This is a genomic window from Lactonifactor longoviformis DSM 17459, from assembly GCF_900129135.1.
GTDB classification, from domain to species: domain Bacteria; phylum Bacillota; class Clostridia; order Lachnospirales; family Lachnospiraceae; genus Lactonifactor; species Lactonifactor longoviformis.
This window is the reverse complement of the sequence record NZ_FQVI01000030.1, coordinates 1-52,906: the sequence shown is the minus strand read 5'-3', so window position 1 is coordinate 52,906 and position 52,906 is coordinate 1. Positions and strand designations below refer to the sequence as shown.

General features: G+C 48.8%; 47 protein-coding genes. 42 read left to right on the top strand and 5 right to left on the bottom strand.

From position 1 onward, the window contains the following. Positions 1 to 210, top strand: a 210-nt coding sequence (locus BUA56_RS19195; RefSeq protein WP_072854398.1) for a transposase, incomplete at its 5' end; no start/stop codon positions are given. Positions 211 to 349: 139 nt separating this feature from the next. Here BUA56_RS19195 and aroC read toward each other — a convergent pair. Then, positions 350 to 1,456, bottom strand: coding sequence for a chorismate synthase (gene aroC, locus BUA56_RS19190; RefSeq protein WP_072854397.1), 1,107 nt, complete (start codon positions 1,454 to 1,456; stop codon positions 350 to 352). A gap of 230 nt (positions 1,457 to 1,686) precedes the next feature. On the opposite strand from aroC, the gene BUA56_RS19185 reads away from it, so the two are divergent. From BUA56_RS19185 to BUA56_RS19175, 3 genes are read left to right on the top strand one after another with little or no spacing between them, the layout of a single operon-like run. Then, positions 1,687 to 2,016: a PadR family transcriptional regulator gene (locus tag BUA56_RS19185; protein ID WP_072854396.1), complete on the top strand. Its 330-nt coding sequence runs from the start codon at positions 1,687 to 1,689 to the stop codon at positions 2,014 to 2,016. Beyond that, complete coding sequence (locus BUA56_RS19180; RefSeq protein WP_072854395.1) at positions 2,017 to 3,003, top strand: permease prefix domain 1-containing protein; 987 nt, start codon at positions 2,017 to 2,019, stop codon at positions 3,001 to 3,003. It begins immediately after the preceding gene. Then, positions 3,000 to 3,263 carry a DUF1294 domain-containing protein gene (locus tag BUA56_RS19175; RefSeq protein WP_072854394.1) on the top strand — a complete coding sequence of 88 codons (264 nt, stop codon included), beginning with the start codon at positions 3,000 to 3,002 and terminating at the stop codon, positions 3,261 to 3,263. Before BUA56_RS19180 ends, BUA56_RS19175 begins: the two co-directional genes overlap by 4 nt. Before the next feature lie 18 nt (positions 3,264 to 3,281). Here BUA56_RS19175 and BUA56_RS19170 read toward each other — a convergent pair whose 3' ends face one another. Continuing rightward, a complete protein-coding gene (locus tag BUA56_RS19170; RefSeq protein WP_072854393.1) occupies positions 3,282 to 4,139 on the bottom strand; it encodes a class I SAM-dependent methyltransferase in 858 nt (285 codons plus the stop codon). Positions 4,140 to 4,283: 144 nt separating this feature from the next. Here BUA56_RS19170 and BUA56_RS19165 point away from each other — a divergent pair, with 144 nt between their 5' ends. The 5 genes from BUA56_RS19165 to BUA56_RS19145 all read left to right on the top strand — a co-directional run bounded on the left by BUA56_RS19165 (position 4,284) and on the right by BUA56_RS19145 (position 12,515). Next, complete coding sequence (locus tag BUA56_RS19165; protein WP_072854392.1) at positions 4,284 to 6,854, top strand: cation-translocating P-type ATPase; 2,571 nt, start codon at positions 4,284 to 4,286, stop codon at positions 6,852 to 6,854. A 187-nt stretch (positions 6,855 to 7,041) separates the two neighbouring features. After that, positions 7,042 to 8,328, top strand: a complete 1,287-nt coding sequence (locus BUA56_RS19160; RefSeq protein WP_072854391.1) for an aspartate aminotransferase type Ic — start codon at positions 7,042 to 7,044, stop codon at positions 8,326 to 8,328. Between the two features lie 164 nt (positions 8,329 to 8,492). Beyond that, entirely contained in the window at positions 8,493 to 9,896 is a 1,404-nt protein-coding gene (locus tag BUA56_RS19155; protein WP_072854390.1) for a L,D-transpeptidase family protein, read from the top strand. A gap of 204 nt (positions 9,897 to 10,100) precedes the next feature. Then, on the top strand, positions 10,101 to 11,129 hold the full coding sequence (locus tag BUA56_RS19150; RefSeq protein ID WP_072854389.1) for a D-alanine--D-alanine ligase family protein: 1,029 nt from the start codon (positions 10,101 to 10,103) through the stop codon (positions 11,127 to 11,129). Between the two features lie 12 nt (positions 11,130 to 11,141). Continuing rightward, positions 11,142 to 12,515, top strand: a complete 1,374-nt coding sequence (locus BUA56_RS19145; RefSeq protein WP_072854399.1) for a UDP-N-acetylmuramoyl-tripeptide--D-alanyl-D-alanine ligase — start codon at positions 11,142 to 11,144, stop codon at positions 12,513 to 12,515. A 41-nt stretch (positions 12,516 to 12,556) separates the two neighbouring features. On the opposite strand, the gene BUA56_RS19140 is transcribed toward BUA56_RS19145, so the two are convergent. Next, positions 12,557 to 13,438, bottom strand: a complete 882-nt coding sequence (locus BUA56_RS19140) for a LysR family transcriptional regulator (RefSeq protein WP_072854388.1) — start codon at positions 13,436 to 13,438, stop codon at positions 12,557 to 12,559. A gap of 127 nt (positions 13,439 to 13,565) precedes the next feature. Here BUA56_RS19140 and BUA56_RS19135 point away from each other — a divergent pair, with 127 nt between their 5' ends. Both BUA56_RS19135 and BUA56_RS19130 read left to right on the top strand, forming a co-directional pair. Further along, positions 13,566 to 14,132, top strand: coding sequence for a chromate transporter (locus BUA56_RS19135; protein ID WP_072854387.1), 567 nt, complete (start codon positions 13,566 to 13,568; stop codon positions 14,130 to 14,132). Then, entirely contained in the window at positions 14,126 to 14,662 is a 537-nt protein-coding gene (locus BUA56_RS19130; protein WP_072854386.1) for a chromate transporter, read from the top strand. The genes BUA56_RS19135 and BUA56_RS19130 overlap by 7 nt, the downstream gene beginning before the upstream one ends. 2 nt (positions 14,663 to 14,664) lie before the next feature. On the opposite strand, the gene BUA56_RS19125 is transcribed toward BUA56_RS19130, so the two are convergent. Further along, entirely contained in the window at positions 14,665 to 15,411 is a 747-nt protein-coding gene (locus tag BUA56_RS19125; protein ID WP_072854385.1) for a lysophospholipid acyltransferase family protein, read from the bottom strand. A gap of 161 nt (positions 15,412 to 15,572) precedes the next feature. Here BUA56_RS19125 and BUA56_RS19120 point away from each other — a divergent pair, with 161 nt between their 5' ends. The 20 genes from BUA56_RS19120 (at position 15,573) to BUA56_RS19025 (ending at position 37,742) form a co-directional block, all read left to right on the top strand. Continuing rightward, the gene (locus tag BUA56_RS19120; protein ID WP_072854384.1) at positions 15,573 to 15,983 is read left to right on the top strand and encodes a protease complex subunit PrcB family protein; all 411 of its coding nucleotides are present in this window, start codon (positions 15,573 to 15,575) and stop codon (positions 15,981 to 15,983) included. A gap of 22 nt (positions 15,984 to 16,005) precedes the next feature. Then, positions 16,006 to 17,565: a DUF3794 and LysM peptidoglycan-binding domain-containing protein gene (locus BUA56_RS19115; RefSeq protein ID WP_072854383.1), complete on the top strand. Its 1,560-nt coding sequence runs from the start codon at positions 16,006 to 16,008 to the stop codon at positions 17,563 to 17,565. A gap of 268 nt (positions 17,566 to 17,833) precedes the next feature. Continuing rightward, positions 17,834 to 18,718 (top strand): beta-keto acid cleavage family enzyme, encoded by an 885-nt coding sequence (locus BUA56_RS19110; RefSeq protein ID WP_072854382.1) that lies wholly within the window; start codon positions 17,834 to 17,836, stop codon positions 18,716 to 18,718. A gap of 102 nt (positions 18,719 to 18,820) precedes the next feature. Then, complete coding sequence (locus tag BUA56_RS19105) at positions 18,821 to 19,834, top strand: alcohol dehydrogenase catalytic domain-containing protein (RefSeq protein WP_072854381.1); 1,014 nt, start codon at positions 18,821 to 18,823, stop codon at positions 19,832 to 19,834. Positions 19,835 to 19,858: 24 nt separating this feature from the next. Further along, positions 19,859 to 20,821, top strand: a complete 963-nt coding sequence (locus tag BUA56_RS19100) for a thiamine pyrophosphate-dependent dehydrogenase E1 component subunit alpha (RefSeq protein ID WP_072854380.1) — start codon at positions 19,859 to 19,861, stop codon at positions 20,819 to 20,821. An 18-nt stretch (positions 20,822 to 20,839) separates the two neighbouring features. Next, positions 20,840 to 21,820 (top strand): alpha-ketoacid dehydrogenase subunit beta, encoded by a 981-nt coding sequence (locus BUA56_RS19095; protein WP_072854379.1) that lies wholly within the window; start codon positions 20,840 to 20,842, stop codon positions 21,818 to 21,820. Positions 21,821 to 21,850: 30 nt separating this feature from the next. Next, positions 21,851 to 23,371, top strand: coding sequence for a sugar ABC transporter ATP-binding protein (locus tag BUA56_RS19090; protein WP_072854378.1), 1,521 nt, complete (start codon positions 21,851 to 21,853; stop codon positions 23,369 to 23,371). Next, on the top strand, positions 23,355 to 24,332 hold the full coding sequence (locus BUA56_RS19085) for an ABC transporter permease (protein WP_072854377.1): 978 nt from the start codon (positions 23,355 to 23,357) through the stop codon (positions 24,330 to 24,332). The genes BUA56_RS19090 and BUA56_RS19085 overlap by 17 nt, the downstream gene beginning before the upstream one ends. 17 nt (positions 24,333 to 24,349) lie before the next feature. Beyond that, positions 24,350 to 26,260 (top strand): sugar ABC transporter substrate-binding protein, encoded by a 1,911-nt coding sequence (locus BUA56_RS19080; RefSeq protein ID WP_072854376.1) that lies wholly within the window; start codon positions 24,350 to 24,352, stop codon positions 26,258 to 26,260. Positions 26,261 to 26,271: 11 nt separating this feature from the next. Further along, entirely contained in the window at positions 26,272 to 28,053 is a 1,782-nt protein-coding gene (locus BUA56_RS19075; protein ID WP_072854375.1) for an adenine deaminase C-terminal domain-containing protein, read from the top strand. Positions 28,054 to 28,257: 204 nt separating this feature from the next. Then, positions 28,258 to 29,007 (top strand): FadR/GntR family transcriptional regulator, encoded by a 750-nt coding sequence (locus BUA56_RS19070; protein ID WP_072854374.1) that lies wholly within the window; start codon positions 28,258 to 28,260, stop codon positions 29,005 to 29,007. 49 nt (positions 29,008 to 29,056) lie between these two features. Next, positions 29,057 to 29,866 (top strand): amidohydrolase family protein, encoded by an 810-nt coding sequence (locus BUA56_RS19065; protein ID WP_072854373.1) that lies wholly within the window; start codon positions 29,057 to 29,059, stop codon positions 29,864 to 29,866. Between the two features lie 11 nt (positions 29,867 to 29,877). Next, positions 29,878 to 30,636, top strand: a complete 759-nt coding sequence (locus tag BUA56_RS19060) for an SDR family NAD(P)-dependent oxidoreductase (protein ID WP_072854372.1) — start codon at positions 29,878 to 29,880, stop codon at positions 30,634 to 30,636. A gap of 176 nt (positions 30,637 to 30,812) precedes the next feature. After that, positions 30,813 to 31,751 carry a 4-(cytidine 5'-diphospho)-2-C-methyl-D-erythritol kinase gene (ispE, locus tag BUA56_RS19055; protein WP_479724305.1) on the top strand — a complete coding sequence of 313 codons (939 nt, stop codon included), beginning with the start codon at positions 30,813 to 30,815 and terminating at the stop codon, positions 31,749 to 31,751. Beyond that, the gene (locus BUA56_RS19050; protein WP_072854370.1) at positions 31,748 to 32,422 is read left to right on the top strand and encodes a GntR family transcriptional regulator; all 675 of its coding nucleotides are present in this window, start codon (positions 31,748 to 31,750) and stop codon (positions 32,420 to 32,422) included. The genes ispE and BUA56_RS19050 overlap by 4 nt, the downstream gene beginning before the upstream one ends. 82 nt (positions 32,423 to 32,504) lie before the next feature. Continuing rightward, a complete protein-coding gene (locus tag BUA56_RS19045; protein ID WP_072854369.1) occupies positions 32,505 to 34,001 on the top strand; it encodes a spore germination protein in 1,497 nt (498 codons plus the stop codon). A gap of 1 nt (position 34,002) precedes the next feature. After that, positions 34,003 to 35,679, top strand: a complete 1,677-nt coding sequence (locus BUA56_RS19040; protein ID WP_072854368.1) for a GerAB/ArcD/ProY family transporter — start codon at positions 34,003 to 34,005, stop codon at positions 35,677 to 35,679. A 53-nt stretch (positions 35,680 to 35,732) separates the two neighbouring features. Then, positions 35,733 to 36,368 (top strand): stage II sporulation protein R, encoded by a 636-nt coding sequence (gene spoIIR, locus BUA56_RS19035; protein ID WP_072854367.1) that lies wholly within the window; start codon positions 35,733 to 35,735, stop codon positions 36,366 to 36,368. Between the two features lie 96 nt (positions 36,369 to 36,464). Further along, entirely contained in the window at positions 36,465 to 37,286 is an 822-nt protein-coding gene (gene murI / locus BUA56_RS19030) for a glutamate racemase (RefSeq protein ID WP_072854366.1), read from the top strand. Positions 37,287 to 37,289: 3 nt separating this feature from the next. Beyond that, a complete protein-coding gene (locus tag BUA56_RS19025; protein WP_072854365.1) occupies positions 37,290 to 37,742 on the top strand; it encodes a YwiB family protein in 453 nt (150 codons plus the stop codon). A 47-nt stretch (positions 37,743 to 37,789) separates the two neighbouring features. Here the strand turns inward: BUA56_RS19025 and BUA56_RS19020 are convergent, their stop codons facing one another. After that, positions 37,790 to 38,257, bottom strand: a complete 468-nt coding sequence (locus BUA56_RS19020; RefSeq protein WP_072854364.1) for a hypothetical protein — start codon at positions 38,255 to 38,257, stop codon at positions 37,790 to 37,792. Positions 38,258 to 38,461: 204 nt separating this feature from the next. Here BUA56_RS19020 and BUA56_RS19015 point away from each other — a divergent pair, with 204 nt between their 5' ends. From BUA56_RS19015 to nspC, 11 genes are all read left to right on the top strand, one after another. Further along, on the top strand, positions 38,462 to 39,817 hold the full coding sequence (locus tag BUA56_RS19015; protein WP_072854363.1) for a polysaccharide deacetylase family protein: 1,356 nt from the start codon (positions 38,462 to 38,464) through the stop codon (positions 39,815 to 39,817). Positions 39,818 to 40,013: 196 nt separating this feature from the next. Further along, a complete protein-coding gene (tig, locus tag BUA56_RS19010) occupies positions 40,014 to 41,228 on the top strand; it encodes a trigger factor (RefSeq protein ID WP_072854362.1) in 1,215 nt (404 codons plus the stop codon). 230 nt (positions 41,229 to 41,458) lie between these two features. Then, complete coding sequence (locus BUA56_RS19005; protein ID WP_072854361.1) at positions 41,459 to 41,818, top strand: arsenate reductase family protein; 360 nt, start codon at positions 41,459 to 41,461, stop codon at positions 41,816 to 41,818. A 14-nt stretch (positions 41,819 to 41,832) separates the two neighbouring features. Next, complete coding sequence (locus BUA56_RS19000) at positions 41,833 to 42,420, top strand: hypothetical protein (protein ID WP_072854360.1); 588 nt, start codon at positions 41,833 to 41,835, stop codon at positions 42,418 to 42,420. Further along, the gene (locus BUA56_RS18995; protein ID WP_072854359.1) at positions 42,410 to 44,035 is read left to right on the top strand and encodes a GH3 domain-containing protein; all 1,626 of its coding nucleotides are present in this window, start codon (positions 42,410 to 42,412) and stop codon (positions 44,033 to 44,035) included. Before BUA56_RS19000 ends, BUA56_RS18995 begins: the two co-directional genes overlap by 11 nt. Next, a complete protein-coding gene (locus tag BUA56_RS18990) occupies positions 44,028 to 46,544 on the top strand; it encodes an HD domain-containing phosphohydrolase (protein ID WP_072854358.1) in 2,517 nt (838 codons plus the stop codon). The genes BUA56_RS18995 and BUA56_RS18990 overlap by 8 nt, the downstream gene beginning before the upstream one ends. A gap of 572 nt (positions 46,545 to 47,116) precedes the next feature. Beyond that, positions 47,117 to 48,562: an aminotransferase class I/II-fold pyridoxal phosphate-dependent enzyme gene (locus BUA56_RS18985; protein WP_072854357.1), complete on the top strand. Its 1,446-nt coding sequence runs from the start codon at positions 47,117 to 47,119 to the stop codon at positions 48,560 to 48,562. A gap of 82 nt (positions 48,563 to 48,644) precedes the next feature. Continuing rightward, a complete protein-coding gene (gene speE, locus BUA56_RS18980; protein WP_072854356.1) occupies positions 48,645 to 49,496 on the top strand; it encodes a polyamine aminopropyltransferase in 852 nt (283 codons plus the stop codon). After that, entirely contained in the window at positions 49,486 to 50,361 is an 876-nt protein-coding gene (gene speB, locus BUA56_RS18975) for an agmatinase (protein WP_072854355.1), read from the top strand. The genes speE and speB overlap by 11 nt, the downstream gene beginning before the upstream one ends. Positions 50,362 to 50,378: 17 nt before the next feature. Continuing rightward, positions 50,379 to 51,581 (top strand): saccharopine dehydrogenase family protein, encoded by a 1,203-nt coding sequence (locus tag BUA56_RS18970; RefSeq protein ID WP_072854354.1) that lies wholly within the window; start codon positions 50,379 to 50,381, stop codon positions 51,579 to 51,581. A 1-nt stretch (position 51,582) separates the two neighbouring features. Next, positions 51,583 to 52,707 (top strand): carboxynorspermidine decarboxylase, encoded by a 1,125-nt coding sequence (gene nspC, locus BUA56_RS18965; protein WP_072854353.1) that lies wholly within the window; start codon positions 51,583 to 51,585, stop codon positions 52,705 to 52,707. The last annotated feature ends 199 nt before the right edge of the window (positions 52,708 to 52,906 follow it).

Below are 52,906 nucleotides of genomic sequence, written 5' to 3'. Positions count from 1 at the left end.
AATCTTCAGAGTATCCATGGGGCGTTGCTCCGCATGAACCGCTCCATCCAGGCAGAAGGGACATTTGGAATCATCAAATACGACCGAAGGTATAAGCGAATTGTAAGAAGAGGACTGGATTCGGTAAGAGTAGAGATATTTCTTGTTTCTATCGGCCATAATCTCTATAAAATCTATAATAAGCAGATGAGACTCCGGGAAGTGGCTTAAAGAAGAAAGAGCGCACGTTTGTTGGGGTAAGGGGGATTATGCGCTTTTTACTGCTTTTTTCTTACGCTTTCCACAAAATAAAGAGGGGCTGAAAAAATGGAGTTAGAGCAACTCCATTTTTTCACAGCCCCTTTTTGGCTTAGCGGAAGAATTTTATGATTTTGTCCATGCGGGACGTCATGCTTCCAAGCAGCGCATCCGCAATCACTAGTGCTGCCATGGACTCCACAACTACAACAGCTCTGGGAACAATAACGGGATCATGGCGTCCTTTTATTGTTATTTCTATGTTTTCGCCATCTCTGTTCACCGTTTGCTGAGGGGCTGCGATTGAGGGAGTCGGTTTTATGGCGGCTCGAAGGATAATGTCTGTATTGCAGCCGTCGCTGATACCTCCGGTGATTCCCCCTGCGTGATTGCTCAGCTTTCTCACACTGCCTTTTGTATCGCAGGCGTAGGGGTCATTATTGGTAAGACCCGTGGCCTCGGCTGCCTGGAGGCCGTCACCGATTTCTACTGCTTTGACAGCTCCGATGGAGAATATGGCTTTGCCCAGATTGGCATCCAGTTTTTCAAAAGCCGGTTCCCCAAGTCCGCCCGGTACATTCTTGATAATACATTCGATCATGCCTCCCGAAGAATTGTGATCTTTCATACAGGTTTTCAGATATTCCTCAGCCTTTAGGGCAGCGGCTTTATCAGGCATATAGAAGGGGTTTTCCCAAATTGCTGTTTCGTCAAATTGGCCTTTGTCAATAGCCACCGGGCCGATAGACAGGGTATAGGTGGAGAGGGTAATCCCCAGCTGTTCCAAAATTTTTGACGCAATGGCACCTGCAGCTACTCTGCCTATGGTCTCCCTTCCTGAAGAGCGTCCTCCCCCCCGGTAATCCCGGAACCCGTATTTCTGATCATAATTATAATCTGCGTGGCCGGGGCGGTAGTAGCCCGCGATCTCACTGTAATCCCGGGAGCGCTGATCTTTATTGCGAATCATCATGGAAATAGGAGTTCCGGTTGTTTTCCCTTCGAATACTCCGGACAGGATCTCTGCCGCATCCTCTTCCCTGCGCGGGGTTGCGTATCGGGACTGGCCGGGTTTTCTCCGATTCAGATAACGCTGCACATCCTCCTCTGACAGGGGAAGGCCGGCCGGGCATCCGTCTACGACTACGCCCAGTCCTGCACCATGAGATTCTCCCCAGGTACTTATCTTTAATATATTGCCAAATGTAGATCCATACATAATAAATTCCTCCTGATTTTGATTCTGCAATACATGCACCGGACTGCCGGTATCTTATGTCTTTCTGTTCCATAATACCATAAAAAATACTTTTCTGTGAACGGAGGAAATAATTTTCTTCTTAAAATTTGCAATATTACTTTACCTGACGTAGTAATTGTGGTATGATTACTACGTCAGAAGTACTACGACAGCCGTAGTATAGAATTATAAGGGCAGGAGGCATGAAGATGATTAGCAGTGACGTCATACGGGGATACAACGACACTATGATTCTATATCTTCTGTTAGACGGAGATTCCTACGGATATGAGATATCCAGAAATATCCGGGAGATTACAGGCGGGCGGTACATTATGAAGGAAACTACATTATACTCAGCGTTTACCCGATTAGAGAAACATGGGTTTATCACTTCTTATTATGGGAATGCCACCCAGGGGAAAAGGCGTACGTATTACAGCGTAACAGACGCGGGCAGGACATATTACCGCAGCAAGTGTGAAGAGTGGGAGCTGACAAAGGACGTGGTCAATCATTTTATCAGGAGGGATGTATAGATGGAGACAATAAAAAATTATCTGGACACTATGTTTCAGAGTCTGCCGGACTCTCCCGAGGTCCGCAGAGTGAAAGAAGATCTGCTGGCCAGTATGGAGGATAAATATCAGGAGTTAAAAGAAGAGGGTGCCTCTGAAAATGAGGCAGTGGGGAGGGTAATCTCAGAGTTTGGCAATATTGATGAGCTGTTTAGCGAACTCGGCCTTTCCCCGGAGGGCACAGAGGAAGAGCCTGCAGAGGAGAGTATTCTTTTATCTCTGGAGGAAACCCGGATGTACATTCATGACGCCCACAGAGAGGGGCGGCACGTAGCTTTTGGGGTAACGCTCATTCTTTTCGGGGCCTCAGTGCTTATATTTTTAGCGCAGCTTTTTGAGATCCGTATTCTGGGTATGGGAGTTCCGAAACCGGTCAGGGAATATATGCCGGTCCTGTCTTTTTTCATTTTCCTTGTGCCTGCCGTAGGACTTTTTGTAAACAGCGGTATGAAGATGGACGCTTATAAATTCATTGATCAGGGGGAATTCTCTCTGGGAAAAACTACAAGGCAGATTCTCGGCCGGGAGGCCCTGGAGATAAAAGATGCCAATCGGATTTATATTGTATTCGGTGTCCTGCTGTGTGTGATATCCCCTGTAATCTTATTCGTGGCAGGGATGTTCGGGGACACGGCGGCAGGGTACAGTATCTGTGTCATGCTCATCGTAATCGCGGCAGGAGTCAATCTCCTCATCCTGGCTGGAACCAGGGAGGATGCATACAAAAAGCTGCTGCAAATGGATAATTACGCGCAGACCCATAAAAGGGAAAACCGAATCATCGGTGCAGTAGCTTCTGTGGTTTGGCCCCTGACTGCAGCAGCCTTCCTGATTGCAGGATTTTGCTTTGGCATGTGGAAAACGGCGTGGATTCTGTTTCCCGTGGTGGGAATCCTTTTCGGCGCATTTTCAGCAGCCTGCCAGGCAGCGGCGGGGAAAAAAGAATGAGGCCCGAGCTTATCTATCTGGCCGGAATCAATATCCTGACATTTATTGTCTTCGGAGTGGATAAATATAAGGCCAGACATCACAGATACCGGATCCCGGAGCACACGCTTATGTTTCTGACCGCGATCGGCGGAGGCGCGGGAGCCCTGGCAGGAATGCAGGTATTCCGCCATAAGACGAAACATCTGAAATTCCGACTGGGCGTTCCGGTAATACTGGCCGCAGAGGCAGCGGTTCTGCTTTGGTACTTTGCCAGGTAGTATAAGGTTCAGGCTGCTCTACGCCTCCCACCGCCCAGAGGCTCCGCAGGGCAGTACCAGGCCGCTGGAGGAAACCGGAAGTCCCACTTCCTGGGAATCCACCCGGCCCCGGAACTTTTTGAGCTCTGTAGCCAGCATATAAGTCAGGACAGCAGGGGCAAGTCCTGTCGTATAAGAGTTAACCAGGAAGAACAGAGGCGTATCACTTAACAGCTTTGTACAGAGCTGAATCAAAGGATAGATCGCCTCTTCAATTTTCCAGATCTCACCTTTGGGTCCCCTTCCGTAGGAAGGCGGATCCATAATGATTGCGTCATACTGTCTTCCCCTGCGGATTTCTCTTTCCACGAACTTGACGCAGTCATCCACGATCCACCGGATAGGTGCGTCCTTCAGCCCTGAGGCAGCGGCATTTTCCTTGGCCCAGGTGACCATTCCTTTGGAGGCATCTACATGTGTTACCTGAGCCCCTGCGGCAGCCGCCGCTATGGTGGCCCCGCCGGTATAGGCAAACAAGTTCAGAACCCGGACCGGACGTCCGGCTTTTTTTATTTTACTGCTGAACCAGTCCCAGTTGACGGCCTGCTCCGGAAAGAGTCCGGTGTGCTTAAAGCTGAAGGGCTTCAGGTGAAATGTCAGATCCCTGTAATGGATTGCCCATTGATCCGGCAGATCAAAGAATTCCCATTCCCCTCCGCCGCTTTTGCTTCTGTGATAGTGGGCGTTCCTCTTATTCCAGCCTTTATGCGTTCTGGGGGTATCCCAGATAACCTGAGGATCCGGGCGGACCAGAAGGTACTTTCCCCACCGTTCCAGCTTCTCCCCCTTTGAAGTATCTATGATCTCATAATCTTTCCAACCGTCTGCTATCCACATGATAATTTACCTTTCTTTTTTTCATCAATCTGTTTTTTCAAATTATATCATACCTATTCTATATTTGAAAAGGCAAGCATACATTATCCTAGAATGGCCGGGCCTTGAAGGAAGAGGCCGGCCACTTTAACCGGAGGTGCCAGAATGTTTGAGATACAGGATGTGAATGAACTGGAAGAGAGATTCCGTACAGACAGCAGGAGAGGACTGCCGAAGGAGGAAGCCCGCAGCCGCTTAAAGGAGTATGGGGAAAATGTACTGAAAAAGGAGAAGGGGCAGACTGTGTGGGGCATGATTCTGGAGCAGCTGAATGAACCCATGATCTTTATCTTATTTATGGCGGCAGCTATTTCGATGCTTTTGAGAGAATACAGTGATACCATCATTATATTTGTTGTAATAGCCATGAATACCGCTGTAGGGGTCATACAGGAGGGGAAGGCCAGAAAAGCCATGGAAGCCCTGAAGAAGCTGGCGGCTCCGGTGGCCCTTGTAAAGAGGGACAATGAATACCAGGAGATTCCCGCCTCCCAGGTAGTACCGGGAGACCTGGTAAAGATAGAAGCAGGACGCCAGGTGCCTGCTGATGTTCGGATAACCAGTGTCAGAGGGCTGGCGATTAATGAGTCCGCCCTTACAGGGGAGTCGATGCCGGTGGAAAAAACGGACCAGCCTATGTCCGCCCAGGCTCCTATGGCTGACAGGAAGAACATGGCATATATGACCACTGAGGCTATGAAAGGTCAGGGTGAGGGGATTGTAGTAGCTACGGGCATGGAGACTGAGCTGGGGAAAATCGCCGGTCTGATTAACAAAACTACAGGAGAGCTAACTCCTCTTCAGAAACGGCTGGGAGATCTGGGAAAAATACTCAGCGTAGTGGCAGTGGCTCTCTGCGTGGGTCTTTTTGTGATAGGGGTAGTACAGCACCGGAACATTCTGCAGATGCTGCTCCTTGCCATTTCCCTTGCCGTGGCAGCTATACCGGAGGGACTCCCCGCAGTGGTAACCATAGTTCTGGCACTGGGGGTTGCCCGTATGGTAAAGGTGAATACCATTATCCGGAAGCTGCCCGCAGTGGAAACCCTTGGAGCTGTAGGAGTGGTGTGCTCCGATAAAACCGGAACTTTAACGGAAAATAAGATGAAGGTGGTTACTGTTTACTGCAACGGTGAAATCATGCCGGCAGAGAAATTGAACCCTCAGCTTCACGAGAGGTTTCTGGAAGGATATCTCTTATGCAATGACAGCCAGCTTGGGGAACAGGAGATAGGAGATCCCACAGAGCTGGCACTGCTCCATATGGGAAAAGAGAGGGGAGTAAAGAAAGAGGTTCTGGAAAAGCAAAAACCCAGAATCGGGGAACTTCCCTTTGATTCGCAGAAGAAATACATGGTAACTGTCCACAGGGACGGAAAATATAATACTGCATACGTGAAGGGAGCCGGGGATTACATCCTGGAGCAGTGCACCGGAATACTGGTGAGGGGTAAGATTCTGCCTATGACCCAGGTACAGAGAATGAAGATCCGCCAGGCAATGGAAAGTATGGCGAGAGATGCCTTACGGGTTCTGGCTTTAGCTATGAAGGAACGGGCCGGGGAGGTTACAGATGAAGGACTGATGAAGGGACTGGTCTTTATCGGACTTACAGGGATGATGGATCCTCCCAGGGAAGCAGTCAGGAATTCTGTATCGATCCTCCACCGGGCCGGCGTTAAGGTGGCCATGATAACCGGCGATCACAAGGATACGGCCTATGCCATAGCCAATAAAATCGGTATCGCTGATGCCAGGGAACAGTGCATCAGCGGAGATGAACTGGAGCGCATGACGGACGAGAGACTGGAGGAAGTCATTCCAAGGCTCAGAGTATTCGCCCGTGTAACACCGGAACACAAAGTCAGGATTGTCAGAGGATTTAAAAAGAACGGACAGATCGTGGCAATGACAGGGGACGGGGTGAATGATGCCCCCTCGCTCCAGGCCGCGGACATTGGAATCGCCATGGGCAAATCCGGTACAGATGTGGCCAAGAACGCTGCGGATATGATTCTTACAGACGATAATTTTTCCACTATCGAAAAGGCTATGGAGGAAGGGCGCAGTATTTATGTAAACATTAAAAAATCCATTCTGTTTCTCCTGTCCTCTAACTTCGGGGAGATCATCACCATGTTTGCGGCTGTGCTGCTGGCTCTGCCCACGCCTCTTAAGGCCAGTCATATTCTGTGGGTAAATCTGATCACAGATTCTTTGCCCGCACTGGCGCTGGGAGTTGACAAAAATAATAGAAAAACGCTCATGAACCATCCGCCCCGGGATCCGGGGGAAAGCCTGTTTGCCCACGGGGGCTGGTTTTTGACTGTATTTTACGGAATGGTAATCGCCGGGATTACGCTGTATGCTTTCCACAAAGGCGGGCAGACCTATGCATTTACCGTGCTGGGTGTTTCCCAGCTTTTCCATGCCATTGGGATGAGAGATACGGAGCGCTCCATCTTCCGGATGAATCACCTGGAGAATCCTTTCATGATATTTGCATTCTTTGCTGGTTTGGGCCTTCAGTTTATGGTGACAGAGATTCCTTATTTTGTTCAGGCCTTCCAGACCGTGAAACTGGATATGAGCACCTGGCTCTGGCTTCTGGCAGTATCGGCAATCCCTTTAGTTTTCCATGAGCTCCGTCTTCTATTTATAAAGAAGGAAAAGTGAGATGAGGGGTAGACGAACGTACGAAATGAAGGAAATAATATATGATAATGCATAGAAAAACGAAAAAACAGGAAATGAACCAGTTAAAAATGCCAAAAAATGCAAGTTGGTATTGACAATTAGTCAAAACTCATACTACAATAGCAATTATGAGAATTTGTTGGAGAACGCTAGGAGGAAATTGAGGATGGTACCATATGGTGAATTGAGCAGGGAACAGCTGCTGCGTATGAAGGAAGAGCTGGAAAAACAGTATGAGGATGTGAAGGGTAAAGGACTGAAGCTGGATATGTCCAGAGGGAAACCGGCAGCAGCACAGCTGGATTTGGCCATGGGAATGATGGATGTACTGAACAGTTCTGCAGATTTGAAGTGCGAGGCAGGAATTGACTGCAGAAACTATGGTGTTCTGGACGGAATTCCTGAGGCGAAGCGGCTTTTAGGCGCAATGTCTGAGGTAGATCCTGACAGTATTATTATCTATGGAAATTCCAGTCTTAATGTAATGTTTGATACAGTAGCCAGATCCATGACCCACGGGGTGTGCGGAAGCACTCCATGGTGTAAACTGGATAACGTTAAGTTCCTTTGTCCTGTACCAGGATATGACAGACATTTTGCTGTTACAGAATACTTCGGAATCGAGATGATCAATGTTCCGATGCTTTCCACAGGCCCTGATATGGACCTGGTGGAAAAACTGGTAAGTGAGGATGCGTCCATCAAGGGAATCTGGTGCGTGCCGAAATATTCCAACCCCCAGGGAATCACCTATTCCGATGAAACGGTCAGAAGATTTGCCAGATTGAAGCCTGCGGCAAAGGACTTCAGAATCTACTGGGACAATGCCTACAGCATTCACCACCTCTATGAAGACGATCAGGATTTTCTTATTGAAATTCTGGGAGAGTGCGCCAAAGCCGGCAATCCCGATCTTGTATATAAATTTACTTCAACCTCTAAAGTAAGCTTTCCCGGTTCGGGGATCGCGGCAGTTGCAGCATCACCTGCCAATCTGGAGGACTTTAAGCGGCATATGCAGTTCCAGACCATTGGCCATGATAAATTAAACGAACTGCGTCATGTGAGATTCTTCAAAGACTTAGACGGTTTGACCGCCCACATGAAAAAGCATGCGGATATAATGAGACCAAAGTTTGAGGCAGTGATAAATGTCCTGGAAAAAGAACTCCAGGGCACCGGGATTGGAAGCTGGATCGCGCCTAAGGGGGGATATTTTATCTCTTTTGATGCGATGGAGGGCTGTGCAAAAGCGATTGTTGCAAAGGCAAAGGAGGCAGGATTAGTAATGACCGGAGCGGGTGCGACCTTCCCTTACGGGAAAGATCCCAAGGACAGCAACATCCGTATTGCTCCTTCCTACCCCACGCCAGAGGAACTTGCAGTAGCGGCCGATATCTTTGTGCTCAGCGTGAAGCTGGTAAGTATCGATAAAATATTGGAAAGCAAGTAAAAAGATGAGCCTTCCCCAAGGGAGGGCTCATTTTCTGCAGGCGGGGAGTGTCGTTTTTGGTCGGCTGGAAATCCTTAAAATTCTGTGAAAAGGCTTTACCAAACAAAGGGGTAATGTTACAATAGGACGGGAGTAGAAATAAGCAGAAAACAGGGGAATTTATTATGAAAACTAAGAGAAAAGGAAAGAAAAAAGCTAAGGCCAGGAAGATAGTCCTGGGTATTCTTATCGCTTATGTAGCGGTGATTGCCGTCATTTATCTGGGGGCATCCTTCTACTATTCAAAGCATTTTTATTCCGGATCCCAGATCAATGGAATTAACTGTACCGGAAAAACCGTGGAGGAAGTAGAGGAGATTATTGCCGATGAAATTGGATCCTATACCTTAAAGGTCAGGGAGCGGGAGGATAAGACAGAGAATATTACTGCAACGCAGATTGACATGAAGTATGTCAGTGACGGCAAGATCAAGGAATTGAAAGAGGAGCAGAATCCATTTTTGTGGCCTATGTCTTTTACGAATCATAAAGCCTATACGATGTCAGCGACAACCACCTACGACGAAGAAAAGCTGGCGGCCGCTATTGACGGGCTGGATTGCTTTAAGGAAGAGAACATCACCCAGCCCCAGGATGCCAAGCTGGTGGAAGGGGAATCCGGCTATGAAATTAGTCCTGAGGTTCAGGGAAATGCACTGGATCAGGACAAGGCTAAGCAGCTTTTGAAAGATGCGATTGCCGGGGGAGAGACTGAGGTTTCTTTTGAAGATGCGGACTGCTATCTGAAGCCTTCCGTACTAAGCGATAACGAAGAGCTGATCAAACAGAGAGATCAGATCAATACATATCTTCAGGTAACCATTACCTATGACTTTTCGGACCGTCAGGAGGTAGTTGACAAGGATGTAATTAAAACCTTCCTGACCACAGACGAAGAGGGGAACGTGGGGCTGGATTCGGAGAAGGTAAAGCAGTACGTAAAGGAATTGGGATATGAGTACGATACGTTCGGCCTGAGCCGCGATTTTAAAACCTCTCTGGGGACTACGGTTCACCTGAAGGGAGGAGACTACGGCTGGGTAATCAATAAAGACAAAGAGACCGCGGCGCTGATAGAGGCGATAGAGGCAGGGGAATCCCAGACCAGAGAACCTATCTATCTCTATTCCGGAAAATGCAGGGACACCAACGACATCGGCGGAACTTACGTGGAGGTCAGCATACAGGATCAGCGGATGTGGTGTTATAAGGACGGTCAGCAGATTGTAGATACGCCTATAGTAACCGGAAGCGTTGCCAAGGGGTATGATACCCCGGCGGGGGGCGTATGGGCCATTGATGCCAAGAAACGGGATACCTTCCTGAAAGGGCAGGGATATTCCTCTCCGGTAAGCTATTGGATGCCGTTTAACGGCGGCGTGGGGATCCATGATGCCAGCTGGAGAAGTGATTTCGGCGGGGAGATCTATAAATCCAGCGGTTCACACGGATGTGTAAATACACCCTTTGAGAATGCAAAGACCATATATAACAACGTTGAAATCGGGACACCCGTGGTTGTATATTAAGTGCGAAGGGGCTTGCAGAGCGTCAGTATCTGGCGCTTTGGGAGCTCTTTTTTTGCGGGTTCGTCCATTCCAAAGAGAAGGAAAGGGAAAATGCTCTCCTTCTTGCAGATGGTGCTAAATCCCTTCATTTCATTGACAAAACGGGCATTATTGATTAGTATAATGAATAAGTAAAACGTCGTATTTATGTGAGGAGTGACTATTATGAACATTGTCGTACTGGCAGGGGGAATCAGCACCGAACGGGAGATTTCCATTATATCCGGAACGAAGGTCTGCGAGGCCTTGAGAGAAAAAGAACACCGTGCAATAGTAGTAGATGTCTCTTTCGGCAAAGAGGAAATGCCGTCTGATTTATTTCCTTCAGCGTATGATCTGGACAGAGAGGTTGCTTATATCAATAGCTTCAACGGACAGGCAGAGAACAGGAAAAAAGATAAAGAATTTTTCGGATCCAATGTATTGGAGATATGCCGGCAGGCAGACATCGTATTTCTGGCTCTTCACGGGGAAAACGGCGAGAACGGAAAGGTGCAGGCCTGTTTTGACCTGATGGGAATAAAATACACAGGAACAGGCCCTCTGGGCAGCGGTATGGCCATGGACAAAGGAATTACCAAAAGTATCTTCCGTTCGGCAGGAGTACCTACGCCAGGAGGCGTACTTCTGAAAAAGGACAATTACAGCAAGAAGCTTGAGGACTACCAGATGAAGCTGCCTGTGGTGGTGAAGCCTTGCTGCGGCGGATCCAGTGTAGGGGTCTGCATTGCCAAAAGCCAGGAGGAATACGAGAAAGCCCTGGAAGAGTCCTTCTCTTATGAGGAGGAAACAATTGTGGAGGAGTATATTCAGGGCAGGGAGTTTTCCGTAGGCGTTGTGGACGGGGAGGCCTATCCTATTATTGAGATAGCCCCGATTACAGGCTTCTATGATTATAAGAACAAGTATCAGGCAGGCGCCGCTATCGAGACTTGCCCGGCTGAGATTCCGGCTGAGACTGCTGAGAAGATGCAGGAGGCAGCGGTGAAAGGCTACCAGGCCCTGTCTCTGGAAAGCTATGCCCGACTGGATTTTATGATGAATGAAAAGGGCGAGTTCTTCTGCCTGGAGGCTAATACACTGCCGGGGATGACACCCACCAGCCTGCTTCCCCAGGAGGCGGGGGCTCTGGGAATGGATTTTCCTGCTCTGTGCGAAAGGCTCATCCAGGTATCCCTGAAGAAATATGAATAGATGGAGAAGCATATGAAGAATCTGACATTAGAGCATATTGCCGCAGCCTGCCATGGCACTTACAGGGGGCCGGAGGAAAAAAAGGCGGTATGCGTGACAAGTATTATCACGGACAGCCGGAAAGCAGAGGAGGGCTGCCTGTTCGTCCCCATCAAAGGGGCAAGGGTGGATGCCCACGAATTTATTGATGGGGTGATGGGGGCCGGAGCGTTGTGCACCCTTTCTGAACAGGATTTGGGAGATAAGGAATATCCCTGGATTCAGGTGGCTTCCTCCCTTCAGGCAGTGAAGGACATTGCCGCGTATTACCTGAGGCAGCTGAAGATTCCGGTGGTGGGAATCACCGGCAGTGTGGGGAAGACCAGCACAAAAGAAATGATAGCTGCAGTGCTCGCCCAAAAATATGAGGTTTTAAAGACACAGGGAAATTTTAACAATGAGCTGGGACTGCCTCTGACAATTTTTCGTCTGAGGGAGGAGCATGAGATTGCCGTTCTGGAGATGGGGATCAGCGATTTCGGTGAGATGCACCGTCTGGCAGGGATTGCCAGGCCAGAGACCTGTGTGATTACAAACATTGGATATTGTCATCTGGAATTTCTGAAGTCCAGGGATGGGGTATTAAAGGCGAAAACGGAGATTTTTGATTATCTGGAGGAGACAGGGCATATTATCCTGAACGGAGATGACGACAAGCTGTCTTCTGTGGGTGAAGTAAAAGGTGTCCGGCCTGAATTCTTTGGGATACAAAACCAAGAGGGTCTCTATGCGGATGAGATAGAAAGCCGGGGATTACAGGGTGTATCCTGTCGTATTCATATGGATGATTCTTCCTTTCAGGTTCTGATTCCGCTTCCGGGGCAGCACATGGTGTACAATGCACTGGCCGGCGCTGCGGTGGGGCGTGTATATGGCCTGACTGCGGAACAGATAAAGGCAGGGATCGAAAGTCTGCAGCCTCTCAGCGGAAGGTTCCACATCATTGAGAAAAACGGTATCACGGTAATAGACGACTGTTACAATGCCAACCCGGTATCTATGAAAGCATCTTTGGAACTTCTCACCGATGCCCTGGGACGCAAGGTAGCTATCTTGGGCGATATGGGTGAACTGGGGGAGCGGGAAGCCGAGATGCACAGGGAAGTGGGGGCTTTTGCTGCCGCGCTGGACCTGGACGTATGTGTCTGCGTGGGCCCTCTTTCCGGAGGGATGGCAGAAGCAGCAAAACTGGAAGGCACGCATATGAAAGTGATCCATGTGGAGTCATTAGAGGAGCTTCTGGAAGGGCTGGATACAATCATCCGGGAGGGTGATACAATATTGGTAAAGGCCTCTCACTTTATGAAATTTGAAAAGGTGGTTGAAGCTCTTACCGGGGGCAGATAGAGGCACTATTACCAAGCGGCAGGAGTGCAGCCGCAAAGTACTTATAGATGGAAAGCGTTTATTGCAGTCTCAATAAATAATTTCATGGCTTCCGAGATATATTTATCCTTATGGTATACAATATGATTTGCATTTCGAAGGGAGAGCTCGCCTGTTTCCAGGGAGATGAGTTCTCCTTTTTTGATCTCTTCTTTTACCAGTATATCCGGAAGCACAGTAACCCCAAGGGAGGCTTTGGCAGCCTGTATAAGCGCTTGGGAATTGACACTGGTCCAGGCTGGGGTGAGTGAAAGTCCGGCCAGTGTGAAGGCGCTGTCCAGGGTGTCCCGGATGGCGCTCCCTTTTTCCCGTACCAGCAGCCTTTCTCTCTGAAGATCCTCCAGTGTGAGCATGGGCCTGCGGGCACAAGGGTGTCCGGGAGAACACAGAAACAACAGAGAATAGGAGGAAAAGGGCAGGCTTACCAGCTGGGAGTAGGGAATGGGCCCCTCGATCAGAGCCAGATCCAATTCATTGTTCAGCAGCTTTTGGGTGACAGCCCCGGCCTGTTCTATGATTATCTGTTCCTGGATATGTTCTGCTGAGCTGCAAAAAGCAGCCATGATGGAGGGAAGCCAGAAGTTCCCTATAGTAATTGTAGAACCAATTCGAAGAGGCAGAGGCTGCTCAGCAGTGAGTGCATTGGTTTTAAGATCCTCATACAATTCAAGCAGCCGGTTAACCTTTGACAGCATAAGCTTACCGGATGCATTCAGATAGATACGCCTTGAGAGGCGGTCGAAGAGAGGGGAACCGATCTCTGCCTCCAGTTCCAGAATAGCGTGAGAGACCGCCGGCTGGGTCATGTACAGACGGTGTGCGGCCCTGGTAAAGCTTCCCTCCTCGCAGACAACTTTGAATATGTATAAATGTCGAATGGTCATACGCTCTCCAATCCATTACTAATTATTCATGATATATAGAAAATTATATAATTTTACTAATGAGTTGGCAAGAGATATAATAGGGATAAACGTGTGATGCTGTCTCACTTCAGAAAGGGGAACCTGTATGATACATCAGGTACGGCGATGCCTATGGCTGTTTTTTATACATATGTTTATCAGCGCATTTACATTTGGCGGGGGATATGTTGTGATTCCAATGATAAGAAAGTATTTTGTAGAGAGAAATAAGTTATTCCAGGAGGGGGATCTCCTGGAGATGGCTGCAATTGCACAGTCGGCTCCAGGGGCAATCGCCGTGAATCTGTCGGCACTCACCGGATACCGTGTGGCCGGCAGGACAGGAGCAATGGTGAGCTGTGTGGGCTCTGTGGTCCCTCCTTTGCTCATACTGTCTCTGGTATCTATGGGGTATCAGGCAGTGGCCGGCAACCGGATTCTCAGAGGAATCCTGGGAGGTATGGAAACGGGAGTGGCTGCATTAATCGTAGATCTGCTCATTGATATGTGGAGAGCACTCTTGCGGGAAAAATACTTGCTTCTTCCGATTCTGGCTGTGGGGACCTTTTTGGGAAGTTATATACTGCATCTGCCGGTGCTCCTTCTTCTGGGGCTTTCCGGCTTTCTCTGCGCGGCAAAGGCGCGGGGACGGAGAGGGGGAGAAGTGTGTTAAAGACATTATTCACTGTATTTCTGGAGATCGGGGTCTGCAGCTATGGAGGCGGCTATGCTGTAATTCCTCTGATTCAATCTCAAGTGGTAGATGAGAGGCATTGGCTGACCCTAAGAGAGTTCACTGATATTATTACCATATCTCAGATGACTCCCGGCCCTCTGGCAGTGAATACATCTACCTTTGTAGGACTGCAGACAGGAGGGATCCCCGGAGCTGTGCTGGCAACCGCAGGCTGCATTCTGGCGGGAATCATCATCTCTGTTCTGCTCTATAGATTTCTGGAAAAAAATCGGCATTCTGTCTATATCAGGGAGGTGTTTCGGGGGTTGAGGGCATCTTCTCTGGGGTTGATTCTATCCGCGGCGGCAACCATACTGGGATTGGCGCTGTTTCAAAAAGGGAAGCCCGGTGCCGGACTTCCCTCTATGATTCTGTTTGCAGGGTCTCTGCTGCTTCTGAGGCGGTTTCGGACCCATCCGATCCTGCTCATGCTGGGGGCAGGGGCTGCGGGTCTTTTATTTCTATAAAATCAGACACCGTACTGCTCTTTATTTTTCTCTAGCATCTCAGCAATAAGCTTCCTGCAGTATTCCCCAAGAAATTTCTTATCTTCTTTGCTGAGCTGGTTTGGATAAATGGGATCCCCGTATTCAATCACTACTTTTCTGGCCTTAATCCGGGGAAATTGATCCTCAAAGATTGCGGAGGTGTTGTTCAGGGCTATGGGAATGATTGGACATCCTGATTTGGTGGCAATCTTAAAGCTCCCTTCATGAAAGGGGAGAAGCGCCAATTCGTCCTTTCCCTTATTTCTGGTCCCTTCCGGGAAGATGCACACAGAGACACCATTTTTTATCTCGTCTACCCCTGCCAGGATCGTCTTCAGACCTTCTTTGATATTATCCCTGTCCAGGAAGAGGCAGTGCAGGTACTTCATCCAGTTGCTGAGCAGAGGAATCTTGAGCATCTCCTTCTTGGCGACATACCCTGTGCGTCCGGGGCACTGTATATATGTTAGCAGAATATCGAAAAAACTTCTGTGGTTCCCAATGTACAGCACCGGCTGGTCAGCGGGAACTTTTTCGTGGCCGATCACCGTAGCGTCAATACCGGCGGCACGGATACAAAGCCGGAAGACCCCCTGGACCAGCCTGAGGGAAGTCATATCCTTTACCCTGGGAAAAGCCAGACCGATAAGCCATTCTATGAGAAGAATGGGAATGGATAAAATCAGGAATCCTATAACAATCAAACATACCACTAAAAAACGAATCATAATTTCCTCCAACCGGCGCACGGAAGCGCCCAAAACATACTATACCAAATGGTACATATCCATTATACGGAAAAAACAAAAACCTTGCAATGAGAAAAGAGAAGAATAAATTTGAACATTCCACATAAAATATTGGTAAGAATGGGAAAAAGGGCATCATTATGAAAAAATGGACAATAGGACTCCTGCTGGTCAGTATGATGGCGGTCTTTCTCGGAGGGTGCAGTCTGACCAAGGTAAAAGCTGATGATGTAGTGAAACCAGAATATACGGTGATGAAAACAGATGACTTCCCGGAAGAGGTAGCGGACTTAATTGAAGAAAATAAAGAAAAGGAATTCCAGATGACATACCAGGACGGAGAATATCTCTACCTGCTGAAGGGATATGGGAAACAGGAAACAGGGGGATACAGCATTCAGATCGCGGATTTGTCTTTGTGGGATAACGCGATTCACCTGCAGACCATTCTAATCGGACCTGACAGAGACCAGGAGATCAAAGAAGAGCCGTCGTATCCTACCATTGTGATCAAGATGGAATACCGGGAAGAGCCGGTGATATTCGAATAAATTAAAGAAAAGAGGGCATATTTTGGAATTATTAACGAAACAGATGCAGATGCTGACAGTAAAATGCCAGGCAATCAGCCAGGTGACATTTGACGAGGATTTAAATGTTCCGGATGTAAAACCGGATGTGGGGCGGATGATACAGAAAAAAGGGGAAGTACTGATTGAAGATGTTCAGATTTCTGAGGGAGCTGCCTATATTAAGGGAGAGCTGGTAATATCCCTGCTCTATGTGGGGGACAGTGAAGAGAGAAGGATACATAGTCTCCAGGGCAGACTGCCTATCGGTGAGACGCTTCACCTGAACGGACTGGAAAACGGAGATAAAGTGCGGCTGAAATGGGAGATCGAGGATCTGAGCCTGCAGCTCATCAATTCCAGAAAATTAAGCGTCAAGGCGCTGGTGACATTTATGGCCGGTGTGGATGAGACGGGAGAGGTGCGCCTTCCCATTGGGCTTGTGGAGGAAGATATCTCACAGAAAAAGCAGCCCATCAGTGTTATGGGTCTGGCGGTACATAAAAAGGATACCATGCGGATCAAAGAGGAGATTGCCCTGGCATCCAACAAGCCTAATATTTATGAACTTCTCTGGGATACCATTGAGGTGAGAGGCCTGGATATCCGTACAGAGGATGACAAGGTGATTGTAAAGGGAGAGCTTTTTTTATTCGCCCTGTACAGCGGCAATGATGACAATAATTCCCTGCAGTGGCTGGAGCACTCAGTTCCCTTTGCACAGGAAGTGGAGTGTCTGGGCTGTGCCATGGATATGATCCCCAATATTGAGGTAAATGTCAGCCAGAGTGACCTGAAGGTGAAGCTGGACGGTGACGGGGAAGAACGAATGATCGGGGTAGATGTGGTTCTCGAGCTTGAGATTAAGGTGTATGAGGAGGAGGAGCTCTCTCTTCTTCTGGATGTCTATACGCCTCTGAAAGAGTGTATTCCCATTCGGGAGACACAGACCCTGGAAAGTCTCCTGGTAAAGAATTTCTCGAAATGTAAGGTCAACGATCGGGTGAAGGTAGAAGAAGATCAGGGGAAAATTCTTCAGATCTGCCACAGCGACGGCATGGTGAAGGTGGATGATACCAGAATTGTAGAAAACGGCATACAAGTGGACGGGGTTGTACAGGTGAGAATTCTCTATATAGTAGGAGATGATGATATGCCGTTCTATTCTATGAATGCTATGATACCCTTCAGTCATGTGGTAGAGGCAAAAGGAATAGACCAAAACTGTGTCTATCATCTCCGGGCGGATCTGGAGCAGCTGTCCACAACCATGATTGACAGTGATGAAATAGAGGTTAAAATTGTAATGAATCTCAATGCGCTTGTGGTGAGACAGAACCCACAAGGGCTGATCTCGGGGATTGAGGAACAGGAGCTGGATAAAGAAAAGCTCCATAATATGCCGGGCATTACGGGATACCTGGTGCAGCCCCAGGACACTCTCTGGGATATTGCAAAGGCATTCTATACTACGATTGATACTATTATGGAACTAAATGAACTGGAGTCAGAGGAGATTCAGCCCTATGATACCCTGATTTTGATGAAGAAAGTGGAAAGCTGATCCGTGAAGGGGACGCTGCCTCATAGTCTGCAAAGGCTGTGGGCGGCGTCTTTTTTAGATCCGTCTTGCCCTTTCTCCCAGAGGCAGCTGAAATGTTATCTTAATAAATGGTAATAAATTACAAATAATCAAACCAATAATTGTTAAAAAGTAATATTGACAGAAAAATCTACGCCTACTATAATGAAAGTAACTTCACTGGTAATACCAGTTAAATGATATTACCAATAGAACGTATCCTACATATACAAGAAAGAGAGGTAAAAGAATGGACAAGTTAATTATCACCGCAACTGTAGACTCCAGTGCATCTTATCCGGATAATCCCTACTGTCCCAGGATGGGGGATGTAAAGACAACGGCTGAAGAATATAACCGTGCAGTGGACGCAGGAGCCAGTATCTGCCATGTTCATGGGGTCCACTTTCTGGAGGATGAGATTCAGCCGGACGGAAGACAGCTTTCCGCCATAGATTTTGACGGGTGGCAGGAGCTGAATGACCGCATAAAGGAACATGCGGATCCGGTAATTCAGTACGGGATAGCCAGCGCCCGGATGCCTGCGAAGGTGAAGCTTATGGATCAGAAGCCGGATATGATGTCTTACTGCTTTAATGCCCACGATGAATGCTTTCAGCCGAACCCGGACAAGCCTCCCAAGTGCACCTATGCGGTGCATCCTATCCAGGAACTGCGGGAATTTCTCACTGCATGCAATGAAAAGGGAGTAAAGCCGGAGATTGAGTCTTTTACCACAGGGGCTTTTTACAACATCGAAGCATTGAGAAAGGAAGGCTTGTTTAAAGAGGATGAACCAATCTGGACCACGTTATTTATTGCATGGCCCGGCGGCGCGTGGACACCGCCCACCCCTAAATCCCTCATTAACTTTGTAGATCATCTGCCTGCCAATGCCAATTTTAACGTGAGTGTTATGAGCTATGATGTAAATAAAAACTGGGAGATGCTGACCCAGGCAATTCTTCTTGGAGGCCATGTGAGAGTGGGCTGGGAGGATAATCCTTATATTGCTCCCGGAGAATATGCGAAAACCAATGCGCAGCTGGTAGAGAAAATCGCTTCCATCTCCCGGAGTCTTGGCAGAGATGTGGCAAGTCCTGACGAAGCTAGAAAGATTATTTTTGGAAAATAAGCAGACATAAATAGGATGCCAGACATGCAGAAACTACCCATGGTACTGTATGAAGGCATCCTATTGTGATTTTAGGGAAATGCACAAAAGGGAGGAATAGCAATGAAAGCAATGGTCCTGGAAAGCATGGAAAAAGGCGCCCATCTTACCAATGTGGAGCTTCCGGAGATAACAGAAAACGATGAGGTGATTCTGCAGATAAAAGCCTGCGGAGTCTGCGCCACAGATATTAAGGTTATGAAAGGCGATATTGAAACGAACGGAGTTCCCCGCATTTTGGGACATGAGCCTATGGGGATAGTGGTAAAGAAAGGAAGCGCTGTACACAACGTAAAAATCGGAGACCGGGTGGTAACTGCCACATATGTTACCTGCAAAAGCTGTAAATACTGCCGTACCGGACGGGAGACCCTGTGCGAACATGTATCGGCGAGGATAGGGATCACTATGGACGGGGCATTTGCCGAATATATGAAGATTAAGTGTCAGAATCTGGTAAGGGTTCCGGACGGGGTAAGGGACGAGGAAGCGGCAGTTATGCCCTGCGGCGCAGGGGTCCCGTACCATGCGCTGGTTAAGCGGATCAAGCTGACTCCCATGGACCGGGTAATTGTTTTGGGAGTGGGAGGAGTGGGGATGCAGGCCCTTCAGCTTGCCGCCCTGTGCGGAGCGGAGACCGCAGCGGTTGATATAAACGAAGATAAGCTTGGGATGGCGAAGGATAACGGGGCGGCATATACCGTCAATTCCTCAGAGGAAGGGTACCTGGAAAAACTGCGGGCATGGGGGGAATGGAGCGTGCTGTTTGATACCACCGGATATCCCCCGGCAATTACAGACTGTGTCTCGGTTCTGGAAAGAGGAGCCAAGGTGGTTCTGGCGGGATACGGGAAGGACAAATCCCTGAGCATTCCGCTGGCAGATGTAGTGCTGAAGGAGCTGGAGATCTATGGCTCCAGAGGGGTCAGCATACAGGACATTGAGGAATTGATGTCCTTGGTAGAGAGGAAAAAGCTGCAGCCCGTTACCCATATATATCCGATGCAGAAAATTGAGCAGGTATTTGAGGATATGCAGAGTAACAGGCTGACCGGACGTGCAGTGATCGTTCCGTAAAGGGTAGGGAAGGAAGGGAGAATATTGACAAACGAAAAGATACTGAAATTATATGAGCTTATGGTAACCAGCCGTCTGCTGGACGAGTTCTGTGAGAATGAATTTGTGAAAAAAGGGGTCAATCTCCGTCATTACCACTCGGGGATCGGACAGGAAGCTCTGTCTGTGGCAGGCGCGTTTGTTCTGCGGAAGACGGATTACCTCTATTATACCCACCGGGGTGTGGGTTCTCTTCTGGCAAAGGGAGTATCTCTGGAGGCGGTAATGCGTGATATGTTCTTTAAGACAGGGGGAACCAATGACGGAAGCGGCAGTGTCATGCATACCTATGCACCTGAGGTAGGGATTGTAGGAAGAAACGGGGTCTTTGGCTCCCGGTTTACCATTGCTGCCGGGCTTGCCCTGGCTGCGAAGGAGAGAAAGACAAAAACAGTAGCTTTGTGCTATTACGGGGAGGCGGCCGCCGCAAGAGGAATGTATTACGAGGCGCTGAATATGGCGGTGCTGTGGAAGCTCCCTGTGATTTATCTGGCAGAGAACAATGGATTTTCTGTCAGCTCAAGGACAGAGGAAGTGTATGCGCCCGGGAATATGTCTGATATGTGGAGAGGCTTTGATATCCCGGTGCTCCGGTTTGACGGCAACGATATGTTTGCTGTGGCAGAGGCTGTGGAGAACGCTGTCAGCCGGGCGCGTGAGGGAAAAGGCCCCAGTGTGCTGGAGGGGATTACCTACCGTATCTCTGAACATATTCCCTTCGAGGATCACTATGCATACCGGGAAGAGGCTGAGATAGAGGAATGGAGAGAAAAAGATCCCATCGCGAGGGCCCAAAAATCCTTAATCGGCATGGGGATCTGGAATATGGAGAAGGAGGAAGCCCTTTGTACCGAACTGAAGGGGCGGATCCGTGAACTCTATCAGAAGGTGGAAAAAGCACCTGTAACAGACCCCTCAGAAATATACCGGAAAGTATACTATAGGTGATCAGATAGGAGGTAGAACATGAGAGTAACACTGAGGGAAGGAATACGCAGAGTACTGTTTGAGGAAATGCAGAAAAACCAGGAAATGATCATGATGGGAGAGGCCTTCTATTACACAGGATCTCTGTTTTCAAAGGTGATCACGCCAAAGTTTCATCTTACTTATGGGAAGGAGCGCATCCTGGAATGTCCCGTGGCAGAGAACGGTATTATAGGCATTGCCTTTGGCGCGGCCCTGGCCGGCATGACAGTGGTTCCCGAAATCTGGGCGGCTGATTTTCTGCTGTGCGTGGGAAATGAGATTGTAAATGACATTCCAAAATGGAGATACCAGCACAGATACCGGGAACCTATCCACATGGTAATCCGGGCGCCTATGGGGCTCTTTTCCGCTGGGGGAGGGGGCCCGGAGCACAGTCAGTGTACGGAGGCCTGGCTCCATAATTCACCGGGCCTCACCATCGTCGCCCCCAGCACTGTGAAGGATGCCATGGGATTGCTGAGAGCCTCTTTAAAATGCGGAGATCCGGTGATTTTCCTGGAACACAGGCAGGTATACGACGTGGAGGAAGAGGTGGAGGACACCTATTTTGAGACAGAATTAGGAAAAGGAAGAATTGTGCGGGAGGGAAAGGACATTACCATTGTCGCCTGGGGAATGATGGCATTGCGGGCATCCGGGGCAGCAGACATACTGAAGGCCGAGGGAATCCAGGCGGAGGTGATAGACCCCAGAACAATTAAGCCTATGGATTATCAGATAATTCTGGAGTCTGTAAAAAAGACAGGGCGGCTGTTGGTAGCCGAGGAGTCTCCCAGAACAGGCAGCATTGCGGGAGAGATTATGACAAGAGTAGCAGAAAGCGGGACAGGTGCCCGGATGGCCCGCCTGACCATGCCGGATCTGCCGTACCACTATATTCCCGAATATGAGGCTTCTACGGTCCCCTCGGAGAAGGAAATTGCTGCCAAAGCAAGGGAACTGCTGGGGATGGCGTAGGCTTCCCGGAGGAAGAAAGGAAGTGACAGTATGCCGGTTTTAGAGGTGAAAGGGTTGAGAAAGCATTTTGCAGGGGTGCAGGCTTTAAACGGTGTAGACTTCGTTCTGAAAAAGGGGGAGGTCCATGCCCTGGTAGGGGAGAACGGCGCGGGAAAATCCACACTGATTAAATCTCTTACGGGAATCTACAGGCCGGACGGAGGAGAGATTCTTCTGGACGGAAAGCCCTATGCCCCTCAGCACCCAAGGGAGGCATTTGACCTGGGGATCAGTGTCATTCATCAGGAACTGAATCTGCTTCCTGAACTGGATGTGGCAGCCAATATTTTTATGGGAAATCTCCCCACTAAAAGGAATGGCCTGATCGACAAAAAGCGGATGTATGAGGAAGCAGGACATTATCTGGAACTGCTTGGACTGGACTTTTCTCCCAGGACAAAAATAAAAAAATTAAGTATTTCTCAGGCCCAGATGGTAGAGATTGCAAAATCCCTGTCCCACAATGCAAAAATCATCTTTATGGACGAGCCCACCTCTTCCCTGAGTCCCACAGAACAGGAAAAGCTTTTTCAGGTGATCCGGGAGCTGAAGGAACGGGGGGTTTCTATCACCTATGTTTCCCACCGGCTGGAGGAAATTATGGATATCTGTGACCGTGTTACCATTCTCCGGGACGGACAGCTGGTTACATCTATGGATATAAAGGACACGAATATGGATGAAATCATCAACCGTATGGTGGGAAGAGACTTGTCTAACCGCTATCCCAAGATGCAGATCACGCCGGGAGAGACGCTTCTGGAGGTGAAGCATCTCTCCAAAAACAGTGTACTCCACGACATTTCCTTTTCTGCCAGAGCCGGTGAAATCCTGGGAATATCCGGGTTTGTGGGCGCAGGGAGAACGGAACTGGTGAGGGCTGTGTTCGGCGCAGATCCGGTGGACAGCGGTGAGATATGGATTGAGGGCAAAAAAGTCCAGATCCGAAATGTCACAGATGCTGTTAACCACGGAATCGCACTGCTGACGGAAGACCGGAAAAACCAGGGGCTGCTGCTGAATATGTCCATCAAAGACAATATCTCAGTCTCAGGGCTGAACTGCGTCAAAACAAAACAAAAATTTTTTAAGGGTCCTTTTGTGGATAAAAAAGCAGTCGCTGAGAATGCGAAGTATTATGTGGATGTAATCAAGATAAAGACCCCGTCTCTGAAGCAGCTTGTAAAAAATCTAAGCGGGGGAAACCAGCAGAAGGTGATATTGGGGAAATGGATGTCCGTAAATGCCAAAATTATTATCTTTGATGAGCCCACCAGAGGAATTGATATTGGAGCCAAGGCAGAGATTTATACCCTGATGGAACAGCTGGCGAAGGCGGGGGCGGCCATTATTATGATTTCCTCCGAATTGCCTGAGATTCTGAATATCAGTGATAGAATCCTGGTCATGCGGTATGGCCATATAACAGCCAGGCTGGCAGCCCGTGAGGCTACGGAGGAGCTTATCATTCATTACTGCGCAAAGGAGGTTAAAGATGAAAGCACAGCTTGAAAAAGAGAAAGCATGGGTAGGAAAGTATGTGAACAGATCCACGGTAAAGAACTTAAGTACTCTTTTTGCGCTGATCGCCATCTGGATAGCCCTGAGTATTGTATCACCGTATTTTCTGACCATCAGCAATTTCAGCAATATGTTTCTCCAGTCGGCAAATATTATGATCCTGGCCATTGGAATGACACTGATTCTCATCTCCGGCCAGATCGACCTGTCTCTGGGTTCTATAGAAGCGTTTGCCGGGGCCGTCATAGCCGTATTAAGTGTCAAATACCAGCTGCCTATATTCGCGGCACTGCTCATTGCCCTGTTGGTGGGAACCGTGTGCGGATTCGTTAACGGGTTCCTGGTATCCCGGTTTAATTTCCCTGCTTTTGTGGCCACCTTGAGTATGCAGGGCATTGCCAGAGGGCTTGCGCTGATTATCACAGGAGGAACCTCTGTTTATGGATTCCCTGAACTGTTTAAGTTTCTGGGCCAGGGTAAGATCGGGGCAGTTCCATTTCCGGTTATTATTTTCCTTATTCTGCTGGCCGTATTCGGAGTTGTTGTTAAATCCACGAAATTCGGCGTGAATTTGTTTGCAGTGGGAGGAAATGAGGAGGCGGCCGGCCTGTCCGGCATTGATGTAAAAAAAACAAAGATGCTGGTGTTTATTATATCAGGGACCTTAGCCGCACTGGCAGGCGTCATTGTTACCTCAAGACTGAATTCCGGACAGGCGACCATCGGAGAGGCAGATGTTATGGATACCATTGCGTCTGTAGTGATCGGGGGGACCTCCCTGAGCGGAGGCATAGGAAGCCTGAGAGGAACGGTTGTAGGTGTTATGATAACGATCTCAATCAGGAATGGACTGAATATCATCGGAGTCTCTGCCTATTGGCAGCAGGTATGTATCGGACTTATCATTATTGCGGCGATTCTCATTGATCAGTTCAGCAAAAAAGAGCGTTAGAGGTTAGGAGGAGAAAGATGAAAAGAAAACAAAGGAAGGGAAACAGATGGATATCTATACTTTTGGCAGCTTTAATGGCAGTGAGTATGCTTCCCGGCTGTGCAAAGCAGAAGACAGAAGCGGCAGAGACAAAGGGAGAAAGTAAGACGGGGGAGACAAAGCAGCCTGAGGACATTCGGCTGGGGATGATTGTGGGGGATCTGAGCAACCCATTCTTTCTGACAGTAAAAGAGGCGGCTGAGAAGCGGGCCGAAGATCTGGGTGTCTCCATTACAGTCCTGGGCTCTAAGACCATCGAGGAAAATGTAAAGGCGGGGGAGGATATGATCCAAACGAAGGTGGATGTTATGGCAATCACGCCATTTGACGCCACAGGCAATATTCCTCTGGTGGAATCCGCCAATGCGGCGGGAATCCCTGTGTTTACCATTGACTCCACCGTGGACGGAGGAGAGGTTGTCTCCTATATTGGCACGGACAATGAGCTGGGAGGAGAACTGGCCGGGGAATGGATGGCGGATAAAATCAATGGGAAAGGAAAGATTGCCATTATAGAAGGGGGCTCAGGCTCGTCCACCAATACTTACCGGCTGAAGGGATTCCGGGATGTCATCGATCAGTATCCGGAGATTGAGGTGGTGGCGTCTGTGGCGGCCAATTGGGCCAGAGACGAAGGGCTGAATGCCATGAGCGACATTATTGCCGGCAACCCGGACCTGGCGGCAGTAATGGCTATGAACGATGAGATGGCCCTTGGAGCGATGGAAGCGCTGAAGGCAGCCGGAAAGACGAAGGATGTTGTCCTGTGCGGGTACAACGGGGCGGCAGAAGCGATACAGAATATATACCATGGGGATATGGCCGCAACTGTGGCCCAGTTTCCGGAGGAAATGGGAAGGATGTTCGTAGACGCCGCGTATGATATTGCAGCAAGGGGTGTCTACCCGGATACAGACCACCTGAAACCGCCTGTCTATATGGTAGATACCGTGTCAGCCAACAAAGCAATGGCTGCCATCACGGATACGGATATGAAGCTGGATTATACCACGTCGGTAAAAGCAGATAAAAGGTACCGTTTGGGGATGGTAGTAGGGGATTTAAGCAACCCGTTCTTCCTGTCCGTAAAAAACGGGGCCGAGGCAATGGCGGAGATTATGGGGGTTGATATCACAGTTCTGGGCTCTAAGACCATTGAGGAAAATGTAAAAGCCTCGGAGGATATGATCCAGACTAAGGTAGATGCCATAGCCATCACTCCCTTTGATGCGTCAGGAAATATCCCTGTAGTGGAGGCAGCCAATGAGGCTGGAATCCCTGTATTTACCATAGACTCTGATGTGGACGGAGGAGAGGTAGTGGCCTATATTGGAACCGACAATGTATTAGGCGGTGAGCTGGCCGGGCAATGGATGACGGAACAGATCGGCGGGAAAGGCAAAATTGCTGTTATAGAGGGCGGTTCAGGGTCATCCACGAATACAGACCGGCTAAAAGGCTTCCACAGCGTAATTGATCAATATCCCGATATAGAAGTGGCGGCATCCGTGGCGGCCAATTGGGCCAGAGATGAAGGCCTTAATGCCATGAGTGATATCATAGCCGGTAATCCGGACTTGTCGGCAGTAATGGCTATGAATGACGAGATGGCTATTGGCGCCATGGAAGCGCTGAAGGCTGCCAACAAGACAGAGGATGTGCTGCTGTGCGGATACAACGGGGCACTGGAGGCGATTCAGAACGTCTATAAGGGCGAGATGGCGGCAACCATTGTACAGTATCCGGAAGAGATGGGAAAGATGTTCGTTGAGAATGCGGTGCTGACCATACAGGGTACGCCCCCTGAGAATCGGCACATTAAGCCCCCCATACAGACAATGAGCACCGTGTATCTGGAGAAAATCTACGACTCTCTGCAGGAAAATTAGGAGGATGAACTATGGAGTATGCAAATCAGACACCGAGGATAGAAGCGGCCCAGGTGGCGCTGGGCAGGGAACCGGCGGATATGGTAATCACAGGGGGAACCCTGGTAAATGTATATACCGGAGAATACTATCCTGCGGACATAGCTGTAAAAGGGACCCGCATCGCCTATGTTGGGGATGTGTCACATACAATCGGAGAACATACGAAGAGAATTGACGCGGCGGGATGCTACCTGTGTCCGGGAATGATTGAAACGCACCAGCACGTGGGGGGCTCACAGCTGACCATGACCGAATTTGCCAAGGCGGTGCTGGCCCACGGCACTACAGGCATCATCACAGATTTTTATGAGATAGGCATTGCCAGGGGAAAGAAGGCCATACGTTTCTGTCTGGATGAAATGAAAAAGACGCCCTTAAAACCCATTTATCAGGTTGCCTCACAAATCTACGTACAGAACGGACCCTTTGGAAATTCCGGGCAGGTGCCGGCGGAAGACTTATTTGAATTGCTCTCTTATCCGGAGTGCATAGGGATCAGTGAGTGGCCCGTGAGCATGATGACAGAGAAAGACGAGGTGGTGCTTAAGCTTCTGGAAGAGACGCTGCGCCAGGGCAAGAGGAACCTGGGTCATGACAGTGAGACCCCTGAAAAGACATTGCAGGCCTACTGCTGCCTTGGACATTCCTCCACCCATGAATGTGTGGAGATCAGCGAGGCCGTAGACCGGGCCAGACTGGGGCTTGCCATTATGACCCGCCAGGGCACGGCGGCCAGGGACATTGACAATATGAGCAGAACCCTTGTGGAAAGGAAACTGGACTCCAGCAGCTTTATGATCTGCACAGATGAGGAAGAGGTTGCGGAGCTGTACTCCCTGGGACACCTGGACTATAAAGTCAGGGGGATGATTGAGAGAGGCGTGGATCCCATGACCGCAGTTCAGATGGCGAGCATCCGTGCAGCCAGATATGCGGGGGTTGATGATGATATGGGGGGAATTGCACCGGGCAGAATCGCTGATATTCTGATTGTTACGGATCTCCCGCGGTTTGCCATTGATACTGTGATTGCCAACGGAGAGATTGCAGCGGTCAACTACAGGTATACGGGAAGCATGCAGGCTCCGGTATATCCGGATTTTGCCTATCAAACCGTACAGCTTCCAAAGAAGGTTATGTGCGCTGGGGATTTTGCTGTTGACGCACCCCGGAAGACAGGGACTGCAAAGGTGCATGTGATTGGCCAGAGAAACGGGCTTTTGGTTACGGAAGCGAGGACAGCAGTTCTTTCTGTGCAGAACGGGAAAGTTCTGGCGGACAGAGGGCAGGATATCCTCAAGGTGGCTAAAGTTGACCGGTATCAAACCTCCCGGAAATGGGGTGTGGGTTTTGTCCAGGGCTTTGGTCTGAAGGAGGGCGCGATGGGCAATACCTGGAACGGACAAAAGGAAGACATTTTTATCGTCGGTGCCTGTGATCAGGATATGGCAGTGGTAGCCAACCGGCTCCAGGAGCTGGGCGGCGGTTTTGTTGCGGCCTGTCACGGAGAAGTGGTGGCTGAGGTAGCCCTTCCATTGTTCGGGCTGCTGTCAGAAAAAACCTTCGAGGAACTGGTTGCGGAGGTCCTCGGGTTTAACAAAGTAATCAGGGACATGGGCTGTACATTTGACGGCCCTATGACTCAATTGGCTCTCATGGGTGTTCCTGTTGAGATTGGAACACTGAAAATGTCAGAGTTCGGACTTGTGGATGTATGGGAAGGCAAGCTGATTGATGTGGTTATAGAGTAAGCCATGCAGTTCCACTCCATCCGGGTATCCCTTGAAAGCGGGAGAGTATTTCTTACCTAAAGGCAGCATACAGGAAGTGCGGGGACAGCTTGCACTTGCGGTGAAATATGGTAATATTGTCAGTGTAGCCATAATTCAGCAAGCGGGAAGTCCGCCTGCCTGCCGTTTTACCATAATAGAATAACAGTAGAGGAGAAAAGAAATATGGGGAGCCTGGATGGAAACCGAAAAGCAAATATTGTAGCAAACGAAATCATTGATTTAATTCTAAAATCAGATATGAAGCCGGGGGACAAGCTGCCTTCTGAGAGGGAACTGGCACAGCGGTTCGGCGTGGGGCGGCCATCTGTGAGAGAGGCGGTAAGCGCACTGGTGATTTCGGGAATTATCGACATTCACCAGGGAGACGGACTGTACGTTTCCGATCTGGATGTAGATAAATTAATGATGCCCTTCCGCCTCTGTATGGATCTGGGGAAGTTTAATTATGAACAGCTAATGGAGATACGGGAATTATTTGAACCTGCCGCGGCTGAGATGGCAGCGCGGCTGATAACCGATGAGCAGATTGAAGAGGTGGAGGCCATTGTGCGCAATTCCAACCTGGAGAATCCGTACAGCTTTGCGGAGGATGACAGAAAACTGCACACCACAATCTTTAAGGCCACGGGGAATTATTTGTTTTTACTTATTATGCAGATCGTGGATAATCTGGCGTCTCTGAGCAGAGAGGTAACGGGACGCTACTTAGAAGTGAGGAAGGTTGTCCATCAGGATCATATCAGAATCGTCCAGGCACTTCAGAAACGGGATGAAAAAGCTGCCGGAGAGTATATGAAGCAGCACATTGAGCATATTAGAATGATCATGGATCTCAACGAGGATGTTTTTAAGTCGGAATTCCTGAAGGTAATTCAAAATATGGACAATGTAGACTTAAAAGTGGATCCGTAAGTGTACCGGAAGCATAAGTGCCTGGCAGATTGGAAAGTCAGGTGAACGCATGAAAATTTTAGATTTTCATATTCATATATCTGAAGATACAGCGATTGAGGAAGTTCTGTCTTTTCTGGACCGTCTGCAGATGGATCGGGGAGCTATACTGGCTACAGACCACGGCCTCCAGGGAATTGAGCGCGGGACTAACGTATCCTGGAGGAAGGCCGCGAATCTGGCAGAGGCATCCGGCGGACGTCTGTACGCAGTGGGATCCGTTCATCCGGACAGGGTCAAGAATCCGGCTGAGGAGCTTAAGACTATGCTTGAGGCGGGGGTAAAAGGCTGTAAGCTTTATCCCCACAGCGGCTTTTACCCAAATGACCGGCGGCTGGATGAAATGTATGCTTTGGCCCAGGATAGAGAAGTTCCGGTACTGATTCATACAGGGATAAAGGCTCATTGGTTTCAGCAGATGAGGTATAATGAGCCTATCTATATTGACGATATCGCGGTACGGTTTCCGGGACTGCACGTTGTAATAATGCACGCCGGCTATCCTTGGGTGGAGGAAGCGCTTCTTGTGGCAAAGATGAATGAGAATGTTATCATTGATCTTACTTTTTTAGATGTTCTGGAATATACCTTTGCCCCAGGCCTCACAGAGTTTGTGCTCCGACGCTGTATGCACAGCTTAGGGGACCAGAAACTTGTCTGGGGTTCTGAGGGCGAGCGGCTTGGACTGAGCGCCTTTGAGGACAAGGGAGCTGACCGTGTGAAGGAGTATCTGAATAGAATAAAAGGCATGGACTTTATATCTGCAGGCAGTCTGGACAGGATTCTATATGAAAATGCAGCCAGACTGCTGCACGTGTAGGAGGATAGGATATGAATTTTAGCGGGAAGATTGTAGTAATCACAGGATCCGGAGTGGGGATTGGCAGGGCCGCGGCTATCAGGTTTGCTGAGCTTGGAGCCAAGGTTGTGGTAAACGGGCGGTCTGAGGCCCATGGCCGGGAAACCTGCAGGCGGATTATTGAGGCAGGGGGTGTCTGTACCTTTGTACAGGCAGATGTCTCTGAGGCGGCAGGGGCGGAAAAACTGATCCGACAGGCGGTACAAATCTATGGAAGAGTTGATATACTGGTTAATAATGCCGGGGTGGTACTGCCCGGAAACGTGGAAACCGTCTCAGAGAAAGATTGGGACACCTCCATGGATGTCAATGCCAAGAGCTGTTATCTGGTATCTAAGTATGCGGTAGATGTCATGCGGCAGAGCGGAGGGGGAGTGATTGTCAACAACGCTTCCGCTGTAGCTGTAAAGGGAGTCAGAGACAGAGCCGCATATGCAGCCTCCAAGGGAGCTGTGGTGGCCCTTTCCCGATCCATAGCAGCTGATTACATAAAGGAGAATATCCGCTGCAACTGCATATGTCCGGGAACAACGGAAACACCATCCCTGGAGGAGCGTATCGCCGTGTTTGAGGATCCCAAGGCAGCCAGGGAGGACTTTATTGCCAGACAGCCCATGGGCCGGTTAGGGAAGGATACGGAGATCGCGGAGGCAATCGTATTTGCTGCATGCGAAGAGGCAGCATTTGTAAATGGTGCGGTGATTATGGCGGATGGCGGAATGACAATTTAAAAAGAAAAATACTGAAAAAGGCCCCTCGCAGAGATGCACGGCCTTTTTCTGAAACTGATATCATCCTACGTACTATAGTCAATATTGACCAATAATCATTCCCAGGTTTAGAAAGAATGCATGAACTTTTCGGAATCCGACAAAATATGTTGTAAAACCTCATAAAATCGGGTAAGATAGATTGTATAAAAACGGATACAGTATACAAAGTACATGCAAAATACAAGGAGAAACACATGCGATTAAGAGCCTTGGCAAAGATAAATTTGGGGCTGGATGTTGTGCGCCGCCGGGAGGATGGCTATCATGAAGTCCGTATGGTAATGCAGACCATTAATATGTACGATCAGCTGGACATAAAGAGGAAAAAAGCACCGGGGATCGTACTGACCACGAATCTGCCCTATATACCTACGAATGAAAATAATCTTGTTAACAAAGCATCCAGGCTTCTTCTGGAGGAATTCAATATTCATGACGGCTTGGTGATCAATCTCAGGAAATTCATACCGGTGGCAGCAGGTATGGCCGGCGGAAGCTCTGATGCGGCAGCGGCAATGGTGGGGGTTAACCGTATGTTCCGTCTGGGCCTGTCCCAGCAGGAGCTGATGGAGCGGGCAGTTGCCATAGGGGCGGACGTGCCCTACTGTATAATGAGAGGAACGGCCCTGGCTGAGGGGATCGGAGAGCGTCTGTCTGCTCTGCCTCCCATGCCCAAATGCTATGTTTTAATCGGAAAGCCGGGGATCAGCGTTTCCACGAAATTCGTATATGAGAATCTGCATGCCAACGACCTTGCCTGGCATGTGGATATAGACGGACTGGTAGAGGGACTGTATAAGAAGGATTTAAGAGGCATTGCCGGAAAGATGGAGAATGTACTGGAGACAGTAACGATTCCAAACTATCCGGTGATTCAGGAGATTAAGAATCATATGAAGAGCCACGGAGCCCTGAACGCAATGATGAGCGGAAGCGGGCCCACAGTCTTCGGACTGTTTGACAATGATAAGACAGCCAGAAATGCATGCCGGCAGCTGAAAAAGAGCAGACTGGCCAAGCAGGTATTTCTGACAACCATTTTTAACAATGGAAATGGAGGAAACTACGAATGACAAATGATTTCCAGATGCATATGGATGAGTATCTGCCGTTGCGCGATGTTGTATTTAATACTCTCAGAGAGGCTATTCTCACAGGGCAGCTGAAACCGGGAGAGCGTCTGATGGAGATATCCCTGGCCAACCGCCTGGGGGTCAGCAGAACCCCTATCCGGGAAGCGATCCGCAAGCTGGAACTGGAAGGACTTGTTATTATGATACCCCGGAAGGGGGCAAAAGTAGCCTCCATCACCGAGCGGGAGCTCAATGATGTACTGGAAGTGCGGATGGGACTGGAGGAGCTGGCAATCAAGCTGGCCTGCAGCCGTATGGGGAATGAGTCCATAGAGAAGCTGAAGGAAATTTCAGACAGGTTTGCCTCTCTGATGGAGACAGACGATCTGACAGCCCTTGCCCAGGCAGACGTAGAATTCCATGAAACCATATACAGCGGGACTAACAACCGCCGCCTGGTGCAGATCCTGAGCAATCTCCGGGAGCAGATGTACCGGTACCGGGTAGAGTACCTGAAGGATGCGAAGGCCAGGAGAACCCTGATCACAGAGCATGAGGCAATCTACCGGGCGGTGAAGGCCCGGGATGAGGACGCAGCTCTTATGGAGGTTAAGAGGCATATCGGGAACCAGCAGAAGGCCATTATCCGAAGCCTGCATCTAAAAGATTAGAATAAAAAGGTAATTTTTGCACATGATAAGAGAGATACCCAGATACGGGTATTTCTCTTATTTTTTTACGAGGAGGCGGAAGATGTCAACAGTAAGTGATATTTCCATGCATATACAGGAAAATGAAGAATATATCCGCAGCCGGTGCGAGAACTGCGACGATATCATCATACGCCCTATGCTTCTGGGGGACGAAAAAAAGGTGCGCTGTCTGGTGGTATATATAGAAGTCGCTGTAAGCAATATGATGCTGGAAGAGTCTGTGATCGGCAAACTTATCAACCACATGTGGGAGATGCCCAGGGACCAGATTCTGGAGTTTGTGGAGGATAACGGGCTGGGAATCTCAGACGTAAAGACGCTGGATACTATGAAGGAGGCATTCGACGCCATGCTGGCGGGAAATGCCATATTTTTCCTGGACGGCTACCCCCATGCCATAAAGATTTCCAGCAAAGGCTACCCGGACAGAGGCGTACAGGAAGCTGAGGCGGAAAAGGTACTGAGGGGCTCCAACGAGGGATTCGGAGATGCGGTGAAAGCCAATTCAGCACTGGTAAGGAAGCGTCTCAGAGACACCCGCATGAAAGTCAAGCAGACCAGTGTGGGAGTCAGGTCCAATACCGTGGTGCAGCTTCTATACGTGGAGGATCTCATTGATCCCGGTCTCTTAAGGGAGATTGAACAACGCCTGGAATCCTTTGAGATTGACGGGGTAACAGACAGCGGTATTATAGAACAGCTTACAGAAGAGGTCTGGTATTCTCCGTTTCCCCAGTTCCAGACCACAGAACGTCCGGACAAGGCGGCTATGGAGCTGCTAAACGGGCGGATACTTTTACTGTGTGATAACTCGCCTGTGGGACTGCTGCTCCCCACCACGTACAACAGTTTTCTTCAGGTGAGTGAGGACTGGTATAACCGTTTTGCCCTGGTGAGCTTCCTGCGCATTCTCCGGTATCTTGCGGTGGTGCTGACCATGCTCTTTTCCGCCACATACCTTGCGATGACCAACTTTCACACCCAGGTGCTTCCCACCAATCTGATGCTGGCGTTTGCAGAATCAAGACAGGGGGTACCTTTTCCCAGCATGCTGGAGGTCATCCTTATGGAAGTAGCTTTTGAGATGATTCGGGAGGCCGGGATACGGATGCCCGGACCACTTGGCGGGACCATTGGAATCGTTGGGGGACTGATTATCGGACAGGCGGCTGTGGAGGCGAATCTGGTAAGCCCCATGGTAGTTGTGGTAGTAGCGATTACAGCCTTAAGCTCACTGGCCATCCCAAATGAGGAATTCTCTGCGCCCTTCCGCCTGATTAAATATGGCATGATAGTCCTGGGGGGAACTCTGGGTGTCTATGGCATTGCCCTTGGACTCTATCTGGTCATCAGTCATCTGGCAGGGCTTACCACCTTCCATATTCCTTACCTTATGCCTTTTGTTGCCACAAAAAAGGAGAGATTCCGGGGGGAGAAGGACGGCATTCTGAGGGCACCTATCTGGTGGCTCCGCAGACGTCCTATTTACGCCAGACAAGAAGAAAAAATCAGACTTCGCAGAAGGGAGAACAAGTAAGATGTTCGCAGACAATCAGAAAATATCTCACCGCCAGCTCTTCCGGCAGCTGGTCATGAGCTTTTTGGGTATCTATCTTCTGTGTATTCCCGGGTGGCAGTCCCTGGAGGGACGCAGGGGAGTACTGTGTGTAGGGATCGGGCTTCTCTTTCTTTTCTTTTATATCATTTATCTGGTGCGTTTGAATCATTCCTATACGAATCTGGATAAGACCTTCGGAAAGATAGGAGGGCGGTTGATTGTTCTGGTATATCTCTCCTACCTGGTATTCACCGGAATCTTTCTTCTCCGAATCATCGGGGCGGTGGTAGCGCGCTTCCTTGTGACAGGAGCCAATGCGGCGGTGGTTATGGGGTTGGCAGTGGTCTTCTGCTATCTGGGCAGCGGCCAGGGCCTGGAGCGCCGGGGCCGGATGGCAGAAGCTGTCTTTCCCCTGGTGACAGGGGCACTGTTTCTTATGTTTTTTCTGGCCCTCAGCAAGGTAAATCTGGGATATCTGCAGCAGAGTGCTTCTGTTAGCTGGCCCCAGCTGGGATGGGGAAGCTATGGGATCTTCTGTGCCTTTGCCCCTTTGATCCTGATTCCCTTTACTCTGGGGACAGTTCAGAAGCCGTCAAGTGCCCACGGAGTTATTATAGGAGCCGTAGGACTTTTGGGAGGGATTCTGTCCCTGACTTTTATCCTTCTGCAGGGGACCTTCGGTCTGCCCGGACTGCTGTACAAATCCTTTCCTATGATAGATTTGATGTCAGGGGTTAATATACCCGGAGACTTTCTGGAGCGTGTGGATGTATTCTGGATCATATTTCTGCTGTTCAGCGTATTATTTGCCCTGGGAAGTGTGTTTTTTTACCAGAATGAGCTTTTATCCCGGGTGCACTGGGAAAAGGGAAGGCTGTTTGCTGCGTTTCTGGTACTGGCAGGGGGACTTGTCTGTGCGCATATGGGCGTGTCGGCCAGATACTACGGCCAGATTCTGGAGAGATACTACATTCCTGTTTTTCTGCTGATCAGTCTGATTGCCGGGCTGCGGCTGGGAAAGAACGAGAAAAAGGCAAAGTGGGGTAAGGCACTCATAGGGATTCTGGGACTCATTCTTCTGTTCTTTCTGAATGGATGCTGCGGTGTAGAGCCGGAAAACCGGGCCTTTCCCCTTATCGTGAGCATTGATTATACAGATGGGGAATATGAAGTGATCTACGGAATCCCGGACCTGTCGAATACTACAGGCCAGGGAAAGAAGGAGGAATCCGGCAGTCAGGAGCCCCGGGTTACCGTCTATACCGGGGCATCCATCAAAGAAATAGAAGAAGAGTTCGATAAAAGCCAGAAAAACTATCTGGATCTGGGGCATGTAAAAACATTTCTGCTGGGAGACGGGCTGATGGAGAATAAGGAGGCATTTACGAAATGCCTGGCCTATCTGGAAAACAACCCGGCAATCGCGGGCAGCATAAAAGTATTCCGAAGCAGCCAGGTGGAAGAGGCAATGTCCCTGAACGGAAATGAGATCGATTCTCTGGGAGAATATCTCATTGGGATACTGGAAAATAAGCCGAACCCGGACAGAAAGGCTCAGGTTACCATACAAAAGTTCTACAATGCCTGGCATAACCAGGAGGAGTTCCCCAAGGTACCCAGGGTAAATGTGAGGGGAACCCAGGTGTACCTTGAATAGACCCGGGATAAATGGAAATACTCCTAATACAAAGTTATTAGGAGGTACATAAAATGAAAATCACGGCAAACCGTAAGAAATATATTATAGCAGCAGCCCTTTCTCTGGGGGTTTTGGGAGGCATTCTGGCTGCTTCCTTTACTGCCCGGGCTCAGGGGGAAACGTCCCGCAAGATCCAGCAGGGAATTGCAAAAGAAATCATCCGGTTCCATGTCCTTGCCAACAGCGACAGCGAGGAGGATCAGGGACTGAAAATAAAGGTAAAAAACAGAGTAGTGGAGTATCTGCATGAGCTTTTGGGAGATGACACTACTCTGGAAGAGACCAGGAAAGCAATTGTTTCTCATATGGAGGAGATTCGGGATATCTCCAGGGAAGTGATCGAGAAAGAAGGATATGCGTATCCGGTGACGGCAGGGCTTACTACGGCTTACTTCCCTGAAAAAACATACGGGGACTGTACTTTTCCGCCGGGGGAATACGAGGCGCTTCAGATTAAGATTGGAGAGGCAGAGGGACATAACTGGTGGTGTGTTCTTTATCCCAGCCTGTGTTTTGTAGATGACACCCATGGAGTGGTTACAGAGGAGAAAAAAGAAGAATTGAAGAACGTTCTTACAGAAGAGGAATATGATACAGTCACAGATACCCCAAGGGTTAAAATTACTTTTAAGTGGCTTCCCCACTGATAATTTCCGCTTGAATTCTCCCTTCAGTGAGAGTAGAATAGAACAATGTATAAAACCTTAGCCTGAGGCCAGGCTAATAAATGATGGAGAAAGAATATGAGCCAAAAGAACTACGCACCCATAGGAGTATTTGACTCAGGAGTCGGCGGATTGACAGTGGCGAGGGAGATTATGCGCAATCTGCCCAATGAAAAAATTGTATATTTCGGTGATACCGCAAGAGTTCCCTATGGCAATAAATCGAGAGAAGCCGTCCTGCGCTATTCCCGCCAGATTATCCGTTTTCTGATGACCCAGGATGTAAAAGCTATTGTTGTGGCCTGCAATACAGCCAGTGCCATGGCTCTTGAGACCATAAGAGAAGAGATTAATATTCCTATAATCGGAGTGGTAAAGCCCGGAGCCAGAGTGGCGGCCCAGGTAACCCGGAACCATAAGATCGGAGTGATCGGGACCAGGGCCACAATTAACAGCTGCATCTATAAGGAGTTTATTCAAAGACAGAACCCTGAGATCGAGGTGATTGGAAAGGCCTGCCCGCTGCTGGTGCCTTTGGTAGAAGAAGGGTGGCTGAAGGACGCCGTGACGGTGGAGGTGGCAAGGCGGTATCTGGAACCTCTTTTGAGGCAGGATATCGATACCCTGATCCTGGGATGTACCCACTATCCTCTGCTGCGATCTGTGATGCGTGAGCTGGTGGGAGAAAAAGTCAGGCTGGTGAATCCGGCGTATGAAACTGCAAAGGACCTGCAGAGGCTTCTGGAGGAGAGAGGGCTGGCAAGCCCAGGGAAAGAGGAAGCTGAATTTCCCTACCGCTTCTATGCCAGCGATTCAGTGCAGCAGTTTAAAGACTTTGCAAATTCCATACTTCCTTATGATGTGGGTATGACAAAGCAGATTACTATTGAGGAGTACTAAAGAATGACAAAGCAAGTATTGATTACAATCAAGGGACTTCAGATGCCGGGACCCGGGGAAGAGGATACGAATATAGAGCTGATTACGGCCGGGGATTATTATAAAAAGAACGGCCATCATTTTATCATGTACAATGAGGTGATGGAAGGCTTTGAGGGCAGCACAAAGAACTACATAAAAGTGAAGGAAGATTCTGTGGAGGTAAGGAAAAAGGGCGTTGCCAATGCCCATATGGTGTTCCAGGAGAACAAGAAAAACCTTACATATTATTCAACCCCCTATGGGAGTATGGAGATGGGAATCTCCGCAACCCGGGTCAAGATTCAGGAAACCCGGGAAAATATAGACGTGAATGTAGATTACGCGCTGGAGATAAATGAACAGCATGTGGCAGACTGCAATATCTGCATTAATATTAAATCAAAAGAGGCTCAGGACTTTTCACTGAGATCATAAAAGGACTGCGGAGAGAACCGCAATCCTTTTTTTATCACTATAGCCGCTTACGAGCGCTTTCCGGCGGTCGCATCCATAGCCTTATTTCTCAGGCGCTGGAAGAATCCTTTCTTTTTAGCCGGTGCTTCCAGAGGACCTCTGACACCCCGGACGTCTGTAATGTAGATTCCGCTGACAGTAGCTTTGACTTCCTTTTTCAGAGGGATTACATCGAAGATTCTTTCATCGCAGACCAGAGTCATAATCTTGGGTCCGACTTTTGCCTTTACAATAGGAAGCTTGGATCTTCTCATAAGCTTGGGCGTCTGATCTATCACTGCCTGAGGGAGTCCCGAACTTTTTAGGGGCATCCTTTTTTTATCTATTATCAGCATGGGGACGACTTGTTTCGCAGCCTCTATCTGCTCCTGCTGTGCTTCTTGCTTTTTCTGTGCTCTTTTTCCCAGGAAATATAATACGACAACGGCAACTGCAAGAATCGCCAAAATAATCAATAATACTTTCCAAAGTTCCATAATTAACCTCCTAAAGTGTATTGAATCCACTGCCCCGCAGCTTCATACGCAAATTTCATTTTAGCATTAATTCTGGAAAAAGGCAATTATTAATTTGCCAAAAAAAGGCGGAAGAAAGGGCCGGAAAATGAGCTGTGAGGCATAAGTAGACAAAGGGTACTAATAGATTAGAATAGTGGGATGGAGGATATGGGAGGAATCTTTATGAAGGACCGTGGAGTTATTCTTACGGGGGTTTGTCTGCTTCTCCTATTGGCGGCAGTACACCGATACGATATCCAGGGTACTGAAGATAATGCGGGAGAGGCCGGCATAAGCCAGGCAGCTGTACAGGCTGGCGGAAAAAAAGGGGTAATGGAGCAGGCAAAGCTGCTGGCAGCAGGCTATGACTACGACGGTGCGGTTTCTCTTTTGAAAAAGAGCCCCGGATATGCAGAATCCAAAGAAATGCAGGAAGCGGCTGCGGCGTACCTGGCCAGGAAAGAAGCCTGCAGGCCTGCAGACGTGGAGGAGATTCCTCATATATTTTATCACTCTCTGATTGCAGATACTTCCAGGGCCTTTGACGGGGACAGTAAGGAGGGGGCCTACAATCAGGTGATGACAACCATCAGTGAATTCACTAAAATTATGGAACAGATGTATGAGCGGGGGTACGTGTTGGTAAGGCTAAAGGATCTGGCCGGAGAAAAGACGGATGAAAATGGGAGGACCTATATGGCGCCGAAGGAAATCCTTCTCCCGGAGGGAAAGAAACCATTTGTCCTCTCTGTGGATGATCTCAGCTATTACCATTATATGGACGGGGATGGATTCGCCGGTAAAATTGTTCTGGACGGTGACGGCAGGCCCAAGTGCCAGTATACCGCCGCAGACGGGACGGTTACCGTGGGGGATTACGATGTGGTTCCTCTGCTGGATTCGTTTCTGCGTGAGCATCCCGACGGTGCTTATAAAGGCGCCAGGGGAACCATTGCCCTTACCGGATATAACGGTGTCCTAGGGTACCGCACAGATACGGCGTATGAGACAGGTGAAAATCTGGATGAGGATCAGAAGAAGTTTTTGGAGGCAAATCCGGATTTCAACTTTGAACATGAGGTTCGGGAGGCCAGGGCGGCAGCAGAAGGACTGAAAAAGGACGGCTGGGAGTTCGCCAGCCACACCTGGGGACATCTGAGGGCCTACAGCTGCAGCTACCAGCAGATGGTGGAGGATACAAGAAAGTGGAAGACAAGGGTAGCGCCTATTGTGGGTGACACGGATGTGATTATCTTTGCCTTCGGGGAGGACATCGGGGACTGGCACCCCTACACCCAGGAGAATGAAAAATACAGGTTTTTGAAAAGCCAGGGGTACCGTTATTTTTGCAATGTAGATTCAAATACGTCATGGGTCCAGATTACCGATGAATATCTCCGGCAGGGGAGAAGGAACGTGGATGGCTACCGGATGTACTATGACATGACGGAAGGCACCAATAAGCTTTCTGACCTGTTTCAGGTGGGGGAAGTATTCGACCCGGCAAGGCCCGTTCCGGTGCCCCCCATGGGAGAATGAATGTGAAAAAATTATGAAATGGACGGGAAAGGCTTTCTTTTTAAAGCCATGTATGGTATAACACATGTGTGGCTTTAACTTGAAAAGCCTTTATCTTGAAACAAGATAAGACTCCCCGCTTGCAGAAAGTACGCTAAGACGTACTTTAAATGGAATAGATTCATACGATAACAGGGAGCCTAGAAAGGATGAAAAAATGAAAAAAAGGGGTACATTAATCGCGCTGGCACTTTGTACAGCGCTGGTGTTTACCGGATGCTCAGGCAGCAATTCCAAAGATGGCAAGGACAGCAAGAATACAGGAGAAAAAATTGACATATCTGATATGAAGGACTCAGACGACCTGGTAAAGGCGCTGGACCTTAAGGATTTGGGCAAATATATGACTCTGGGCCAGTACAAAGGACTGGAAGGCACTAAGATGGTGTATGAGATTACAGACGAAGATGTGAATGCCCAGGTAAACGGTACATTATTTCAAAACTCTGCTGTGGTGACAGACCGGCCGGTTCAGGACGGGGATATTGTCAATATTGACTATGTGGGAACGGTAGACGGCGTAGAGTTTGAAGGGGGAAAAGGACAGAACTATGACCTTACCATCGGCTCCGGGGAATTTATCGACGGATTTGAGACAGGCCTTATAGGGGCAACCACAGGACAGGAGGTTGATGTCAATGTTACCTTCCCGGATCCTTATCAAAATAATACGGATCTGTCCGGCAAAAATGCAGTGTTTCATGTGACAGTGAATTCCATCTCAGCACCTCCCGAGCTTACGGATGAGTGGGTGGCAGCGAACACAGAATATAAGACAGTGGATGAATACAAAGCGTCTATCAGAAAAATGATTGAAGACAGCAATGATGATCAATCCATCTATTACCTTGCTACGTCTCTGTTCAGCCAGGTGCAGGAGAACTCCGAGATTAAGGAATATCCGGAAGATCTGGTGAAGCAGGAAACCCAGAATTATAAAGATCAGATAGAATCTATGTATGCAGCGGCAGCTGGTATGACCATGGATGAGTTCATTGAGGCTCAAGGGTATACGGAAGAGACTTTTAACGAGCTGGCTGAGGAAAAGGGCAAAGAGAGACTGCAGCAGAAAATGATCGTACAGGCAATTATGAATGCTGAGGATATGAGAATCACGCAGGAAGATTACGATAAGATGGTAGAAGATTATGCACAGAGATATGGATTTGAGAGCAAAGATACTATGATCCAAAGCTACGGGGAAGATATGGTAAAGGATACCATTCTCTGGAATAAGGTCGGAGATGTGCTTGTAGAGAACGGCAAGATTACGGATCAGACCGTGGATGAGGGGGAAGCAGACACCAGCGGCGCCTCCCAGGGGGAATCGGACGGCAGTGATGCTGCCCAGCAGGAAGAGACAGCTGAATAAAACAGAACGTGAATCAGATCTATCACAGACCCGGTGACAAGCAGGCGTACAGTAAGATACCGCCCGTTTGTCACCGGGCCTTTTTTGTGCATTGTTTCCATTTATTACCAAAACATTACATTAAATTACAATAAAGGTTCAAATTTCTTCATGAAAGTCGTTGTAAGAAAAAGAATTTTCGATTATAATAAGTTTGATATGCAAATTACTGGAAGTTAAGGAGTATGATAATGTCTGTTTTATTTATAGAATATCCGAAATGCAGTACCTGCCAGCGTGCAAAAAAGTGGCTGGACAGTCATGGAATTGAATATACGGATCGGCATATAAAAGAAGAGAATCCCACCAGCGGAGAGCTCGCGGATTGGTACAGGAAAAGCGGACTGCCGTTGAAGCGCTTTTTTAACACCAGCGGAATGATTTACCGTGATATGGGACTGAAAGACAAGCTGCCTTTGATGACAGAGGAAGAGCAGCTGGAGCTTTTGGGGACAGACGGTATGCTGGTAAAGCGGCCTCTTATTATAGGGGATGATTTTGTACTGACAGGTTTTAAGGAGAAGGAATGGGAAGAAGCCTTGTGTAGCTGAGCAGAGGGAACAGTATGACTTATACGATTGCGGGAGTTGTTGGCTTTTTATTATTCGTATTATATGATATAAACAGTGTACTGTGGAGAAAGAAAAGTCTCCACTGTGGCTTTTTTGCGGGTAATGTACTTATTATAGGTGCAACCATAATGTTGATAAAAAGAGTATGGAATGAGGCGTTTGTGTCAATGGGTTCTATTTTATGCGGCCTGTTGGCACTGTTCTTTTTAGGGCTTCTCATTTATACTCTATTTTTTGCCCTGCCGTTTGGGGAGACGTATCAGACCATGGACGGCAGACCCCAGGTCTGCAGCGCGGGGGTGTACGCCCTTTGCCGGCATCCGGGAGTTTTGTGGTTTTTCTTTTTTTATCTGTTTCTGGGCCTGTCTTTTCACTCCCTGCAGCTTGCGGGGGCAGGCATGGTGTTCAGCCTGTGCAATCTGGGGTACGTGATTCTGCAGGATATATGGACGTTTCCCAGAAGCTTGGGCGGTTATGAGGAGTATAAAAAGAGGACTCCTTTTTTAATTCCTACAAAGGGGAGCTTACTGGCTTGCCTTACTACACTGCGGGAAAGGGGGCGGAAGGAACATGAGGTTTGAGGAAAAGTTAAAAGAATTTCCTAAAGAAGCGATATGGAGTGAGTACTGTGGATTTTTGGATCTTGATATCAGGGAGTATATGCAGATACAAAACAGGCTCTTAAAGGAACAGATCCGTCTGTGGAGCAGCTCTTCCCTGGGACAAAGCTTTTTAAAGGGGAAATTTCCCGGAACCATAGAAGAATTCCGCGCTATGGTACCCCTTACCACATACGATGACTATGCAGATGTACTGCTGGCCAGGCGAAAGGAAATGCTGCCGGAGGAGCCTGTGATCTGGATCCAGACCACTTGGGAGGGAGGAAAACACCCGATCAAAGCAGCACCCTACACCCAGGGGATGCTGAAAACGTATCAGAACAATGTTCTGGCATGTCTGATTTTGTCCACAAGCAGCAAAAAAGGGGAATTTGACGTAAGTGCAGCGGATAATATCCTGTACGCCCTTGCCCCGCTGCCCTACCCTACCGGGCTGTTTCCGGTTGCCCTTGGGGATGAGATCGGCATTGGCTTTCTGCCTCCGGTGAAGGATGCTGTGGAGATGTCCTTTAAGGAGCGGAATGTAAAAGGGTTTCAGATGGGATTGAAGAAGGGAATTGAGTTTTTCTTCGGCATGGGAAGTGTGGCCTATTACGTAAGCCTGAGTGTAGCTGCCATGGGAAGCGGCGGCTCCTCCAAAGGACTGAAAAAACTGGCAGGGATCTCCCCGTCTATGCTTTTGCGCCTGGCTAAGGCAAAGAAAATATGCAAAGAGGAGAACCGGCAGCTGAAGCCTAAGGATTTGTTTCAGCTGAAAGGGTTTATGTGCGCGGGTACGGACAACCGATGCTACAAGGACGACCTGGAAGACCTCTGGGGAATCCGCCCAATGGAGCTTTTTGCAGGGACGGAGCCCAGCTGCATCGGGACAGAGACCTGGACCAGGAATGGAATGTATTTTTTTCCGGACACCTGTTTCTATGAATTTATTCCGGAGGCAGAGATGGAGAAGAATATGGAAGACAGTACCTACCAGCCCCGGACAGTTCTGATGGATGAGGTACAGGAGGGCGAAAAGTATGAACTGGTACTTACCATTTTTAAGGGAGGGGCTTTTGCCAGATACCGGGTGGGAGATGTATACCGGTGTGCGGGGCTTACGAACAAAGAGGACGAGACAAAGATCCCCCGTTTTCAGTATGTGGACAGGGTGTCCTCGATCATAGATATAGCGGGATTTACCAGAATTTCTGAGTATTCCATAACGCGGGCCATAGAGTTGTCCGGACTTCCGATCAAGGACTGGATCGCACAGAAGGAATATAAGGATAACCGGAGACCTGTATTACATATGTATGTGGAGATGGAGGCTGGCTGTCTTGCCAACCATGCGGTAAGCCAGATGATCCTGAAAGAGCATCTGGGGATTTATTTTAAATATATTGATGAGGATTACCAGGATTTGAAAAAAATTCTGGGGATGGATCCTCTTGAGATCACAATATTAAAATGCGGCACGTTTGACCGCTACAGACTGGAGACGGAGAAAAATATCCGGCATATGAGTCCTCCGGCCCGGGAAGTACAGGACCTGCTGCGGGCAGAGGGTGACAAAGGAGGGATAAGACGTGTATAGTTATGCAAGTGTGCCGATTATTGCACTGTTTTGTTATTCCTTCCTTCTGGTGTCCTTCCTGGCTGCCAGAAAAAATAAGATTATTAATTCTTTTATTGGCCTCCTGGTTATTATGATAATGTGGACCGGCGGTTCCTTTTTTATGCGCATGGGGCTGTGGCCCTATGAAAAGTTCTGGTTTCATGTATCTCTTATCGGCATGATGATGATGCCTGTGGGATTTTTGGGATTTATCCGGGAATTCATGGAGGTTAAAAGTAATCATCGCAAAGGGTTCTGGTCTGTTCTTGTTCTGATTATCATGGGCGTGAATATAAAAACAGGAGTCTTTGTAGCTGCACCGGAGATGAAAGAGATAGCCACGGGGCAGGTAACCTATATTTATGATATTCACTGGCCGGTGATTGTCCTTTTTCTTACAGAAGCGTTTATCCTTCTTGACTGTGCCTGGATGATCTATAAGAATGGGCACCGCAACGCTGTGGTCATGAAGAAGCTCAATCCGATCCTGCTGGGGATTTTTATCCTTTTCCTTGGACATGTACTGCTGGTATTCCCGTTTTTTAAAGGGTTTCCCATTGATCTCATGAGTGGAATTATCAATGCTTTTCTAATGTTTTATGCACTGTACAAAAAGCGCCTTTTTAAGCTTACACTTTTGATTTCCAGAGGGAACTGTTATGCCCTGGCCATTGTTCTGGCTGTGGTGATTTTCTATAATCTGGTTCGGCCCTTGGAGGAACTGCTGAGCGGACTGTTTCATCTGGGAGATTCCCAGAGAGTTATGGCGATTGCGGTCCTGGTTATGCTGGTAACAATGGGTATGTATGCGATACTTAAAAAGTTTTTCGATGAACTGTTCGTGAAGGATGAATTGGTGCAGACGGAGAACCTCCGTGACTTTAGCTCAAAGGTATCCAAATCCCTGAACATCCAGGAAATTCTTACTGAATTGATTGAAATTATACAGAAAACCATTTCTGTGGAAAAGGTATATATCTGCATAGAGGATGACAAGGGGGAATATAAGATGGTGCAGAGCACCAGTCCCCTCAACCGTCGGGACTTTGTGCTGGCAAAGGATCATCCCGTAGTAGAATATCTGAAAAAGTCAGACGGCTGTCTGCTGATGAGAGAATTTAAACGGACGGTTGCCTATAAATCTATGTGGGAGGAGGAGAAGCACCAGCTGGCTGTCTGGAAGATAGAGTGCTTTGTTGCCTTAAAGGACGAAGAGGATATCATTGGTATCGTAATGCTGTCCAATAAGCTGAAGCATGAGAGGTATACCTACAATGATATTAGCTTTCTTACCTCTGTAGATTCCGTAAGCTCTATTGCGGTTAAGAACTCCAGACTTTACGAAAAGGCTTATGAGGAGGCCAGGAAGGATGAGCTCACCGGTCTGCTCAACCGGAAATGCTTTTACGAGGTTCTGGACGAAGCCTATGAAAGATTTAAAGACAGTTCTCTGGCGCTTATTATCCTGAATATCGATGATTTTAAGCTGTATAATCAGCTGTACGGGGACCAGGAGGGGGATATTGCCCTCCAGAGAGTGGCGGCCATCATACAGGCAAGCGCAGGGGAGAAAAGCTATGTGGCAAGATACAGCGGGAAGGAATTTGCCATTATTCTGCCGCAGTACGATCTCCACATGGCAAAAAAGCTGGCGGAAAACATTGCGGCACAGATCCGGGATATGAACCGGCACTCCAAAGAATATGCCCTGAAAGCCCTTACCGTGAGCTGCGGGATCTGCGGAATACCATTTTCAGCTTCCAACCCTCATGAGCTGGTGAACAATGCGGACATGGCAGTCTATCATGTGAAGCGTTCCGGCAAAAATGCAGTCATGATTTATTCTGTGGGCCAGGATCAGAAGTTTGCGATGCAGGCGCCTGAACAGTCGTATAAGAAGAGTGTGTATTCAGAATATGCCTCTACCATCTATGCGCTTACAGCTGCGATTGATACCAAGGATCACTATACCTTCAGCCATTCCAAGAATGTGGCATACTATGCCAGCGAACTGGCTAAGGCGTACGGCATGAACCAGGAATGTGTCAATATTGTGCACGAGGCAGGACTTCTCCACGACATTGGTAAGATAGGTATTCCTGAGGACATTTTAAATAAACCGGGAAAGCTGACAGACGAGGAATACGAGATTATGAAGGGACATGTGGAGCATTCCATCGGAATTATCCGTCACCTGCCCTCTCTGGATTACGTCATACCCGCTGTTATCGGCCATCATGAGCGCTATGACGGAAGGGGGTATCCCAGACGGATTGCTGGGGAAGATATTCCTATTATGGCCCGGATGCTTTGCGTGGCAGATTCCTTTGACGCTATGATCTCCAAGAGAAGCTACAAGCCAAGTATGGAGGTGGACAAAGCGCTGGGCATTCTGGAGGAAGAGGCCGGCCGGCAATTTGATCCTAAGCTGGTTCCTATTTTTACAGAACTGGTGAAAAGCCAGACCGTTGAAATTCAGCTGGACTGAAAAATCTTCTTTCTTCTTGACAGAAAAATAAAAATATGATACGTTATCCATTGTATGGATGATAGTTCCTGAATTAGAGCTTTCCATGCAAATATTTTTTGACCACTCATTATGAGTTAAGGCCATACGGACAGCCGGGTCAACTGCCGATTGGCAACTTTCGTTGCCTTATTGATTGAGTTAAAAGCTCAAATTTTATAAGTTGGTTACTCAAAACCAGTGCATTGCTGCACATCAACTTGTGAAACGGTCAATAAGAGTGGTAAAAGTAAAATGTTTGCTATATAGACTCTAATTCTCAACTGCATTTTGAATAAATAGGAACAGGGGGGCCTGCAGGCCATAGCCTCTGTTTTCAAATAAAACAAAATCAGAAAAGACGATGAAACGCAAGTGATGGGCGGTAGACTGCCTGTTGCCTGCGTTTTTTTATTACATAGGTAATTTTGTTCCCTATGTAATAAAAAACCCTCCGTGGCTCACACTGCGGCAGACCATCTAATATACGGATGCAGGACTGGATACAGGCGTCTATTGCACATAATCAGGTGAATAGAAAGGAGAGGAGGCCAATGAGTCTTTCACAGGAAAGGGCTCCTGTCTACGAGGCACTGGAGGAATTCAGGAGGATGAGGGTGGTCCCGTTCGATGTCCCCGGACACAAAAGAGGGCGGGGAAATAAGGAATTAAGAGAATTTCTGGGAGAAAAGTGTGTCAGCCTGGATGTGAATTCCATGAAGCCTCTGGATAACCTGTGTCATCCCGTATCTGTTATCCGGGAGGCAGAGGAGCTGGCGGCAGAGGCCTTTGGAGCGTCACACGCCTTTCTGATGGTGGGGGGCACTACCTCTGCGGTACAGAGTATGGTGCTAACGGCCTGCAAACGGGGGGATAAGATTATTCTTCCGAGAAATGTCCACAGGAGTGTGATTAATGCTCTGGTTCTCTGCGGAGCAGTGCCTGTGTACGTCAACCCTGATGTGGATCATCAGCTTGGGATTGCCCTGGGGATGAAGGTGTCACAGGTAGAGCAGGCGATTAAGGAGAATCCGGATGCAGTGGCTGTTCTTGTAAATAATCCTACCTATTACGGCATCTGCTCGGATATAAAATCGATTATTGCCCTTGCGCATGCCCATGGAATGATGGTACTGGCGGATGAGGCCCACGGCACCCACTTTTATTTTGGGGATAATCTGCCCGCGGCAGCTATGAAGGCGGGTGCAGATATGGCGGCGGTGAGTATGCACAAGTCGGGGGGGAGCCTTACCCAGAGTTCTCTTCTGCTTACAGGTCCAGAGGTGAATCCGGGGTATGTAAGCCAGATAATTAACCTGACGCAGACTACCAGCGGATCCTATCTGCTTTTATCCAGCCTGGATATCTCCAGAAGAAATCTGGCGCTCCACGGAAGAGAGACGTTTTGCCAGGTGGTGGAACTGGCGGAATATGCAAGAGCGGAGATCAATGCTATAGGCGGTTATTATGCCTACTCCCGGGAGCTGGTGAACGGGGACAGCATCTATGATTTTGATGTAACAAAGCTTTCTGTCTATACCCTGGAGATCGGTCTGGCGGGGATTGAAGTCTATGATCTGCTCCGCGACGAATATGATATCCAGATAGAATTCGGGGATATCGGCAATATACTGGCCTATCTGTCTATCGGTGACCGGAGGCAGGATATTGAGCGCCTGGCCAGTGCCCTGGCGGAGATTAAGCGGCTGTATCAGAAGAGCAGGAATGGCATGATGAGCCAGGAATACATAAGTCCCCAGGTGGTTGTAACGCCCCAGGACGCCTTCTATGCCAGGAAGGAATCGCTGCCGCTGAAGGAGACGGCGGGAAGAGTGTGCAGTGAATTTGTTATGTGCTATCCCCCGGGAATCCCCATTCTGGCTCCGGGAGAGAGGATTACGGATAAGATACTGGACTATATTGTGTATGCCAGAGAAAAGGGCTGCTCCATGACCGGGCCCGAGGATGAAAAGATCGAAGCACTGAATGTATTGCTATAGAGACCTGTTTTGAGAGGACGCAAAAGGGGTCTGCAGGAGACGGGGATTTTAGGAAAATATAGAAGATAAGGAGAGGTGGAAAATGGAATTATGGTTTTCAGAGCGTCATACCCAAAATGTGAAGTTTTCCATTCGTGTAGAGAGACAGCTTTACAGCGGACAAAGTGAATTTCAGCGGATTGATGTATTTGACTCCAGGGAGTTCGGCCGGTTTCTGACCCTGGACGGGTATCTTATGCTGACAGAGAAGGACGAATTTATATATCATGAAATGATGACGCATGTGCCTATGGCGGTGCATCCCGATCCCAGGAAGATCCTGGTAATCGGAGGAGGAGACGGGGGTGTAATCCGGGAACTGACCAGGTATGAGAAGATAGAACGGATTGATATGGTGGAGATTGACCCCCTTGTGGTAGAGGTATCCAAAAAGTATCTGCCCCAGACGGCCTGCCGGCTGGAGGATCCCAGAGTACATATCTATTATGAGGACGGCCTGCGTTTTATACGTTCCGTGCACGAGGAATATGATCTCATCATTGTGGACTGTTCAGACCCCGGGGGTCCGGGGGAGGGGCTGTTCACCAAGGAGTTTTACGGGAGCTGCTATAAGGCGTTGAAGGACGACGGGATTATGGTGAATCAGCATGAAAGCCCCTTCTATGAGGAGGATGCCATGACCATGCAGAGAGTACACAAGCGCATTGTGGGGAGCTTTCCCATCAGCCGGGTTTATCAGGTGCATGTTCCCACCTTTCCGGCGGGGCATTGGCTGTTTGGGTTTGCCTCGAAAAAATATCATCCGGTCCGGGATCTGGATGCTGTCAAATGGAATATGTTTGGGCTTTCCACCCGGTATTATACGACACAGCTCCACGCAGGGGCCTTTGCCCTCCCATATTATGTAGAGGAGATGCTGAAGCATGTTGAATAAGAATATAGAAGTATTTATCGGCTGTGAGGCGGAATATGAGGAGGCAGGGATTGTGCTGTACGGGGCACCCTATGATTCCACGACTTCTTACCGGCCCGGGGCCAGATTCGGAAGCAAGGCTATGAGAAGCGAATCCTTTGGCCTGGAGACCTACAGTCCCTATCAGGACAAAGATCTGACAGATCTGAAAGTCTTTGACAGCGGTGATCTGGAGCTGTGTTTCGGAGATTCCTCCCTTGCGCTGGAAGACATAGAGAGGCGGGCGGAGGCGATTCTGGAGGACGGGAAGCTGCCGGTGCTTTTGGGCGGTGAACATCTGGTGACCCTTGGTGCTGTCAGGGCAGTGTTCAAACGGCACCCGGATCTCCATGTGATTCATTTTGATGCCCATGCAGACCTGAGGGAGGATTACCTGGGCGCAAGACTGTCCCATGCCTGCGTACTCAGGCGCTGCTGGGAGCTGCTGGGGGACAAAAGGATCCATCAGTTTGGGATACGCTCAGGGGATCGGGAAGAGTTTTGCTGGGGAGAACGGGGACATGTGGATACCAGACGATTTGATTTTCAGGGACTTGCGGAGACGATTGAGACACTAAAGGGCAGGCCTGTGTATTTCACCCTGGATCTGGATGTGCTGGACCCCAGTGTATTTCCCGGAACGGGGACACCGGAGGCCGGAGGTGTTACCTTTGACCAGCTGAGGGACGCAGTGGAGCTGGTCTGCAGGGGCACGAAAATCGCAGGGTGTGACATAGTGGAGCTTTGCCCGGGGTATGACCCCAGCGGGATTTCAACAGCAACAGCCTGTAAGGTACTGCGGGAGATGCTTCTTGCACTGGGGGAACAGAGACAGGTTATCATATAGAAAAGGAGAATATAAGTATGGGAAAAGCGTTGATTATCGGCTGCGGCGGGGTTGCATCCGCAGCCATCCATAAATGCTGCCAGAACAGCGAAGTATTTACAGAAATCTGTATTGCAAGCAGAACAAAAGCAAAATGTGATGCACTGAAGGAAAAGCTGGAGGGAACTACAAGCACAAAGATTACAACTGCACAGGTAGATGCAGACCATGTGGATGAGCTTACCGCACTGATCAAAAAGGAAAAGCCGGATGTTGTGCTGAATCTGGCGCTTCCCTATCAGGATCTCACTATTATGGATGCCTGCCTGGCAGCCAAAACACACTATATAGACACTGCAAACTATGAGCCTGAGGATACGGCCAAGTTTGAATATAAATGGCAGTGGGCCTACAGAGAGAAGTTTGAGAAAGCGGGAATCACTGCCCTTTTAGGAAGCGGGTTCGACCCTGGAGTGACTGGTGTTTTTTCTGCATATGCCCAAAAGCACTATTTTGATGAGATTCATTACATTGACATACTGGACTGCAATGCGGGGGATCACGGATATCCCTTTGCTACGAACTTTAATCCGGAGATCAATATCAGAGAAGTATCAGCCAGGGGAAGCTATTGGGAGAACGGAAGCTGGGTTGAGACGGAGCCTATGGAGATTAAGAAGGTCTATGATTTTCCGGAAATCGGGGAGAAGGATATGTACCTGCTCCACCATGAAGAGCTGGAGTCTCTGGCGCTGAATATCAAAGGCATTAAGAGAATCCGTTTTTTTATGACTTTCGGGCAGAGCTACCTGACCCATCTGAAGTGCCTGGAGAATGTGGGCATGACATCCATTGAACCCATTGAATTCGAAGGAAAACAGATTGTGCCTCTTCAGTTTTTAAAAGCTGTGCTCCCGGATCCCTCGTCTCTGGGACCTAGAACCAAAGGAAAGACGAATATTGGCTGTATTTTCCGGGGAATAAAGGATGGAAAAGAAAGGAATCTCTATATCTACAATGTATGTGATCACCAGGAATGCTACAGGGAGGTAGGATCCCAGGCGGTGGCATATACCACAGGGGTTCCGGCTATGATAGGCGCCATGATGGTAATGACGGGCAAATGGCTGAAGCCGGGGGTATTCAATGTTGAAGAATTCGATCCGGATCCTTTTATGGAGGCTCTGAACCGGTGGGGGCTGCCGTGGAAGACAGAGGAGCAGCCGGAGCTGGTAGACTGATATGCGCTGGGAACAATTGCCTACCCCCTGCTATGTAGTGGATATATCCCGGCTAAAGGGGAATCTGGAGATACTAAAAGGCGTAGCAGATCGTACCGGATGCGAGATCCTTCTGGCGCAGAAAGCATTCTCTATGTATTCTCTGTATCCTCTCATAGGTGAGTACCTAAGCGGATGCACCTCCAGCGGACTCTGCGAAGCCAGGCTGGGGGCCGAGGAGATGGGAAAAGAGAACCATATCTACTCCCCCGCCTACAGGGCCGAAGAGTTTCCCGCGATCTGCGGGCTCTGCAGCCATATCATTTTTAACTCCTTTGCACAGCTGGAAAAATACGGCCCTGCGGCCATAGAACGAGGGAGAAGTGTAGGATTGCGGATTAATCCCCAGTATTCCACCCAGGAAGCGCATGCCATCTACGATCCCTGTGCAACTGGGTCCCGTCTGGGTGTAACCTTAGAAAACTTCAGACCGGATCTTTTGGAAAACGTCGAAGGCCTTCACTTTCACACCCTGTGCGAGCAGGATGCCTACGATTTGGACGCCACCCTGGAGGTGATTGAGGAGGCATTCGGTCCCTATATGGAAAGAATGAAATGGATAAACTTCGGGGGCGGACACCACATCACAAGGCCTGGTTATCACATAGAAGTGCTGGAAAAATGCATCCGGCGGATACAGAACCGCTACCAGGTACAAGTATATCTGGAGCCGGGGGAGGCCATTGCCCTGGATGCCGGCTATCTGGTCACTGAGGTGCTGGAGATAGTAAAAAACGGTACAGACACCGCCATTCTGGACACATCCGCCGCCTGCCATATGCCGGATGTCCTGGAAATGCCCTATCGGCCCCCGCTGAGAGAGAGCGGAGAACCCGGAGAAAAATCCTACACCTGCCGCCTGGCCGGCCCCACCTGCCTGGCCGGAGATATCATAGGCGACTATTCCTTCGACCACAGGCTCGCCCCGGGGGAGAGACTGGTGTTTGAAGATATGGCGATCTACTCCATGGTAAAAAACAATACCTTCAACGGTATGAGGCTGCCGGGTATTGCAGTGCTGGAAGAAGACGGGGAGTGCAGAATAATAAAGGAATTTGGATACGAAGATTTTAAAATGCGTCTGTAAAAGGGCAAAAGGGGGGGCTGTGAAAAAATGGAGTTGCTCTAACTCCATTTTTTCAGCCCCTCTTTATTTTGTGGAAAGCGTAAGAAAAAAGCAGTAAAAAGCGCATAATCCCCCTTACCCCAACAAACGTGCGCTCTTTCTTCTTTAAGCCACTTCCCGGAGTCTCATCTGCTTATTATAGATTTTATAGAGATTATGG

Coding starts and splice junctions, on each gene's coding strand:
- aroC (WP_072854397.1), bottom strand. CDS start 1,456: ATGTATGGATCTACATTTGGCAATATATTAAAGATAAGTACCTGGGGA.
- BUA56_RS19185 (WP_072854396.1), top strand. CDS start 1,687: ATGATTAGCAGTGACGTCATACGGGGATACAACGACACTATGATTCTA.
- BUA56_RS19180 (WP_072854395.1), top strand. CDS start 2,017: ATGGAGACAATAAAAAATTATCTGGACACTATGTTTCAGAGTCTGCCG.
- BUA56_RS19175 (WP_072854394.1), top strand. CDS start 3,000: ATGAGGCCCGAGCTTATCTATCTGGCCGGAATCAATATCCTGACATTT.
- BUA56_RS19170 (WP_072854393.1), bottom strand. CDS start 4,139: ATGTGGATAGCAGACGGTTGGAAAGATTATGAGATCATAGATACTTCA.
- BUA56_RS19165 (WP_072854392.1), top strand. CDS start 4,284: ATGTTTGAGATACAGGATGTGAATGAACTGGAAGAGAGATTCCGTACA.
- BUA56_RS19160 (WP_072854391.1), top strand. CDS start 7,042: ATGGTACCATATGGTGAATTGAGCAGGGAACAGCTGCTGCGTATGAAG.
- BUA56_RS19155 (WP_072854390.1), top strand. CDS start 8,493: ATGAAAACTAAGAGAAAAGGAAAGAAAAAAGCTAAGGCCAGGAAGATA.
- BUA56_RS19150 (WP_072854389.1), top strand. CDS start 10,101: ATGAACATTGTCGTACTGGCAGGGGGAATCAGCACCGAACGGGAGATT.
- BUA56_RS19145 (WP_072854399.1), top strand. CDS start 11,142: ATGAAGAATCTGACATTAGAGCATATTGCCGCAGCCTGCCATGGCACT.
- BUA56_RS19140 (WP_072854388.1), bottom strand. CDS start 13,438: ATGACCATTCGACATTTATACATATTCAAAGTTGTCTGCGAGGAGGGA.
- BUA56_RS19135 (WP_072854387.1), top strand. CDS start 13,566: ATGATACATCAGGTACGGCGATGCCTATGGCTGTTTTTTATACATATG.
- BUA56_RS19125 (WP_072854385.1), bottom strand. CDS start 15,411: ATGATTCGTTTTTTAGTGGTATGTTTGATTGTTATAGGATTCCTGATT.
- BUA56_RS19120 (WP_072854384.1), top strand. CDS start 15,573: ATGAAAAAATGGACAATAGGACTCCTGCTGGTCAGTATGATGGCGGTC.
- BUA56_RS19110 (WP_072854382.1), top strand. CDS start 17,834: ATGGACAAGTTAATTATCACCGCAACTGTAGACTCCAGTGCATCTTAT.
- BUA56_RS19105 (WP_072854381.1), top strand. CDS start 18,821: ATGAAAGCAATGGTCCTGGAAAGCATGGAAAAAGGCGCCCATCTTACC.
- BUA56_RS19095 (WP_072854379.1), top strand. CDS start 20,840: ATGAGAGTAACACTGAGGGAAGGAATACGCAGAGTACTGTTTGAGGAA.
- BUA56_RS19090 (WP_072854378.1), top strand. CDS start 21,851: ATGCCGGTTTTAGAGGTGAAAGGGTTGAGAAAGCATTTTGCAGGGGTG.
- BUA56_RS19085 (WP_072854377.1), top strand. CDS start 23,355: ATGAAAGCACAGCTTGAAAAAGAGAAAGCATGGGTAGGAAAGTATGTG.
- BUA56_RS19080 (WP_072854376.1), top strand. CDS start 24,350: ATGAAAAGAAAACAAAGGAAGGGAAACAGATGGATATCTATACTTTTG.
- BUA56_RS19075 (WP_072854375.1), top strand. CDS start 26,272: ATGGAGTATGCAAATCAGACACCGAGGATAGAAGCGGCCCAGGTGGCG.
- BUA56_RS19070 (WP_072854374.1), top strand. CDS start 28,258: ATGGGGAGCCTGGATGGAAACCGAAAAGCAAATATTGTAGCAAACGAA.
- BUA56_RS19065 (WP_072854373.1), top strand. CDS start 29,057: ATGAAAATTTTAGATTTTCATATTCATATATCTGAAGATACAGCGATT.
- BUA56_RS19060 (WP_072854372.1), top strand. CDS start 29,878: ATGAATTTTAGCGGGAAGATTGTAGTAATCACAGGATCCGGAGTGGGG.
- BUA56_RS19050 (WP_072854370.1), top strand. CDS start 31,748: ATGACAAATGATTTCCAGATGCATATGGATGAGTATCTGCCGTTGCGC.
- BUA56_RS19045 (WP_072854369.1), top strand. CDS start 32,505: ATGTCAACAGTAAGTGATATTTCCATGCATATACAGGAAAATGAAGAA.
- BUA56_RS19040 (WP_072854368.1), top strand. CDS start 34,003: ATGTTCGCAGACAATCAGAAAATATCTCACCGCCAGCTCTTCCGGCAG.
- spoIIR (WP_072854367.1), top strand. CDS start 35,733: ATGAAAATCACGGCAAACCGTAAGAAATATATTATAGCAGCAGCCCTT.
- murI (WP_072854366.1), top strand. CDS start 36,465: ATGAGCCAAAAGAACTACGCACCCATAGGAGTATTTGACTCAGGAGTC.
- BUA56_RS19025 (WP_072854365.1), top strand. CDS start 37,290: ATGACAAAGCAAGTATTGATTACAATCAAGGGACTTCAGATGCCGGGA.
- BUA56_RS19020 (WP_072854364.1), bottom strand. CDS start 38,257: ATGGAACTTTGGAAAGTATTATTGATTATTTTGGCGATTCTTGCAGTT.
- BUA56_RS19015 (WP_072854363.1), top strand. CDS start 38,462: ATGAAGGACCGTGGAGTTATTCTTACGGGGGTTTGTCTGCTTCTCCTA.
- tig (WP_072854362.1), top strand. CDS start 40,014: ATGAAAAAAAGGGGTACATTAATCGCGCTGGCACTTTGTACAGCGCTG.
- BUA56_RS19005 (WP_072854361.1), top strand. CDS start 41,459: ATGTCTGTTTTATTTATAGAATATCCGAAATGCAGTACCTGCCAGCGT.
- BUA56_RS19000 (WP_072854360.1), top strand. CDS start 41,833: ATGACTTATACGATTGCGGGAGTTGTTGGCTTTTTATTATTCGTATTA.
- BUA56_RS18995 (WP_072854359.1), top strand. CDS start 42,410: ATGAGGTTTGAGGAAAAGTTAAAAGAATTTCCTAAAGAAGCGATATGG.
- BUA56_RS18985 (WP_072854357.1), top strand. CDS start 47,117: ATGAGTCTTTCACAGGAAAGGGCTCCTGTCTACGAGGCACTGGAGGAA.
- speE (WP_072854356.1), top strand. CDS start 48,645: ATGGAATTATGGTTTTCAGAGCGTCATACCCAAAATGTGAAGTTTTCC.
- speB (WP_072854355.1), top strand. CDS start 49,486: ATGTTGAATAAGAATATAGAAGTATTTATCGGCTGTGAGGCGGAATAT.
- BUA56_RS18970 (WP_072854354.1), top strand. CDS start 50,379: ATGGGAAAAGCGTTGATTATCGGCTGCGGCGGGGTTGCATCCGCAGCC.
- nspC (WP_072854353.1), top strand. CDS start 51,583: ATGCGCTGGGAACAATTGCCTACCCCCTGCTATGTAGTGGATATATCC.